This window comes from Streptomyces sp. NPDC012769, from assembly GCF_042901205.1.
Classification (GTDB): Bacteria; Actinomycetota; Actinomycetes; order Streptomycetales; family Streptomycetaceae; genus Streptomyces.
Map to the genome: position 1 here is coordinate 232,091 of NZ_JBIBCP010000002.1, position 56,371 is coordinate 288,461.

Below are 56,371 nucleotides of genomic sequence, written 5' to 3' on the forward strand. Positions count from 1 at the left end.
GTCCCAGTTCCAGGAGCCGAAGTTGGTGGAGACGTTGTCCCACTTCTTCGACGGGTTGGTGAAGTCGGTGCCCGTGCTCGTGAGGGTCCACAGGGCGGTCACGTTGGTGCCGTCGGTCTGCCGTCCGTTGTTGTAGAGGACGCCGACGTCGGTCTTGCCGTCGTTGTTGAAGTCACCCGAGGTGACCTTGGACCGGTCCCAGTTCCAGGAGCCGAAGTTGGTGGAGACGTTGTCCCACTTCTTCGACGGGTTGGTGAAGTCGGTGCCCGTGCTCGTGAGGGTCCACAGGGCGGTGACGCTGGTGCCGTCGGTCTGCCGTCCGTTGTCATACAGGATGCCGACGTCGGTCTTCCCGTCACCCGTGTAGTCACCGGCGGTGAGTCGGGAGCGGTCCCAGTTCCAGGAGCCGAAGCCGGTGGAGACGTTGTCCCACTTCTTGACCGGGTTGGCGAAGCCGGTGCCGGTGCTGGTGAAGGTCCACAGCGCCGTCACGTTGGTGCCGTCGGTCTGCCGGCCGTTGTCGTAGAGGACGCCGATGTCGTCCTTGCCGTCGCCGTTGAAGTCGCCCGCGACCGTCTTTGAGCGGTCCCAGTTCCAGGAGCCGAGGTTCGCCGTGACGTTGTCCCACTTCTTGACCGGCTGGCCGAAGCCGGAGCCCGTGGACGTGAGGGTCCACAGAGCGGTCCGGTACGTGCCGTCTGCCTGCTTTCCGCTGTTGTACAGCACGGCGACGTCGTCCTTGCCGTCACCGTTGAAGTCGCCGTTGGTCTGGGTGTGGTTAGCCCGGTTTGCGGTGAGGAAGAAGATCTCCTCCGACCTTGGCCCGGTCTGCCCCGCCTCGTTGGCGGCCCGGACGGTGATGTCGTGGACGCCGTCGGTCAGCGTCGTGGTGTCGAAGGAGACGCTGTACGTGGGGCCCGAGCCGGTGTCCGTGCCGACGGCGACGCCGTCCACGTAGAAGGTGGCCTTGGTCGGCTTGCTGCTCTCGTCCGCCACGGTCGCGGTGAAGGTGACCGTGCCGTCGACCACTGTGGAGTGGGTCAGACCGACGATCTTGGCGACCGCCACGACGGGGTCGGGGTACGGCTCGGCAGTGTCCGAGCCCAGACCGGCCGCAGGCCCACAGTGCGGCCAGGCGCTCTCGCCCTGCATCGCCAGGACGTCCTCGGCGATGAGGATCTGCTCCTGCTTGGTGGCGAGATCGGCGCGGGCGGCGTAACGGGTGCCGTTGAACGCCTCCCAGGTCGACTGCGAGAACTGCAGGCCGCCGTAGTAGCCGTTGCCGGTGTTGATGGACCAGTTTCCGCCCGACTCGCACTGGGCGACCTTGTCCCAGGTGGCGACCGAGGCGGCGGAGGCCGTGGTGGCGGAGAGGAGGGTGCCGGCGATGCCGGCGGAGGCGACGAGGGCGGTGGCGGTGGTGAGCAGCCGGGAGTGGCGGGACATGGCGGTGACTCCAGGGGCGAGGAGGAGGGCGCGGAGGGGGAGGGGCTCGGAGGGCCCGGGGGATGGCCCGGCCGGCCGGAGGGATCCGGCCGGCCGGGCCGTCAGGGCGTCGTCAGCCGTCAGGCGTCAGCCGAGCTTGCTGACCTGCCAGTTCCAGCTGCCGAAGCTCGCGGCGCTGTCCCAGGACATGGCCGGGTTGGTGAAGTCGCTGCCGGTGCTGGTGAACTTCCAGATGCCGGTGCGGTTGGTGCCGTCGTCCTGGCGGCCGTACCCGTAGAGGACGCCGATGTCGGTCTTGCCGTCGCCGTTGAAGTCGCCGGCGGTCAGCTTGCTCGCGTCGGCGTTCCAGCTGCCGGTGCCGGAGTCCCACTTCTTGGCCGGGTTGGTGAAGTCGCTGCCGGTGCTGGTGAAGGTCCACAGCGCCGACTTGTTGCGGCTGTCCTCGGTCTGGCCGTTGTCGTAGAGGACACCGACGTCGGCCTTGCCGTCGCCGTTGAAGTCACCGGTCGTCACCTTCGACCGGTCCCAGTTCCAGGAGCCGAAGTTGGTGGACACGTTGTCCCACTTCTTCGACGGGTTGGTGAAGTCCGTGCCGGTGCTGTTGAGGGTCCACAGGGCGGTCACGTAGGTGCCGTCGGTCTGGCGGCCGTTGTCGTAGAGCAGGCCCACGTCGCTCCTGCCGTCACCGCTGAAGTCACCGGCGACGAGCTTGGAGCGGTCCCAGTTCCAGGAGCCGAAGTTGGTGGAGATGTTGTCCCACTTCTTCGACGGGTTGCCGAAGTCGGTGCCGGTGCTGGTCATCGTCCACAGCGCGGTCACGTTGACGTTGTCGGCGTTCTGGCCGTTGTTGTAGAGGAGGCCGACGTCGTCCTTGCCGTCGTTGTTGAAGTCGCCGGTGGTGACCTTGGTGCGGTTCCAGTTCCAAGAGCCGAAGTTGGTGGTGACGTTGTCCCACTTCTTCGACGGGCCGGAGAAGCCGGTGCCGGTGCTGGTGAAGGTCCACATCGCCGTGACGTTGACGTCGTCGGCGTTCTGGCCGTTGTTGTAGAGGACGCCGACGTCGTCCTTGCCGTCGCCGTTGAAGTCACCGGTGGTGACCTTGGAGCGGTCCCAGTTCCAGGAGCCGAAGCCGGAGGAGACGCTGTCCCACACCCTGACCGGCTGGTTGAAGCCGGAGCCGTTGCTCAGGTACGTCCACAGGGCGGTGTGGTAGTCGCCGTTCGCCTCCTGCCCGTAGTCGTACAGGACGCCGATGTCGGCCTTGCCGTCGCCGTTGAAGTCGGCGTGGAAGGTGGACGTGGCCTCGCCGTTGGAGGTGATGATCTGGGAGCGGGAGGCGCCGGTGTTGCCGTTGACGTCCGTGACCTCGGCGGTGACGGTGTGCTTGCCGTCCGGGAAGCGACTCGTGTCGAGGGCGAAGCCGTACGGGGCCTTGGTGAGCTTGCCGCTGACCGGCTCGCCGTCGACGTAGTACTGCACGGAGGCGACGCCGTAGGTGCCGGCGGTGACGGACGCGGACAGGTTGGCGAGGCCGGAGATGGTGCCGGTGGCGCCGGAGAGGGTGACCTTGGGCGGGGTGGCCTGCTGGAGCACCGGGGAGATGTAGCCGCTGATCACCTGGCCCCAGGGGGCCTGGCCGACGCGGTAGGACGTGGTGGAGGCGGTGGAGACCATGCCCTCCGGGTTGGAGGAGTGACTCTGGTTGCCGCCGGTGATGGTGACGACGCCGTTGCTGACACCGGTCACGATGGCCACGTGCTGGGCCCAGCCGTTGTTGTAGCCGTAGACGACCGCGTCGCCGACGTGCGGGGTGCTGGAGAGGGTGCCGTACGTCTGGCCGTACTTGTAGAAGCTGGACGCGGCGTCGGTGAGGATGCTCTGACCCTTGACGTTGTACTTCGACCAGACCCAGCCGACGAAGTCGGCGCACCAGGCGTGTGATTGACCGCCGTAGCCGTCGCAGCTGTTGTTCTGGTTGAGGTTGTTGTCGTAGCCGCCTCCGGCGCAGGGGCCGTTGCCGTTCTGGCTCAGGGCGGTGTTCGCCATGTCCGTGAACTCGTCGGCGAAGGCCGGGACGGTGGCGAGGCCGGTCAGCGCGGCGGCGACGACGAGGGAGGCGAGGCCGGTCTTGACGGTGCGGGGCAGGGCGGTGCGGGACATGGAGGTCCTCCTGGCGAAGGGCATGGCGGTGCCCTGGGAAGGGGTGGGTGAGAGAAGTGCGAGGGGGCGCCGGACAGAGGCGGGGCGCCGTGTGGGTCGAGGCGACGGCGGGAGAAGAGGAGACGGCGGGAGAAGAGGAGACGGAAAGCGAAGACGAGGACGGGGCGGGCCGAGGAGGCGGGCCGGGGGCCGGGCGCTCCGTGCGCCGTCAGTGGGCGGGGAGCGCGTACCCCTGCGCGGCGATCGAGCGCCGGGCGCGGTCGAGGAGCGGGCGCATCTGTGCGACGGCCGGATCGTCACCCTCGGCGCGGACGAAGAGGTAGAGGTCGATACCGCAGTCGGTCGGGCGTGGTTTCACGTGCTCCAGGCCGTCCTCGGGGAGCGCGTGCGCCCACAGGAGATCGGTGACGACGGCGAGGGTCTCGGCACGGTGGGGGCTCTCGGACGTCCTTGTCAGCGAGGCCAGAACCACGCGCATCGGGGTCAGTCCCAGCCGATGACGTCGGTGCCGGTGGGGGTGGAGTCCGAGCCGATGACGTCGTCGCCGGTCGTGGCGGAGGCCTGGACCGAGTCCCAGCCGATCACCTCGGGGGTGCCGGCCGCGTGGGCGGTGGCGGCGGCGCCGACGGAGACCAGAACGACGAGCCCGGTGGCGGCGATGAGGCGGGAGATGCGGGACATGACGGTTCCTTCCAAGTGGTGGTGAGCGGTGGGGCGTCGGGGGCTTTTCTCCCGCCGCCGTCCTCGTGACCACTACCTTGCCGCCCTGGTCAGCACCCCCGGAAGGGCTGCCGGGTGTCCTCAAGCTGCCTGGCAGCTTGAGGACGGATCGCTCTTGCGTCGGGCTGGTCTTCAAGATCAGATGTCTCCTGCGCAATCAGGCTGGAAACAACCCATGGGGGGGTTGAAGTGCTGGAAGTTCTGGGGCTCGACGTCGAAGAGGAGTCCGTCTACCGGGCGATGCTGTCGGCACCGGCCGGCGGGGTGGAGGACCTGGCGGCCCGGCTCGGGATGACCGAGGGCCGGGTGCGGGACGCCCTCGACCGGCTCGTCGACCTCGACCTCCTGACGCCGTCGCGGGACTCCGCGGGGGGCCTGCGGGCCGTCTCGCCCGACGTCGGCCTGGACACCATGATCCGGCGGCAGGAGGCCGATCTGGCCCGCCGCCAGGAGCAACTGGCCCAGAGCAAGGCCGCTGTGGCCCGCGCGGTCGCCGAGTACGCGCACCTGCGGCCGAACACGGAGACCGAGCAGGCGGAGCGGCTGGTCGGTCTCGACGCGATCCAGGACCGCCTGGAGGTGCTGACCCGCGGCCTCACCCAGGAATGCCTGTCGATCATCCCCGGCGGGGCGCAGTCACAGCGCAGCCTCGACGCCTCGCGCCCGCTGGACGAGGAGGCCATGGCGCGCGGTGTCCACCTGAGGGCGGTGTACCAGGACAGCGTCCGCAACGACGGGCCGACCCTGGCCTACGCCCAGTGGACGACCGAGCGCGGCGGCCTGGTGCGGACGAGCCCGGTGCTGCCGCCCCGCATGCTGATCTTCGACCGACGGGTCGCCCTCGTCCCCATCGACCCGGAGAACTCCCGCCTCGGCGCCCTGTGCACCTCCTCCTCCGGGATCGTCGCCTCGCTCGTGTCGCTCTTCGAGCAGACCTGGGAGACGGCGGTCCCCCTCGGCGCCGACCACCGGCAGCGGCCCGACGACGGCATCACGGCCGGAGACCGCGAGCTCCTGCGCCTCCTGGCCTCCGGCCTCACGGACGAGGGCGCGGGCAAACGCCTGGGCATCTCCGTCCGCACCGTCCGCCGCCAGATGGCCGCCCTGATGGAACGCCTCAACGCCACCAGCCGCTTCGAGGCCGGCCTGAAGGCGGCGCAACGCGGCTGGCTGTGACACGCCTCAGGCCCGTCGCACACCGGGGGGTGTACAACGGGCCCGAGCGGTGGCCCGCCCACCGACCGAGACCGCACCCCGGGGACTGGTGTGAGCTGTCGGTCGACTCTTCGGAATCTTCGAGCGGACCGCCTTCCGCCTCGAAACCCTGGCGCCTACGACGTGGAAGAAGAGCGGGAGGAGATGGCCCACTTCTTGGCGGGAGGGGGCATGGGCCTTGAGTGGTACGGCAATTTATGGGTGCGCTTCATGACGGACAAGGGAAAGCAGTATCCCGCGTCCATGTCCTGACATCGCCGCTCACCGAAGAATTGTGTTTGTTCGACGATCGGCACGTGTATCGGATGCACTGCACCGAAGGGGCGCGTTCGTTGGCGGGGAACTGTTGGCCAACGACCGGCCGGCCGAATACCGAGCATACCGAGACAGATCTCTGCCTGCCGCTGTGCCCTTTGCAGCGCAGCCTCGACGCCTCGCGTCCGCTGGACGAGGAGGCCATGGCGCGCGGGGTCCATGTCGCAGATCGAGAACGAGAAGGTCCGCCCCTCCGTCCAGGAGGTCGACCTTATCCTCACCGCCCTCCACGTGTCCGAGGCGGCGAAAAGCGAATTGCGGAGCGAACTGCCGGCCTGGAAGGAAGACCACAACAGGCAACAGGGCTCTTGCGGGCGGCGCTTCATGGCCAGTCAACCGACTACATCGGTCCGTAATATCAGGTTCGGCGGATGACCCTTGCGCAGAGCGCCCTTAAGATCATCTCGCTTGCCGTGCCCAACGGTGCCGGGCTCGGGAGAGCCGGATGGATCAAGGGGAGGAAACCTGTGGGATGGTTCAGTCGTGTCCGGATCGCCCTCGTGGGGTCGTTGTTCGCCACGCTGCTGCCTGCGGCCGCGGCGCAGGCCGACACGAACGACAACATATACACCATCTGGCACTGGAACGTGTCCGGGCATGTGCTCAATGACGGAAAAGCGGATACAGGCATGGTGGACGGGGCAGTGGCGTCGATCATCAACCGTGACATCGAATTCGCTTCGTTCAACGAGCTCTGCCACGCGCAGTGGGTGGACCTTGTCGCCAAGCTGCGTGCGGCAGGGTGGGCGAAGAACCCCGACAACTTCGCTCGCTTCGAGCCCAGCATTGCCGCGAACAGCGGTGTGTGCGGCGAAGGGGCGTACGGAAACGCGATCTTCAGCAAGTACGAGCTTGGTCAGGCCGTCCGGATCCCACTGCCCGACGACCCCTCATCCGAGCAGCGGAACCTGCTCTGCGCACCGGTCATCGACCGACCCAAGACTCGATTCTGCACGACTCACATCGCGCCTGTCGGCAACGGTGTGACGGACGCCGACAAGGTGGCTCAGCTGCGGGCTGTTCAGGTTCAGATCGATGCCTGGGCCACCGCAGGCGAGACCGTGATGATAGCGGGCGACTTCAACGTGGAGCCTCACCGCTGGACACTCAACACGTACTACTCGGCCAGCTTGGCCTCAACGGCCAACAGCGGGAACACCGGGAGGTTCCGGGAGCTGGACGACAACGACAGCGCCAACTGCCTCGGGTACGGAGAATGGACAGCGGACGACCCCAATGTGAAGAAGTCGTCCGCTTGCACAGAACTCCCGCTGGGTAACGAGAACAAGGAAAAGATCGACTACATCTTCGTGACAGAGGCGTCCCTCGACGCCCCGGGCAGCTACAGCGCGGACTCCCTGGCCATCGCCACCAACTGCACGCAGGGGGCCTGCTCGGATCACCGCATCCTCACCGGCACCGTCACGGTGAAGTAGAACAAATCAGGTCCGGCCGCTGTCGACGCACACCACTCCCGGCTGGAGCGAGCGTCGGCAGCGGTACAGGCGTAAACGAGCCTCGTGGCCGAACAGCCCGCGTGTCGACGTTCAATCCCAGCGCCCCTGCCAGGACCAGCCGCCGGGCGGCCCAGAGAACACCGGCCCCCGGCCGCGGGGTCACCCGGAGCGGGGCACCACAGGGGGCGCCAACATCAGTCGACACCTCCGCCTACACAGATCACCGTGGCGGACCGGCAGATGGTCCCGAGACGGTGAGTCGGTTCGTCATCGCCTCGACGGGCTGGGTACTCGCTCCGCTCCAGACCTGCTGACTGGGCTTGCGGAAGGGAGAGAGTGAGAGAAGGTGCGGGGAATGGGGTACGAACCGGCTACGCTCGCGTGGCGCAGCAGCAGTTACAGCAGCGGGAACGGGCAGTGCGTCGAGGTCTCGGACGGTCTTCCGGGCGCCGTGCCGGTGCGGGACAGCAAGGCGGCCGCAGGGCCCCATCTGGTCTTCGGGGCGGACGCCTGGGCGTCGTTCGTCGGCACGGTGAAGGGCCGCCGCCTGAAGTGATCAGGCCGGGCCGCGGGGGCCACGGGCGTGGGTCCCCGCTGTGGTGCCCCGGCACGACGCCGTGAGAAGCAGCGTGACCGTCGCCCACCGGCAGGGGGGCGACGGTCACGCGGCCCAACCCACTGAAACTGCGCGCGATCATCCACGAAGCCGCCCTGACCGCCCGCGCCCCCGGACCTGGCGTCATGAGGGACCAGTTGCAGCGCCTTCTCGATGTGGCCGAGTATCCCCATGTGACGATTCAGGTACTCCCCGGCGACGCCGAGCTGCACCCAGGCGCCATAGGCGGTTTCGCACTCCTGGGCTTCGGACGGCCAGGCATGGACGTCGTGCTGCTGGAGCACCTGAACAGCAGCCTCTACATCGAGGAGCCCACCGAAGTGGGCGAATACACGGAGGCCTTCGAGCGGCTGACCGCATCCGCCCTCTCGTTCGATCAATCGCTGGCGCTCATCGCTGCCAGGAAAAAGGAGGCATGACCGTGCGCGTGGTCACCCAGGACGCGTCCACCCTTGCTGTGGCGTGGCGCAAGTCGAGCCACAGCGGAGCCAACAGCAACTGCGTCGAGGCGGGCTACCTTCCAGGAGCGGTGGTCGTGCGCGACAGCAAGAACCCCAGCGGTCCCGCACTTCACTTCGCCGCTGACGCGTGGGCCCCGTTCGCGGCGCAATTTCGCCCCGTACGCAGGGCATGAGCCAAGGAGCACGGACCATGACCACCCCTCGCCGCCCGCTGCCCGACCTCACGTGTACGCGCTGGCGCAAGAGCACGTACAGCGGCGGCAACAACGAGTGCCTTGAAGTCGCCGACGGTCTCAGCGGCGGCGCCGTTCCCGTGCGTGACAGCAAGACGCCGGACGGGGCGGTCCTGATATTCACGCCGCGGGCGTGGGGCGCCTTCGTCGCGGGGGTTCGCGCCTGAGCGGCCCGGCCCCCGGAGCGCGTTGTCGGCGCGCTGGGGGCCGGGCCCTCGTACGACTCAGCCGGTTCAGCCGCCCAGCCCCAGCTCCCGCGCGATCAGCATCCGCTGGACCTCGCTCGTGCCCTCGCCGATCTCCAGGATCTTGGAGTCGCGCCACATGCGGGCCACCGGGTACTCGTTCATGAAGCCGTAGCCGCCGTGGATCTGGGTGGCCTCGCGGGCGTTGTCGACGGCCACCGTGGAGGAGTACAGCTTCGCGATCGCCGCCTCCTTCTTGAAGGGCTCGCCGAGGACGAGCCGGGAGGCCGCGTCGCGCCAGCCGATGCGGGCCATGTGGGCCCGGGTCTCCATGTCGGCGATCTTGAACTGGATGGCCTGGTTGTCGGCGATCGGACGGCCGAAGGCGTGACGTTCCTTCGCGTACTTCACCGACTCGTCCACACAGCCCTGCGCGAGCCCCGTCGCCAGCGCCGCGATCGCGATCCGGCCCTCGTCCAGGATCCGCAGGAACTGCGCGTAGCCGCGGCCCTCCTCGCCGAGGAGGTTCTCCACCGGGACCCGCACGTCGTCGAAGGACAGCTCGCGGGTGTCCGAGGCGTTCCAGCCGACCTTCGAGTACGGGGCCGCGACCGTGAAGCCGGGCGTGCCCGAGGGCACGATGATCGAGGAGATCAGCGGCTTGCCGTCCGGCTTGCGGCCGGTGACCGCCGTGACCGTCACCAGGCCGGTGATGTCCGTACCGGAGTTGGTGATGAAGCACTTGGAGCCGTTGATGACCCAGTGGTCGCCGTCCCGGACGGCGGTGGTGCGGGTGCCGCCCGCGTCCGAGCCGGCGCCCGGCTCGGTCAGCCCGAACGCGCCCAGCATCTCGCCGGAGCACAGCTTCGGCAGCCAGGCGCGCTTCTGCTCCTCCGTGCCGAAGCGGTAGACCGGCATCGCGCCCAGCGAGACGCCCGCCTCCAGGGTGATGGCGACCGAGGAGTCGACCCGGGCCAGCTCCTCCAGGGCGATGCCGAGCGCCAGGTAGTCGCCGCCCATGCCCCCGTACTCCTCGGGGAACGGCAGGCCGAACAGGCCCATGCGGCCCATCTCGGCGACGATCTCGTACGGGAACTCGTGCCGCTCGTAGTAGTCGCCGATCTTCGGCGCCACGACGTCGTGGGCGAACTCCTCGACGGTGCGGCGGAGTTCCTCGTGCTCTTCGGAGAGCCGGTGGTCGAGGGACATGGGTTTCGTCACTCCTTGTGGGAGAGGGCGCGGACGGTACGGGACGGGCTGGGCCTGCCCAGGTGTTCGGCCATCCACGCGCTCGTGGCGGTGAGTCTGGCCAGATCGACCCCGGTCTCGATGCCGAGACCGTCGAGCATCCACACGAGGTCCTCGGTGGCGAGATTGCCGGTCGCGGACTTCGCGTACGGGCAGCCGCCGAGGCCGCCGGCGGACGCGTCGACCGTGGTCACGCCGTGCCGGAGCGCGGCGAGCGTGTTGGAGAGGGCCTGCCCGTAGGTGTCGTGGAAGTGCACGGCGATACGGGAGGTGGGCACGCCGGCCTCGTTCAGGGCCGCGAGCAGCGCCTGGACGTGGCCGGGCGTGGCGACGCCGATGGTGTCGCCGAGGCTGAGCTCGTCGCAGCCCATGTCGGCGAGGGCCTTGGTGACGCGGACGACCTGCTCGATCGGGACGGCGCCCTCCCAGGGGTCGCCGAAGCACATCGACAGATAGCCGCGGACCTTGAGTCCGGCCTCTATGGCCCGGGTGACGGTCGGCGCGAACATGGCGAGTGCCTCGTCGACGGTCCGGTTGAGGTTGGCCTTCGCGAAGGACTCGGTGGCCGAGGCGAAGACGGCGACCTCCCGGGCGCCGAGGGCGAGGGCCCGGTCGAGGCCCCGCTCGTTGGGCACGAGCACGGGCAGCCGCACCGGCAGGTCCCGGACCTGCGGGAACAGTTCCTCGGCGTCGGCCAGTTGGGGCACCCACTTGGGGTGCACGAAACTGGTCGCCTCGATCGTGGAAAGACCGGCGGCGGCGAGCCGCCGGACGAACTCGGCCTTCACCTCCGTCGGGACGGCCGTCTTCTCGTTCTGGAGCCCGTCACGGGCCCCGACCTCGTGGATCCGGACCCGGGCGGGCAGCGCCGGATCGGCCACGGTCATCGGCAGGCCGGTGGTCATGCGTCCTCCTCGTCGCGGGGCGTCACCACGGCCAGGACCTGGTCCATGGCGACGGTCGTGCCGGGCGTGACGTCCAGCTCGGTGACGGTGCCGGCGTGCGGGGCGGAGATGACGTGCTCCATCTTCATCGCCTCGACGACCAGCAGGCTCTGTCCGGCCTCCACCTCGTCCCCGACCGCGACCTTCACGACCGTGACGGTCCCGGGCATCGGCGCGGCGAGCGTGTCGGCCCCGCCGTGCCGGGCGCCGGAGAGCGCGGCGGCGACCGGGTCGTAGTCGAGCACGTGCCAGGAGTCGCCGTCCCGGCCGAGCCAGAGCCCCTCCGGGGAGGCGGCGACGGTGAAGCGGTGGGTGACGCCGTCCACGGTCACGACCAGCGCGGAGCCGGTGGCGTCACCGGCCAGGGCGGCGGAGACGGCGTCGGTGTCCTCGCCGAGGAGCAGCTCCGCGCTCCGTGCCGCGCCCCGGGCGCGCACCGCGACCGGCTCGTGGCCGGGGACGCGGAAGTGCAGCACCGTCCAGGCCGGGGTGCCGCCGAGACGCCAGCCCGTGCGGGCGTCGAACGGGTCGCGCCACGAGGAGCCGGTGCCGGCCGGGGCGGCCGGGAAAAGACGTACCAGCGCCGCCGCCGCGTACACCTCCTCCGGCACCCCGGAGACGACCAGGCTCTCCGCGTCCCGCTCGACGAGCCCCGTGTCGAGGTCGCCGGAGACGACGTCCGGGTGGGCGAGCAGCCGGCGCAGGAAGCCCGCGTTCGTCGGGACGCCGAGGGTGACCAGCTCCCCGAGGGCCGCGCGCAGCTTGCGCAGGGCCGTGGGGCGGTCCGGCGCGTGGACGATGACCTTCGACAGCATCGGGTCGTAGAGGGACGAGACCTCCGTGCCCTCCGAGAGGCCGGAGTCCGTCCGTACGCCCGTGCCGGCCGGTTCGTTCAGCGCGAGCACCGTGCCGCCGGACGGCAGGAAGCCGCGCGCCGGGTCCTCGGCGCAGATGCGGGCCTCGATCGCCCAGCCGTCCAGCCGGACGTCCTCCTGGGAGAAGGACAGCGGCTCGCCGGCCGCGACCCGCAGCTGCCACTCGACCAGGTCGAGGCCCGTGATCAGCTCGGTGACCGGGTGCTCGACCTGGAGGCGGGTGTTCATCTCCATGAAGTAGTACGAGGAGGGGTCGCCGCCCGGGACGATGAACTCCACCGTCCCCGCGCCGACATAGCCGCACGAGCGCGCCGCCTCGACCGCCGCCGCGCCCATCGCGGAGCGGATCTCCTCGTCGAGCAGGACGCTCGGCGCCTCCTCGATGATCTTCTGGTGGCGGCGCTGCAGCGAGCACTCGCGCTCGCCGAGGTGCACGACGTTGCCGTGCGCGTCGGCGAGGACCTGGATCTCGATGTGCCGGGGGCGGTCGATCCACCGCTCCACGAGCAGCGTGTCGTCGCCGAAGGAGGACCGGGCCTCGCGCCGCGCCGCCGCGATCTCGTCGGTGAGGACGGCGAGGTCCCGCACCAGGCGCATGCCCTTGCCGCCGCCGCCCGCCGAGGGCTTGAGCAGCACCGGGGCGCCCAGCTCCCGGGCGGCCGCCTCCAGTTCGGGATCGGCGGCGCCGGGGACGACCGGGACGCCGGCCGCCCGCACGGTCTCCTTGGCCCGGATCTTGTCGCCCATCAGGGAGATCGCCTCGGCGGACGGCCCGATGAAGACGAGGCCGGCGTCCGCGCAGGCCCGGGCGAAGCCCGCGTTCTCCGCGAGGAACCCGTAGCCGGGGTGGACGGCCTGCGCGCCGGTGCGGGCGGCCGCGTCGAGCAGGGCGGGGATCGAGAGGTACGACTCCGAGGCCGGCGCGGGCCCGATCCGTACCGCCGTGTCCGCTTCCCGCACGTGCCGGGCGTCGGCGTCCGCGTCGCTGTACACGGCCACCGAGCGCACCCCCATCTCCCGCAGGGTGCGGATGACGCGGACGGCGATCTCGCCCCGGTTGGCCACGAGGACGGTGTCGAACATGTGCTGCGTCTGAGACTGCATCGTCGGGGAGTCCCTCACATCCGGAAGACGCCGAACTGGGGGTCACCCAGGGGCGCGTTGGCACAGGCGGTCAGGGCCAGACCGAGGACCTGCCGGGTGTCCAGCGGGTCGATCACGCCGTCGTCCCACAGCCGGGCGGTCGCGTAGTAGGCGCTGCCCTGCGTCTCGTACTGCTCGCGGATCGGGGCCTTGAAGGCCTCTTCCTCCTCGGCGCTCCACGCGTCGCCGAGCTGGTCGCGCTTGACGGTGGCGAGGACGGAGGCGGCCTGCTCGCCGCCCATCACCGAGATCTTGGCGTTGGGCCACATCCACAGGAAGCGGGGGGAGTAGGCCCGGCCGCACATCGAGTAGTTGCCGGCGCCGAAGGAGCCGCCGACGACGACCGTCAGCTTCGGCACGCGCGTGGTGGCCACCGCCGTCACCATCTTGGCACCGTGCTTGGCGATGCCGCCGTGCTCGTACGCCTTGCCGACCATGAAGCCGGTGATGTTCTGCAGGAAGACCAGCGGGATCCCGCGCTGGTCGCACAGCTCGATGAAGTGCGCGCCCTTCTGGGCGGACTCGGCGAACAGGATGCCGTTGTTGGCGACGATGCCGACCGGGTGCCCGTGGATCCGGGCGAAGCCGGTGACCAGGGTCTGCCCGTACTCGGCCTTGAACTCCTGGAAGCGCGAGCCGTCCACCACCCGGGCGATCACCTCGCGCACGTCGTACGGGGTGCGGGAGTCCACCGGCACGGCCCCGTACAGCCCGTACGGGTCGACCTTGGGCTCCTCGACGGGCTCCACCGACCAGGGCAGCGGGCCGCGCTCGGGCAGGGTCGCGACGATGTTGCGCACGATCCGCAGCGCGTGGGCGTCGTCCTCGGCCAGGTGGTCGGTGACGCCGGAGATCCGGGAGTGGACCTCGCCGCCGCCGAGCTCCTCCGCCGTCACGACCTCGCCGGTCGCCGCCTTCACCAGCGGCGGGCCGCCCAGGAAGATCGTGCCCTGCTCGCGGACGATCACGGCCTCGTCGCTCATCGCCGGGACGTAGGCCCCGCCGGCCGTGCAGGAGCCGAGGACCGCCGCGATCTGCGGGATGCCGGCCCCGGACATCCGGGCCTGGTTGTAGAAGATCCGGCCGAAGTGCTCGCGGTCCGGGAAGACCTCGTCCTGCATCGGCAGGAAGGCGCCGCCGGAGTCGACCAGGTAGAGGCAGGGGAGACGGTTCTCCAGCGCCACCTCCTGGGCGCGCAGGTGCTTCTTGACCGTCATCGGGTAGTACGTGCCGCCCTTGACCGTCGCGTCGTTGGCGACGATCACGCACTCGCGCCCGCTGACCCGGCCGATGCCCGCGATCACGCCGGCCGCCGGGGCCTGGTCGCCGTACATCCCGTGCGCCGCGAGCGGGGCCAGCTCCAGGAACGGCGAGCCCGGGTCGAGAAGCGTGTCCACGCGGTCGCGCGGCAGCAGCTTGCCGCGCGCGGTGTGCCGGGCGCGGGCCTTCTCACCGCCGCCGAGCGCGGCCGCGGCGAGCTTGGCGCGCAGGGTCGCGGCCAGCTCGTGATGGGCCGCCTCATTGGCCTGCCAGGCCGCGGACGCGGGATCCGCCGCGCTCGTCAGCACAGGTGCCTGCTGCATCCCTCGAGCTCCCTTGCTCGGTTAATGAGCGTTAACGCATGTCGTATGCGGCTCAGGTTAACGACCGCTAACCGGGTTGTCTAGAATCGAATCCATGACCACCACTCCGACCCCGACCGGCCGCACCGACGCCCCGACGCGACGCGAGCAGATCCTCAAGGAGGCCGCCCGTCTGTTCGCCGAGCGCGGCTTCCACGGGGTGGGCGTGGACGAGATAGGAGCCGCGGTCGGCATCAGCGGCCCCGGCCTCTACCGCCACTTCCCCGGCAAGGACGCGATGCTCGCGGAGCTGCTCGTCGGCATCAGCGAGCGGCTCCTCGACGGCGGCCGGCTGCGGGTGGCCGAGTCGGACGGCGACCCGCGCGCCGTGCTCGGCTCCCTCATCGACGGCCACATCGACTTCGCCCTCGACGACCGGCCCCTCATCACCCTCCACGACCGCGAGCTCGACCGCCTCAAGGACGAGGACCGCAAGCGGGTCCGGCAGCTCCAGCGGCAGTACGTCGAGCTGTGGGTCGCCGTCGTGCGCGAGCTCTACCCCGACGCCGGCGAACCCCAGGTCCGCGCCGCCGTCCACGCGGTCTTCGGCCTCCTCAACTCCACCCCCCACCTCGGCGCCCCCCTCGGCCGCCCGGCCATGGAGACCCTCCTGCGCAACCTGGCCCACGGCGCGCTCGGAGCCCTGGGCACCTGACGCACGCGGGCGCCGCCCCGCCGAGCGGAAACGGCGTACGGGGCGGGGCGGGCGCCCGGCAGAATGGGGGGCATGCCGATACTCAGCCGCGCCGCACTCGTCGAGCACCTCCTCCGGACCCGTATCGCCGGGGACGTCGCCACTCCCCGCGACAACAACCTCAGCCACTACCGGAAGCTCGCCAACGGCGACCGGCACTACTGGCTCGGCCTGGAGTTCGGCGACCGGTGGAGCGACGAGCAGGACGTGCTCGCGGTGATGGCCGAGCGGTGCGGCGTCGTCGACGACCCGGCGCACCGCACCGGGCAGGACACCATCGACCCGGAGCTGACCGTCGACGCCCTCGACCGCATGGCCGCGCGGCTGCGGAAGGCCGCCGCCGGGAAGGAGCGGGTGCTCTTCGCGACCGGCCACCCCGGCGCCCTGATCGACGCGCACAGCCGGGTCGCGGCGGCGCTGCGGGCCCGCGGCTGCGAGATCGTCCGCATCCCCGGCGGGCTGGTGGCCGACGAGGGGTACGTGGTGCAGTTCGCCGACGTCGCCGTCTTCGAGCGGGGCGCCACCCTGTGGCACACCCACTCCCCGGAGCCCATGAACGCGATCCTGGACGGCCTGGAGACCCTCGGCGAACCCGCGCCGGACCTCGTCGTCGCCGACCACGGCTGGGCGGGACGCGCGGCCCAGCGGGGCGTCGACTCCGTCGGCTACGCCGACTGCAACGACCCGGCGCTGTTCCTCGCGGAGGCGGAGGGCACCATGCAGGTCACCGTCCCGCTCGACGACCACGTCGTGGACCCGCGCTCCTACGAGCCGCTGACGGCCTACCTCCTGGACGCTGCGGGGCTGCTGGACTGAGCCCCACTCCGACCCCGGCCCCGTCCCCTCCGCCGTCAACGCCGGCCCGGGGTCGGGTCCAGGTAGACGCGACGGACGGCGGGGAAGCGGCCACGGAGGCGGTCCTCCGCCTCTTCGCAGGCCCGCTCGATCTCGGCCGCCGTCACCACGTCCCGGAAGTCGACCTTCGCCGCCACCAGGACCTCGTCCGGCCCCTGGATCAGCGTCGTCAGGTCCAGGACGGCGACCACGTGCTCCACCGCGAGGAGCTCCTCGCGGACCACCGCCCGCATCGGGCGGGGCAGCGGCCGGCCGACGAGGAGCTCCGCGTTGGACCGGCCCAGCACCCAGGCCACGTAGACCAGGAGCGCGCCGATCAGGATCGAGGCGACGCCGTCCCAGACGCCCGAACCGGTGATCTGACCGCCGAGCAGACCGCCGGCCGCCAGCATCAGACCGGCGAGGGCGGCGGAGTCCTCCATGACGACGGCCTTGACCGTCGTGTCGGGGGTCAGGCGCAGATAGCGGGCGAAGGGGGCGTTCAGCCGGTCCGCCTCGGCCCGCACCTGCCGGACGGCGGTCCGCAGCGAGAAGCCCTCCAGGACGGCGGCGACGCCGAGCACGACGTACGACACGAGGGGGTCGCCCGGCTCCTCGCCGTGGGTGAGGGTGTGGACGCCGTCGTACACGGAGAAGACCGCGCCGCCGACGAAGGTGGCGACCGCGGCCAGCAGCGCCCACACGTACCGCTCGCCGCCGTGTCCGAGGGGATGGTCCTCGTCGGCGGGTCTGCCGCTCCGCTTGAGCGCGGTCAGGAGCATGACCTCGGTGACCGTGTCGGCGACCGAGTGCGCGGCCTCGGAGAGCATCGCGCTCGATCCGGAGATCACGCCCGCCACGGCCTTCGCGGCGGCGATCCCGAGGTTCGCCGCCGCGGCCACGATCACGGTGAAGGTGCTCTCGCCGTTCGGGCCGGCGTCCCTGCTGTCCACCATGATCGGACGGTATGTCCGGTCATCGGCGCGGGACGCGAACGACACCCTCCTGGATGACGGAGATCGCCAGGCGCCCGTCCTGGGTGTGGATCCGGGCCTGGCCGAGGCCGCGGCCACCGGAGGAGGTCGGCGACTCCTGGTCGTAGAGCAGCCACTCGTCCGCCCGGAAGGGGCGGTGGAACCACATCGCGTGGTCGAGGGAGGCGCCGACGACGTCGCCGACCGCCCAGCCGCCCCGGCCGTGCGCGAGCAGCACCGAGTCGAGCAGCGTCATGTCGGAGACGTAGGTGGCCAGGACGACGTGCAGCAGGGGGTCGTCGGCCAGCTTGCCGTTGGTGCGGAACCAGACCTGCGAGCGCGGCTCGCGCGGCTGCCCGACCGAGCCCCACGGCGGCACCTCGGCATAGCGCAGGTCCACGGCGGCGCGGGCCTCGACCAGCCGGTCCGCGACCTCGCGGGGGAGGTGCCGGGGCAGCATCTCGGCGGCCGTCGGCAGCGACTCCGGATCCGGAGCGGGCGGCATCTCCGCCTGGTGCTCCAGGCCCTCCTCGTACGTCTGGAAGGACGCCGACAGGTGGAAGATCGGCTGGCCGTGCTGGACCGCGACCACCCGGCGGGTGGTGAAGGAACGGCCGTCGCGGATGCGGTCGACCGTGTACACGATCGGCGCGCCCGGGTCCCCGGGGCGCAGGAAGTACGCGTGCAGGGAGTGGGCGAGCCGGTCGTCCGGGACGGTCCGCCCCGCCGCCACCAGCGCCTGGGCGGCCACCTGGCCGCCGAAGACGCGGGGGACGAGGGCGGACCGTGACTCACCCCGGAAGATGTCCTGCTCGATCCGCTCCAGGTCGAGCAGAGCGAGCAGGTCATCCAGTGCGGTGTGCGGGTCGGGCACTTACAGGCCCATCGACTTCGCGATGATCGACTTCATGATCTCGCTGGTGCCGCCGTAGATGCGGTTGACGCGGTTGTCCGCGTACAGGCGGGCGATCGGGTACTCGTTCATGTAGCCGTAGCCGCCGTGCAGCTGGAGGCAGCGGTCGATCACGCGGTGGGCGACCTCGGTGCAGAAGAGCTTGGCGGAGGCGGCCTCGGCCGGGGTCAGCTCACCCGCGTCCAGGGCCTCCAGGGCCCGGTCGGCGACGGCCTCGGCGGCGTCGACCTCGGCCTGGCAGGCGGCCAGCTCGAACTTGGTGTTCTGGAAGGTGGCGACCGGCTTGCCGAAGACCGTGCGGTCGGTGACGTACTGCTGGGCGAAGCGGATCGCGGCCTTGGCCTGGGCGTAGGCGCCGAAGGCGATGCCCCAGCGCTCGGAGGCCAGGTTGTGGCCGAGGTAGTAAAAGCCCTTGCCCTCCTCGCCGAGGAGGTCCTCGACCGGCACCTTGACGTCGACGAACGCCAGCTCGGCGGTGTCGGAGGTGCGCAGGCCCAGCTTGTCCAGCTTGCGGCCGATGGAGTAGCCCTCGGTCTTGGTGTCCACGGCGAACAGGGAGATGCCGAAGCGGCGGTCCTCGGCGGAGGGGGCGGAGGTGCGGGCGCAGACGATGACGCGGTCGGCGTGGACGCCGCCGGTGATGAAGGTCTTGGCGCCGTTGAGGACGTAGTGGGTGCCGTCCTCGGAGAGCTTGGCGGTGGTCTTCATGCCCGCGACGTCGGAGCCGGTGCCCGGCTCGGTCATCGCGAGGGCCCACATCTCCTCGCCGGAGACGAACTTCGGCAGGTAACGCTTCTTCTGCTCGTCGGTGGCGAGCATCTTGATGTAGGGCAGGGCGAGCAGGACGTGCACGCCGGAGCCGCCGAACTGGACGCCGGCGCGGGCGGTCTCCTCGTAGAGGACGGCCTCGAACTTGTGGGTGTCCAGGCCGGCGCCGCCGAACTCCTCGGGCACGTTGATGCCGAAGACGCCCAGCTCGCCGAGCTTGTAGTAGAAGTCGCGCGGCGCCTGACCGGCGGCGAACCACTCGTCGTAGACCGGGACGACCTCGGCCTCGATGAAGGCCCGGATGGTCTCCCGGAACGCCTCGTGGTCCTCGTTGAATACGGTACGGCGCACGGTGCGACTCCTCCGGTGTGCGGGGCCCATTTGTCTAAGCGCTTGCTCAGCCTGTCGTCAACGAAGTTACCCAGCGGTCACCCACCCTGTCCAGACTCCTCCACTGTGATCCAGGCCCGTCCCACGGAGTCGTACTCCCACATCGGGCGGCCCCGCAGACCGCTCGTACGGAAGGGCGCGCCGTCCTCGTCCCCGATCCGGACCGTGCCCCGGCGCCCCTCCGAGCTCCACTCCAGCTCCAGGTACCAGCGGCAGTCGCACCCCACCGCCCCCGCCGAGACCAGCAGCTCCTGCGGCTCGGCGGCGGTGACCGCGTACGGGAAGGGGACCGCCGGGAGCGTCCGGCCCTCCTGCCCGGAGGCGTCGTACCCGTCCAGCGCCCGTGCCACCGGCCGCGGCCGGTCCAGGTCCACCTCGAAACGGCGCGGCGTCACCGCCCCGCCGCACCCGCCGCCCATCCGGTACGCCGTCCACGGCAGCGGCGCGGCCCGCTCCACCACCCGCACGTGCAGCGCCTGGAGCACCACCGCCGCCGCGCCCTTCCCCTGCACCGACACCCGCACCAGCGTCTCCCCGCCGTCCACGGCCCCCTGCGCCGCCGCCCAGCTCCGCGCGTCGGCCGACTCCGGCGGGGGAGGGGCCGTCCGCTCCACGAGGTAGGTGTGTCCGCACCCGTTCTTCCAGAGGTGCGAGGCGACCGTCCACGTCAGCGGCGCCGGTGGTTCGGCGGCCCGCTCCCGGGTCTTCCCGGGCAGGAGTACGGCTCCGAGCGTCACCATCCCCACGACCGCCAGCACCCCGCCGACCACGCCCGCCCAGCCCCACCGGCGCCTCCGCCGCTCGGACGGGAGGCCCGGCACGCGCGCGTGCACGGGTGCGGGCTCGGGCTCGTGCTCGGACGCGGGCTCCGGGGCCGGCTCGGGCCGCGGCGCCGGCTTCGGTTCCCGGCCGCGCTCGGCGTCCGCGCCGGGCCGCGGCACCGGAGGGCGACGGGTGCGGTCCGCGCGGCTCCAGGCCGCCTCCAGGGCGCGGCGCTCCTCCTCGTCCGCCCCGCACAGCAGGGCGAGGCGGTCGACCACGGCGAACTCCTCCGGGACGGTCGCGCCCGAGCAGTAGCGGTGGAGGGTGGACGCGCTGACGCTCAGGCGCCGGCCCAGCGCCTCGTAACTCCTCCCGTCGCGCGCCTTCAGCGTGCGGACGAGCCCCGCGAATTCCTCGACGGCGGCGTCCTTCGGCATTCCATCCCCCTTGACCCTGCGTCCCACCCTTTACATCCCTGCACGTCAGCGGGGGTGGAATGGTTCCGGGACGGGTGGTGGGCGCGTCACCGTTGCACCCGGCGGGCGCCGGGCCCGACGCTGGTCGAGCACTGACCGAACGACCCGACGGGGGATCCACCACCATGAACAAGCTCCGTACCGCACTCGCCACCGCCGCCGCTGCCGCCCTGGGCCTCGCGGCCCTCGCCACGGCCCCGGCGCAGGCCGCCGCCCAGCCCGCCTTCCTCGCCGCCTCCCAGATGCCGCCGTCGTCGACGCCGTGGACCGCCACCCAGGTCTTCACCGGCGTCCCGGAGAACGGCGGCGCCCTCTGCGCCCCGTACAAGATCCCGGCGCAGAACACCCGCTACCGCGAGTTCAACACCGAGCTCGACACCAACGGCGTCCAGATCACCACCGTCGCCCGCACCGAGGCCGACGCCGTGAAGCTGGTCGACACCCTCCGCAAGGCCCTCGCCGGCTGCGGCCCCGTGCTCGAGCAGCAGAACCCGGGCCTGAAGGCCGTCAGCGCCTCCCACGGCAAGCTCGCCGTCGAGGAGGGCGCCTGGGTCTACAGCCTGGACACCGCCGACCCGCAGATCGGCAGCACCGACGTCCACCTCTTCTCCGTCGGCCGCGACGGCCGCACCGTCACCCTCGTCCGCTGGGGTCAGATGGGCGACCTCAAGGACGCCCCGCTGACCGCCTTCCGCACCACGACGAAGACCGCGGTGAACAAGCTCTGGCCCTGATGCGGCGTCACCTGGATGAACGGTGAACCACTCAGAGCGACAGCGGGGTCGCAGAACACCGCCATTCGGGTGATACTGGGAGGTGAATCCCATGTCGGCATGCTCGCGCGTCGAGCCGAGCGGCCCATCCGTGTCGTCAGACCGGTACCGGTCGGGGGGAATTGTTCGTAGGTGATGCGAAAGGACGCGTCATGGAACTCGAATCCCTCCCTCTGGAATCCCTCCCTGACGAGGTCGTGGCGGAGATCGAAGTACGGGACCGCTGGAGGCGCGCGAAGGCCCACGGCGGCCTGGAGTTCCTCGTCACCGACATCGGGAAGTGGCCGCTGGGCAAGACGGTGCGGGTCGCGTTCCTCGGCGGGGACGACCAGTTGCACGCGGACATCGCGGAAGCGACGAAGCAGATCACCGACGCCTGCAACCTGACGCTCGACTTCGGGCGGAACGACGGAGCCGGAACGTTTCGGCGGTGGACCACGGCCGACACGGCCTTCGCCGCCGAGATCCGGGTCAGCTTCGACCAGCAGGGCTTCTTCTCCCTGGTGGGCACCGACAGCACGGACACGGCCATCGGCGCGGGAGGCGGACCGGTCGGGGGCAACCCCGGCCAGCGCAGCCTGAACCTCGGAGGGTTCACGACGAACCGGCCCGCCCAGTGGGAGGGCACCGTGCGGCACGAGTTCCTGCACGCCCTGGGATTCCACCACTCCCACCAGAACATGCGCGGCACCTGCGAGGGCGAGTTCCGCTGGGACGACGACCACCAGTACGAGCCGGTGCAGAACCCGGCGGGTGTCTTCGTGCCGGACTCCCAGGGTCGGCGTCCCGGCATCTACACGTTCCTCGCCGGGGCGCCGAACAGGTGGCCGCGCGCGAAGGTGGACCACAACCTGCGCACCGTGGAGGCCCCGGACCTCGTCGCCGGCCCCTTCGACGCCAAGTCGGTGATGCTGTACCGGTTCCCGGAGTTCTTCTACAAGTCCACCCCCAGCAGCTGCGCGCCGAGCGGCGACGGGCAGAACCTGTCGGACGGCGACAAGCGCGGGCTCGAACTGCTGTACCCGCACACCATGGCCGCTGTGACGGACCTTCAGGCCCGCGTGGACGCGGTGCTGCAGTCGCTCGGAGCCGGCCCGGAAGGGGTCCCCGGCGCGAACGGCGGCGACCTGGCCGAGGCGTACCGCAGCCGGGTCGCGGAGCTGGCCGCCGCCCAGGCCGAGGCCGTCAGCTGAGGCGCGCCGGGCCGAGAAGGGGACGCCATGTCCGCCGGCGGCACCTACAAGCGACTCCTCGGCGAATCGGGGAGCGGCGGACTCGAGCACGCCGACGGGGCCGGCGCGCCGAGCCCGCCGGATCCCGAACGCCTGATCACGCAACTGTCCGACGAGATCGGCTGGCTCGAGGAGCACCTCCGGAGGAAAGCCGACCAGGCGGCGCGGGAGCGCCTGATGCGCGGCGCCGAGCGTGCGGTGCGGAAGGTCGTCGACGAGGGCGCCGAGGCCGAGCTGGACTCGCGGGACCTGCTGAGGCTGGAGGCCGTCGTCCACAGCGACGGGTCCCGCCCGGTGCTGTTCGTCGAGGACGACTTCTTCGACGCCGCGGATCCGGCGGCGGCGAACTGGGCGGCGTCCCTCTCTCGCGTCCAGGCCGAACTCCGTACCGTCTGCCGGGCGGTCGGCCGGGTGAACGACCCGAGCGCGCCCCTCGGCTATCAGGGCTCCGCGTGGGCGATCGACGACGGCGTCGTCGTGACGAACTACCACGTCCTGGAGGTCATCTCCGCCCATCCGTCCCGCATCGACGGCGAGTTCGGCGGCGTGCTCAAGCCCGATGTGGAGGTCGACTTCGGCGGGGAGGTCGGCGGTGGGCCGTCGGACCGCGTCTTCCGGATCAGCCGGGTCCTGGGCGTGGGGCGTGAGGGGGCACCCGAGCGCGCTCACCCCACCGTGCCGAGGGTCAACTTCGACGGCCTCGACATGGCCGTGCTCGAACTGGAACGCGTGCGGGGCCGGCCGTTCCCCACCCCGGTCCAGGTCGCCCGGGGCGACGATCCGGCGACGCACGGAGCGCTCGCCTCCCGTGGGCGCGGCGTCTACATCGTCGGCTTCCCCGGCAGCTCGCTGTCGACGAGGCCGGACGTCTTCGCCGAACTGTTCGACGGAGTGGCGGGCGTGAAGCGCCTCACCCCCGGAGCGCTCACCGAGGGCCGGGGCGAGGTGGAGGGCGACGCCCGGAACTGGATCATCAGCCACGACGCCAGCACCCTCGGCGGCAGCTCCGGTTCGCTCGTCGTCGACCTCGACGCCGAGGGCCGGAAGGTCCTCGGCCTGCACTTCGCCGGGGTGCCCGACCGCGTGAACTGGGCCCACCGCCTCGAAGGGATGACACCCGAACTGGCCGCCGTCGTCCCCGGGTGGGGATCCTTGTGACGACTGCCGGGGCCCCCGAGCCCCTCAGCGCGACTTCAGCGCGAACCACAGCTCCATCCGGACGTCCGGGTCGTCCAGGTCCCGGTCGAGGAGCGTGGCGGCGCGGGTGATGCGCTGGCGGACGGTGTTGCGGTGGATGTCCATCGCCACCGCCGTCCGGTCCCAGCTGCCGTGCAGCGACAGCCAGGTGCGGAGGGTCTCGGAGAGGGGTTCGGACAGCGGGGCGAGCAGGTCGCGGGCGTAGGCGGCGGCCTCGTCACGGTCCACCAGGGCGGCGAGGCCGGCCGGCCGGTGCCGGACCAGGGGCGCCCGGGTCGCCTGCGCCCGACGCAGGGCGCGGGCGGCCTGCGCGTCGGCGGCGGGGAGGTCCGCCGCCTCGGCGGGGGCGCTGACCCCGAGCGTCCAGCCCGGTTGGACGGTGACCGGTCCGGAGGCGGCCAGGAGCAGCCGTACGGCCTCGGAGCCGCCCTCGCCCTCGACCAGCGGTGTCCCGAGCGCCGCCGCCAGCGTCGCCGCGGCGAACGGGGTGCCGTCGCCGCCCCGGGCGTGCACGACCACCCAGGGCCCGGGGCCCAGGGCGCGCGCCGCGTCCGCCGGGGACGCGCCGAGGAGCAGGCGGACCAGGGCCGTGTCCCGGGCGGTCACGTCAGCGGCCCGGTGCGGGGCGGTGAGGAGGGAGAGGAGGACGACCGCGACGCCCGCGATCGTGTGGTCGCCCGGCTCCCGGCGCTCCGCCGCCACGCCGAGCGTCAGCCCGTCGCCGCCACCCAGCGCGTACGCCGCCAGCCGCAGCCCGCCGCCGTCGCCGCTCGCCGACGCCGGGCCGCCCGGGCGGGGCCCCACCACACGCGCCAGGTCCGTGAGGGCCCGCGCCGCCTCCGGCGGGACCTCCCGGCCGGCCGCCGCCGACTCCGTACCGTCCGCCGCGAAGAGGACCGCCCTCCCGCCGAGGCGGGAGGCGAGCGCGCCGAGCACCGCCGGGACCGGGGCCGGACGGGCGGCGGCGGTCGCCAGGGACCGCTGGGCCTCGCTCACCCGGCGCAGCTCGTGCAGCCGCGCCTCCGCCATCAGCCGCCACAGCGCCCGGGCCACGGCGGTGAACGGGGTGCGCGGCGGAACCTCCACGAGCGGCAGGCCGTGCCGCTCACAGGCCGCGACGAGTTCCGGCGGCACCGTGTCGTACACCGGGGTCACGCCGAAGCCGAGCGCCGCCGCCCCCGCCTCCACCACCCGCTCCACGTACCGCGCCGGGTCCGTGAGCTGCACGCCCGCCGTCATCAGCAGCTCGCCGCCCAGCAGATACGGGTAGGGGTCGGCCATCTCCGAGGTGTGCACCCAGTGCAGCGAGACGTCGTCGGGCCCGGTGAGCAGCCTGAGCCCCAGCTCCGCGCGGGCGAGCAGCGCGGACAGCGGGACGGGCGGCGCCGGGGGAGTGGAGCCGGGCTCCGGTGCGGCCGTCGCGGTCATGGTCATGGATCCTTCGTACATCCCCCGTGCGTACAGTGGAGGAAAAGTACACTTCTGTGCCGCCCTCCGGCCACCTACTGTCGTGGCATCCAGGCCGAACATCCCAGGAGGACCCGACCATGAGCAGCAGCGACCAGAACGCCTTCCGCGGGCCGATCGACTCGTCCCGCATCCCGCGGTACGCCGGTCCCGCGACGTTCGCCCGGCTGCCGCGGCTCGACGAGGTCGGCACCGCCGACGTCGCCGTGGTCGGCGTCCCCTTCGACAGCGGCGTCTCCTACCGCCCCGGCGCCCGCTTCGGCGGCAACGCCATCCGCGAGGCCTCCCGCCTGCTGCGTCCCTACAACCCGGCCCAGGACGCCTCCCCGTTCGCCCTGGCCCAGGTCGCCGACGCCGGTGACATCGCCGCCAACCCGTTCAACATCAACGAGGCCGTCGAGACGGTCGAGGCCGCCGCCGACGACCTGCTCGCCACCGGCGCCCGTCTGATGACCCTGGGCGGCGACCACACCATCGCCCTGCCGCTGCTGCGTTCCGTCGCCAAGAAGCACGGCCCGGTCGCCCTGCTCCACTTCGACGCCCACCTGGACACCTGGGACACCTACTTCGGCGCCGAGTACACCCACGGCACGCCGTTCCGCCGGGCCGTCGAGGAGGGCATCCTCGACACCGAGGCGCTCTCCCACGTCGGCACCCGCGGCCCGCTCTACGGCAAGCAGGACCTCACCGACGACGAGAAGATGGGCTTCGGCATCGTCACGTCGGCGGACATCTACCGCCGCGGCGCCGACGAGGTCGCCGACCAGCTGCGCCAGCGCATCGGCGACCGCCCGCTCTACATCTCCATCGACATCGACTGCCTCGACCCGGCCCACGCCCCCGGCACCGGCACCCCCGAGGCCGGCGGCATGACCTCCCGCGAGCTCCTGGAGATCCTGCGCGGCCTCTCCTCCTGCAACCTGGTCTCCGCCGACGTCGTGGAGGTCGCCCCCGCCTACGACCACGCCGAGATCACCGCGGTCGCCGCCTCCCACACCGCGTACGAGCTGACCACGATCATGTCCCGCCAGATCGCGGCGAGCCGCGCGGCGCAGTAGCGGTGCGGTAGCGACGACGGGGCGGGGGCCGGAGGGGCTCGCCGCCCCGCCGGGCCCGGCCCGGCGCGCCCGGCCTCGGCGGGGCCGCCCGCCCGCAGGCCCGCCGTCCGGCCGGGCGGCCGGGGGCGACGCCCCGGCCGGGCCCCTCCTCCCTCCGCGCGCCATACTCGTGGCCGGAGCGGGCCGGCCGTACGTCCGCCGGGCCGCAACCGACCCGTACGCCTCGAGGGACTCCCATGACGCACGACCACGACCTGGTCCTCCGCCCCACCGCCGCGCAGACCGCCGCCGCGCTCAACCCGCCGCCCGGGCGCAACGGCGGTGACCTCGTCGTCGAGACCCTCGCCGGGCTCGGCGCGTCTACCGTCTTCGGGCTGCCGGGCCAGCACGCGCTCGGCATGTTCGACGCGCTGCGCCGTTCCTCGCTCCGGTACGTCGGCCTGCGCATGGAGAACAACGCGGGCTTCGCCGCCGACGCGTACGGCCGGATCACCGGCGAGGCCGCCCCGCTGCTGCTCTCCACCGGCCCCGGCGCGCTCATGTCGCTCGCCGCGCTCCAGGAGGCCGCCGCCGCCTCCGCGCCGGTCGTCGCCATCGGCAGCCAGGTCCCCGTCGCCGGGCTCGGCGGCGGCCGCCACGGCTATCTGCACGAGCTGCGCGACCAGCAGGCATCCTTCCGGGACGTCGTGAAGTCCGTCCACGCCGTCCGTACGCAGTCCCAGATCCCGTCCGCGGTCGCCGCGGCCTGGGAGTCGGCGCTCACCGCCCCGCACGGCCCGGTGTGGGTCGAGATCCCGCAGGACGTGCTGCTCGCGCCGACGAGCCTGCCGGTCGTCACGGCGATGGACGCGACCCCCGACGAGGTCGTGCCCCGCCCCGAGCTGACGGCGGTCGCCGCCGACCTGCTGGCGAAGGCGGCCCGGCCGGCGATCATCGCGGGCGGCGGGGTCGTCCGCTCCGACGCCTCCGGCAAGCTGCTCGCCCTCGCCGAGCGGATCAACGCCCCCGTCGTCACCACCTTCGGCGGCAAGGGCGCCTTCCCCTGGAAGCACCCGCTCTCCCTGCAGTCCTGGCTGGAGGACCGGCACACCACCGACTTCCTGGAGGACGCCGACGTCCTCCTCGTCGTCGGCTCCGGCCTCGGCGAGCTGTCCTCGAACTACCACACCTTCGCCCCGCGCGGCCGGGTGATCCAGATCGAGGCCGACGCCGGGAAGCTGGAGTCCAACCACCCCGCGCTCGGCATCCACGCCGACGCCCGGCTCGCCCTCCAGGCCCTCCTGGAGACCGTGGACGAGCGCCCGGACGACACGGCCCCGGAGCGGGTCCGTACGGTCCTGGCCAAGGTCGCGGACCGGATCGCCGCCCAGGACCTCGGCCTGGAGCAGCGGGTCGTCGCCGCCGTGCGGGAGGCCCTGCCGAACCGGGCCCCGAGCTTCTGGGACATGACGATCCTGGCCTACTGGGCCTGGTCCGCCTTCGACGCCCGGCACCCGAACACCATGCACTCCGCCCAGGGCGCCGGCGGCCTCGGCTACGCCTTCCCCGCCGCCCTCGGCGCGGCGGCCGCCGACCCCGGCCACCCGGTCCTCGCGGTCTCCGGCGACGGCGGCGCGATGTACTCGATCGCGGAGCTGGCGACGGCGAAGCAGTACGAGCTGGACGTGACCTGGCTGATCGTGGACGACGGCGGCTACGGGATCCTGCGCGAGTACATGACGGACGCCTTCGGCGAGCCGACGCCCACGGCCACCGAGCTGGCCCGCCCGGACTTCGTCGCCCTCGCGGAGTCCTTCGGCGTTCCCGCCGCCCTCACCACCCCCGACACGCTCGCCAAGGACCTCTCCGCCGCCCTGGCCACCCCCGGCCCCTCGGTGGTGGTCCTCCCGGCCCTGCTGCGGATGTTCGAGCCGACCCACCTGTGACCCCGGGCCCTCGCCGAGCGGATCCCGCCCGGGCCCTCCCCGGCCACGCCGGCCCGCGCCCCGACCCCGCCGTGGGGCCGGGCGCGGTCCGGGCCGTCGTGCCGTCGCTCCTCAGCCGGCGAGCTCCGCCCAGGCCTCGCGGTACGTGGCGGCCCGCGCCGCGTACCCCCGCCGGAACTCCTCCGCGGCGCTCTGCCCGAGCCCGTGCAGCGGCATGCGCTCCGGGCGTATCAGCCTCCCGATGTCGGCGAAGACCGTCGCGGCGGCCTCGGCCACCGTCCCGCCCTTCTGTCGCGCGGTGAACACCTGCCCGCCGACGTTTCGCAGATGGTCCTCGAAGACGCTCCGCGGCATGTAGGCCGTCCGCCGCACCTGCTGCTCCGGCACCGCCCCGATCCTCCCGCCCGCGGCGATGCCCTCCAGCGCCAGCAGCGCCGCGTACAGCTCACCCCAGGCGTACGGCCTGCCTTCCTCGACCCGCGACACGGACCACCCCTTCCCCTGCGCTCCGACGTGACCGCCCGACGGCGGCCGCCTGATTCCTACCCACCGCGGCCGCCGATTGTTGCGGCGGGATGAAATCGCACGTCGGCCGTGTTGGCCCTTCCGGTAGAACAGCACGGACGGGAGGCGCCACGTGGCGGCGGTGGGGCAGAAACAGGCGGGGCGGCGGGAGCCGGGGGAGCGCCCGCAGGGGTGGGCGCGGAGGCTGTGGGGGTACGCCTGGCGCTACCGGACCAACGTGGTGCTGGCGCTCGGCTCCTCCCTCGGCGGCATGGCCGTCATGGCCCTCGTGCCCCTGATCACCAAGGTGATCATCGACGACGTCATCGGCGACAAGAGCGGCTCGCTCGGCCTGTGGACCGGCCTCCTCCTCGCCTCCGCCGTCGTCGTCTACGCCCTCACCTATGTCCGTCGCTACTACGGCGGACGGCTCGCCCTCGACGTCCAGCACGACCTGCGCACCGAGATGTACGGGACCATCACCCGGCTCGACGGGCGGCGGCAGGACGAGCTGTCCACCGGGCAGGTCGTCGGACGCGCCACCAGCGACCTCCAGCTCATCCAGGGCCTTCTCTTCATGCTCCCGATGACCATCGGGAACGTGCTGCTGTTCCTCATCTCGCTCGGCGTGATGGCCGCCCTCTCCCTGCCCCTGACCGGCGTCGCCGTCGCCGTCGCCCCCGCCCTGTGGTGGATAGCCCGGCGCAGCCGCACCCGCCTGCACCCCGCCACCTGGTACGCGCAGGCGCAGGCCGCCGCCGTCGCCGGCGTCGTCGACGGGGCCGTCACCGGCGTCCGCGTCGTGAAGGGATTCGGTCAGGAGGAGCAGGAGACCGGCAAGATCCGCGAGGCCGGGCGCAGGCTGTTCGCCGGCCGGCTGCGCACCGTACGGCTGAACTCCCGCTACACCCCCGCCCTCCAGGCCGTCCCCGCCCTCGGCCAGGTGGCCGTCCTCGCCCTCGGCGGCTGGCTCGCCTACCGCGGGCAGATCACCCTCGGCACCTTCGTCGCCTTCTCCTCCTACCTCGCCTCCCTCGTCGGCCCGGTCCGGATGCTCGCCATGGTCCTCACCGTCGGCCAGCAGGCCCGCGCCGGCGTCGACCGGGTCCTGGAGCTCATCGACACCGAGCCGAGCCTGCGGGACGGCACCAAGGAGCTCCCGGCCGACGCCCCGGCGACCGTCGAGTTCGACGGCGTCTCCTTCGCGTACGAGGGCGCCGAGGGCAAGGCCCGCCCCGTCCTGGACGGCTTCTCGCTGGAGATCCGACCCGGCGAGACCGTCGCCGTCGTCGGCGCCTCCGGCTCCGGCAAGTCCACCGTCTCGCTGCTCCTGCCCCGCTTCTACGACGTGACCCAGGGCGCCGTCCTCGTCGGCGGCCACGACGTCCGCGAGCTCACCCTCGACTCGCTGCGGGCCGCGATCGGGCTCGTCCCCGAGGACTCCTTCCTCTTCTCCGACACCGTCCGCGCCAACATCGCCTACGGCGTCCCCGACGCCACCCAGGAGCAGATCGAGACCGCGGCCCGCGCCGCCCAGGCGGACCGGTTCATCGCCGAGCTCCCCGACGGGTACGACACCACGGTCGGCGAGCACGGACTGACCCTCTCCGGCGGCCAGCGCCAGCGCATCGCGCTGGCCCGCGCGATCCTCACCGACCCGCGGCTGCTCCTCCTCGACGACGCCACCTCCGCCGTCGACGCCCGCGTCGAGCACGAGATCCACGAGGCCCTCCGGTCCGTGATGGCGGGTCGCACCACGCTGCTCATCGCGCACCGCCGCTCCACCCTCGGACTCGCCGACCGCATCGCCGTCCTCGACGGCGGCCGGCTCGCCGACATCGGCACCCACGAGGAGCTGGAGGAGCGCTCCGCGCTCTACCGCCGGCTGCTCACCGACCCCGACGAGCTCGGTGCCGTCTCGCCCGGCCACGTCAGCCCCGCCGACGTCCCCGAGGACCGCACGCTGCGGGCCGAGCTTGACGCCGAGTTCGACGCCGAGCGCGGCATCACCCCCGCCCTGTGGGTGCGCGAGGGTACCGACGACCGCGAGACCGCGGCCCCGGGCGCCACGCCCGAGCTGCTCGCCGCCGTCGAGGCGCTGCCGCCCGCGACGGACACACCGGACGTCGACGAGGCCCGGGCCGTCGCGCCCGAGGACTCCTACGGCCTGCGCCGGCTGCTGCGCGGCTTCGGCCTGCCGCTGCTGGTCAGCCTCGCGCTGGTCGCCGTGGACGCGGGCACCGGCCTGCTGCTGCCGGTCCTCATCCGGCACGGCATCGACGAGGGCGTGAACCAGCTCGCGATCGGCGCGGTCTGGGCGGCCTCCGTGCTGGCCCTGCTGACCGTCCTGGTGCAGTGGGTCGCCCAGACCGCCGAGACCCGCATGACGGGCCGCACCGGCGAGCGGATCCTCTACGCGCTGCGGCTGAAGATCTTCGCCCAGCTCCAGCGGCTCGGCCTGGACTACTACGAGCGCGAGCTGACCGGCCGGATCATGACCCGGATGACCACGGACGTCGACGCCCTGTCGACCTTCCTGCAGACCGGTCTGGTCACCGCCTTCGTCTCCGTCGTCACCTTCTTCGGCATCATGGTCGCGCTGGTCGCGCTCGACCTCCAGCTCGCCCTGGTCGTCTTCGCGACCCTGCCGGTGCTCGCCGTCGCCACCTACTTCTTCCGCCGCGCCAGCGTGAAGGCGTACGAGCTGGCCCGCGAGCGGATCAGCGTCGTCAACGCCGACCTCCAGGAGTCCGTCGCCGGGCTGCGGATCGTGCAGGTGTTCCGGCGCGAGCGCGCGGGTGCTGCCCGGTTCGCGGCCCGCAGCGAGGAGTACCGCGAGGCCCGTGTCCGCGGCCAGTGGCTGATATCGATCTACTTCCCGTTCGTCACGCTGCTGTCCTCGGTGGCCGCCGCGGCCGTGCTGACCGTGGGCGCGCACCGCATCGAGGCCGGCACGCTCACCACCGGCGCGCTCGTCGCCTACCTGCTCTACATCGACCTGTTCTTCGCGCCGGTGCAGCAGCTCTCGCAGGTCTTCGACGGATACCAGCAGGCCGCCGTCTCGCTGAAGCGGATGCAGGAGCTCCTCCAGGAGCCGACCTCCACCGCCGGCGCGGACGCCCCGCTCGCCGTGCCCGCGCTGCGCGGGGAGATCGCCTTCGAGGACGTGTCCTTCGGCTACGGGTCGGGCGACGACGGCGAGGAGGCCCTGTCGGGCATCGACCTGCGCATCCCGGCCGGCCAGACCGTGGCCTTCGTCGGGGAGACCGGCGCGGGCAAGTCGACCCTGGTCAAGCTGGTCGCCCGGTTCTACGACCCGACGGGCGGCCGGGTCACCGCGGACGGCACCGACCTGCGCGAGCTCGACCTCACCGCGTACCGCCACCGGCTCGGCGTCGTGCCGCAGGAGGCGTATCTGTTCGCCGGGACGGTCCGTGACGCGATCGCGTACGGGCGTCCCGACGCGACCGACGCGGAGGTGGAGGCCGCGGCCCGCGCGGTCGGCGCCCACGACATGATCGCCACGCTCGACGGCGGCTACCTGCACGAGGTGGCCGAGCGCGGCCGTAACCTCTCGGCGGGCCAGCGCCAGCTGATCGCCCTGGCCCGGGCCGAGCTGGTCGACCCCGACGTGCTGCTGCTCGACGAGGCCACCGCCGCCCTCGACCTGGCCACCGAGGCCCAGGTCAACGCGGCCACCGACCGCCTGGCCGGCCGCCGCACGACCCTGGTCGTGGCCCACCGTCTCACCACGGCCGCCCGCGCCGACCGGGTGATCGTCATGGACCACGGCCGGATAGCCGAGGACGGCACCCACGACGAGCTGCTCGCCCGCGGCGGCCGGTACGCGGCGCTGTGGCGCACCTTCATCGGCGAGGCCGCCGACGTGGCCGACGAGGAGCAGCGGGCGGGCGCCGAGGCGATCTGAGTACGACAGCTCATTTCCGGCCAGGGGCCGGCGGGGTTGAATCGCAGGCATGAGCGATCACCTGCCGCCCCCGCCCGCCCCGGCCCCGGGCCCCGCCACCGCCCCGGGCGAGGCCCGCCGGCTGCGCACCCGCGCCCTGTGGGCCGGGCTGCTGCTGATCCCGGCGACCATCGGGGTCGTGATCCTCGCCCTCGCCTCGGAGAAGGGGACGAGCTGCGTGATGCACGACACCTGCGGCGACGTCCCCGGCTGGCTGACGCTGCTGACCCTCGCCGTCGGCGCCGCGGCCTGGATCCGGGCCCTGTCCACCCCGGACGGCGCGCCGCCCGCGCAGGACCGGATGGCCGCCCTCTGGATCCTGCTGGGCGCCGAGGCGCTCTTCCTCACGCTGGTCCTCGCCCACTTCACCGGCGGCACCCTGGAGTGAAGGGCGTCCCGCCCCCTGGCAACCGAATCGGCCCCGGCCGCGTCGTAAGCATGTACGGCAGGAGCAGGGGAGGGGTGCGTGTGTTCGGTGGGGTTCCGGTGAGGGCGGTCCGCAGGCTCTCCGCGTACGTGCTCGCCCTGGCCCTCGCCGCCGGTGTCCTCGTCCTGGCCGGGCCCGGCGCGGGCAGCGCCGACGCCGCGTCCGTCTGCAACGGGCGCCCCACCCGCACCGTCGGTTTCGCCACCGGGGAGCTGCGGCTCTACCGGACCAGGCACTACGTGTGCGCGCTCGCGGTGACCAAGCGGCCCGGTCCCCGGCAGGCGATGTCGGTGTCGCTGCAGCCGCGCGGCGGCCGGGCCGCCGTCAACTCCGGCCGGTTCACGCGCCAGGCCGGGCCGGTGACCGTGCACGCCCTGAACCGCTGCGTCCGGGCCTCCGCCTCCATCGCCGGCCGCGGCGCCTCCACCGGCTGGCTCCTGTGCTGAGGCGGGACGGCGGCCGGAACCGCACCCGATCCTGTGCACATCCATAGGTAAGTCCCAACCGGGTCTGGCGGCCCGCACGTTGACCCCGCTAGGTTCGCGACACCGTTGTGAACCAAGGGGAGGGTGAATGCGCAAGTCGCTCAGATGGCTGCTGTCGCTGTCGGTGCTCATAGGCACCGTCGGCTCGACCGGTGTGGCTACCGCCGTGGAACCGGAGTCCGGCAGCACGACCGTCGCCGACTCGCAGAGCGCTGACGCGCAGGCCACGGACATCAAGGACCGCATCCTGGCGATTCCCGGGATGAGCCTGATCGAGGAGAAGCCGTACGCCGGCTACCGCTTCTTCGTCCTGGAGTACGAGCAGCCGGTCGACCACCACCGCCCGTGGGCGGGTACGTTCAAGCAGCGGATCTCGATCCTCCACAAGGACACCGAGCGCCCCACCGTCTTCCGCACCAGCGGTTACGGGCTGAGCACCACGCCGAGCCGCAGCGAGCCGACCCGGATCGTCGACGGCAACCAGGTCTCCATGGAGTACCGGTTCTTCACGCCGTCCCGGCCGCAGCCCGCCGACTGGTCGAAGCTGGACATCTGGCAGGCCGCCAGCGACCAGCACCGCATCTTCACCGCCCTCAAGGCGGTCTACGGCAAGAAGTGGCTCTCCACCGGAGCCTCCAAGGGCGGCATGACGGCCACCTACTACGAGCGCTTCTACCCCAGGGACATGGACGGCGTCGTCGCCTATGTGGCGCCCAACGACGTGGTGAACAGGGAGGACTCGGCCTACGACCGGTTCTTCGAGAACGTCGGCACCAAGGAGTGCCGCGACCGGCTGAACGCCATGCAGCGCGAGGCCCTGGTGCGCCGGGAGCCGCTGCAGAAGAAGTTCGAGACCTGGGCGAAGACCGAGGGATACACCTTCAACACGCTCGGCTCGACCGACAAGGCGTACGAGGCCGTCGTCCTCGACTTCGTGTGGGGCTTCTGGCAGTACTACGGCGAGGACGTCTGCGACCAGGTACCGGCCGCCGCCACCGCGAGCGACGAGACCGTCTACGAGACGATCGACGCCTACGCCGGCTGGTCCGCCTACACCGACCAGGGCCTGGAGTACTACACCCCGTACTACTACCAGGCGGCCACCGAGCTCGGCTCGCCCAGCATCAGGCAGCCGCACCTCGACGGCCTGAGCCGCTACGGCTACCAGCCGGCGAGCGCCTTCGTGCCGCGCGAGATCCCGATGAAGTTCAAGCCGTGGGTCATGCGCGACGTGGACGACTGGGTCCGCAAGAACGCGAACCGGATGATGTTCGTCTACGGCGCCAACGACCCCTGGGGCGCCGAGCCGTTCCGGCTCGGCAAGGGCGCCCGTGACAGCTACGTCTACTACGCGCCGGGCGCCAACCACGGCGCCAACGTGGCCGGTCTCGTCGAGGCCGAGAAGGCGAAGGCCACCGCCCGCATCCTCGCCTGGGCCGGGGTCGACGCGCCGGCGGTGCAGGCGGCCCAGCCGCTCGCCCGCTTCGACGCGCGCCTCGACCGCCCGGTCGACGAGGAAGCGACCCGGGAGCACGGCCTGCGCCCGTAGGCCGCCCGGTTCCGCCCGTACGACGTGAGCCGGCGTCCCGTCCTTCCGACGGGGCGCCGGCTCCGCGCCATTCCTCGGCGGTCGTTACCCGTACGACAGGCCGTGGCCCACCGGGAAGAGCACCTTCGACGGGTCGTCGGCGCTCTGCACGGGGACGGGCAGCCGCCCGCGCGGCTCGGCCCGCCCGGCCAGCACCCGAACCGCCGCGCGCAGCTCGACGTCCGTCCAGGAGTAGGCGGCGAGGGTGGCCCGCTGGCCCTGGATCCGGGCCACGTCGTACGGGTTGCGGATGGCGACCGTCACCACGGGCACCCCGGTCGCGACCAGCCGGGCGACGAGGGTGCGCTGGGGGCTGGTCGCCGACACGTTGTAGGTGCCGACGACGACCAGGTCCTGACCGGCCGCGGCCGCCACCGCCTCCTCGATCCGCGCGGCGGTCGGGGTGATCCCGGTGGACAGGGCCCGGGCCGTGAAGCCGAGTTCGGTGAGCGCGCCGGCCAGGGTGGTGGTCGGCGGGCCCGTGGTGCCGGACGGCGAGGCCGGGTCGGCGCCGACGACGAGCACCCTGGGGTGGCTGAGCCGGCTCACCGGCAGGAAGCCGCCCTCGTTGACCAGGAGGGTCGTGGTCCGCTCGGCGATCCGGTCGGCGTGCGCGCGGTGGGCCGCGGTGCCGACCGTCCGGTCGACCTCGGCACGGGTGACGTACGGGTCCTTGAAGAGGCCCAGCCTCGCCTTGAGACGCAGGATCCGCAGGATCGATTCATCGAGCCGGTCCTCGGTCAGCTCGCCGTCCTTCACGGCCTTGAGGACCGCGTTCCAGGCGACCGACAGGTTCGGCGGGTTGAGCAGCTGGTCCACGCCCGCCTTGAGCGCGAGGACCGGGACGCGCTCGTCCCCGTACTTCGTCCGTACGCCCTCCATGCCGAGCGAGTCGGTGACGACGACGCCGTCGTAGCCGAGCCGTTCGCGCAGGATGCCGGTGAGGATGGGGCGGGACAGGGTCGCCGGGTCCCCGCTCGGGTCGAGCGAGGGCACGACGATGTGCGCCGTCATGATCGAGTCGATGCCGGCGGCGATCGCCGCCCGGAACGGCGGGGCGTCGAGCGCCTCCCACTGCGCGCGGGTGTGGGTGATGGTCGGCAGCCCGTAGTGGCTGTCGACGGCCGTGTCGCCGTGCCCGGGGAAGTGCTTGGAGGTCGCCGCGACCCCCGCCCGCTGGTAGCCCTTGACCTGGGCGGCCACCAGGGCGGCGACGGCCTCGGGGTCGGAGCCGTAGGAGCGGACGCCGATCACCGGGTTGGCCGGGTTGACGTTGACGTCGGCCACCGGGGCGTAGTTCTGCCTTATGCCGACGGCCGCGAGCTCGGCGCCCGCGATCTGCGCCGCCTTGCGGGCGTCGGCGTGCGAGCCGCCGGCCCCGAGCGCCATGGCGCCGGGCAGCAGGGTGGCCGGCTCGCCGACCCGGCAGACGATGCCGTGCTCCTGGTCGGTGGAGATCAGCAGCGGGATCGGGGTGGGCTGGGCGAGACCGGCCCGCTGGATGCCGTTGGAGAGGTCCGCGATCTGGTGCGGGTCGCGGGTGTTGTGCGCCCAGGAGAAGTAGATGACGCCGCCGACGTGATAACGCTCGATCAGCTCGGCGGCGGTGCGGACGCCGGTCTCCTTGAGGTTGGCGTCGATGTCGGCCTGGTCGGGGTCGGTGGCGGAGTGGCCGTAGACCCGCATGACGAAGAGCTGGCCGACCTTCTCCTCCAGGGACATCCGGGAGAGGAGGATGCGCAGCTTGTCGTCCTGGCTGTCCTCGGCCGCGTGAGCCGGGGTGGTCACGCCCGTGACGGCGGCCGCCGTCACGGCCGCCGTCACCGTGAGAAGGGTGCGTCTGGAGGGGGATGGGGCGCGGTGGGGCACTGGTGCTCCTTCCGTGAAGGAAACTGCCAAGGTGCCACGGATAGCCGGAAAGTAACTGCCAGGTCAAGGATCGGCGCAAGAATCGCGGCCCGTCACCCGGTCGCCGCAACCTCGGGCCAACGCTCCTGGAGGGCACGGACGGTCTCCGTGATGGCCGGCCGCCGCGCCGCACCCGTACGCCACACGGCCCGCAGCCGCCGCCTCGGCACCGGGTCGAGCAGCAGCGGCACGACCCCGTCCGGCAGCGGCCCGCGCCCGAGCCGCGGTACGAGGGCGATGCCGAGCCCCGCCGCGACCAGCGCGACCTGGGTGTGGTTCTCCTCGGCCTGATGGGCGACCCGCGGTGCGTACCCGGCCGCCCGCAGCGTCCGGACCAGCCAGTCGTGACACACCGTCCCCGGCGGCTGGATGATCCAGCGCTCCTCCACCAGCTCCTCCCGGCGCACCGCCTCGCGCACCGCCAGCGGATGGTCCCGGGGCACGAGGATGTCGCACAGGTCGTCACCGATCACCGCCTGCTCCACGCCCGGCGGCACCGGCAGCGGGGCGATGTCCCAGTCGTGCGCCACGGCCAGGTCGAGCACGCCCCGTGCCACCAGGTCCACCGAGAGGTGCGGATCCACCTCCGACAGCCGGGCGTCGAGGGCCGGGTGACGACGGGCCAGGTCCGCGAGCACCGGCGGCATCAGGCCACGTGCCGCGCTCGGGAAGCAGCCGATCCGGAGCCGCCCCGCCGGCAGCCCGCGCCCCTCCTCCAGGCGCACCTCGGCCTCCTCGACCAGCGACAGCAGCCGCTGGGCCGTGTCGGCGAGCTGATGCGCCTCGTCGGTCAGCCGGACGCCCCGCCCGCTGCGTTCGAGCAGGGTCGTGCGGGTCTCCCGCTCCAGCTTGGCGATCTGCTGGGAGACGGCCGACGGGGTGTAGCCGAGGGCGGCGGCAGCGGCACCGACCGTGCCGTGCACGGCGACGGCGTGCAGCGCCCGCAGGCGTCCGAGATCCAGCATGCGCTCGCTCCTTCGCTCGCTCCTGGATGTAGCGGTGCTTCATCCAACCATGAAGGAATCCGTGCTGGTGCTACACGGTCCGGCCGGGTGATCCTCGACCGTATGCGCCCCGCCCACATCGCCCTCGCCGCCCTGGTCACAGCCCTCTGGGGCGCCAACTTCGTCGTCATCGACATCGGCCTCGACCACTTCCCGCCGCTGCTCTTCTCCGCGCTCCGCTTCCTCGTCGCCGCCCTGCCGGCCGTCTTCTTCGTCGGCCGCCCCAAGGTGGCCTGGAAGTGGATCGTGGGCGTCGGACTGGCCCTCGGCGTCGCCAAGTTCGGCCTGCTCTTCGCCGGCATGAGCCTGGGCGCTCCGGCCGGTCTGTCCTCCCTGATCCTGCAGGTCCAGGCCGTGTTCACGGCCGTGTTCGCCTTCCTCGCGCTCGGCGAACGGCCGGGGCGCGTCAAGCTGCTCGGCATGGCCGTCGCCCTCGCCGGCATCGGGGTCGCCGCCGTCGACGAGGGCGGGTCGGGCTCGCTGACCGGCTTCGTCCTGGTGATCGCGGCCGCCGTCGGCTGGGGCGTCTCCAACGTCCTCACCCGCAAGGCCGCTCCGCCCGACGCCCTCAACTTCATGGTGTGGGTCTGCACGGTCCCCGTCCTGCCGCTGCTCGGCCTCTCCCTGCTCCTGGAGGGCCCCGAGCGTGACCTGGCCGCCCTGCGCGCCCTCGACCCGGTGGGCGTCGGCGTCATCGTCTTCATCGCCTGGGTCGCCACCGTCCTGGGATTCGGCGCCTGGGGCTGGCTGCTGCGCCGCTACCCGGCTTCCTCGGTGGCGCCGTTCTCGCTCCTCGTCCCGGTCTTCGGGATGTCGTCGGCGGCCCTCTTCCTGGGCGAGGAGATCACCCCGCTGCGGTGGTGCGCGGCGGCCCTGCTGGTCGGCGGAGTGGCGCTGACCTCCCTGCCGCGCAAGGCCGTCGCGGAACCGGAGGTTAGGGTGCTGGTGCCGACGCCGAACGGGGGAACCGCACCGTGAACCAGCCGCCGCAGCCGCAGTCGTACGGACAACAGCCGTACGGACAACAGCCGTACGGGCAGCAGTCGTACGGGCAGCCGTACCCGCAGCCGCAGTCGTACGGGCAGCAGCCGTACGGTCAGACCCCGGGACCGTACGGACAGCAGTCGTACGGGCAGCAGGCCCCCGCGTACGGGCAACAGCCGTGGGGAGCCGGCCCCTCCGGGCCCCAGGGCTGCGAGGTGTGCGGCGCGCAGCCCACGGCGGTGGTGACGGTCCGCGCGCACCAGGGCATGGTCGTCATCATGCGCACGGTCACCAGGCGCGGTGCCTTCTGCCGCACCTGTGGCCTCGCCGTCTACCGGACGATGACCTCCGAGACCCTGGTGACCGGCTGGTGGGGCCTCTTCTCCTTCTTCGTCACGCCGTTCATCGTGCTCGGCAACCTCAGTGCCCGTTCCGCCCTCCGGCGGCTGCCCGAGCCGTTCGGCGCCCAGCGGCCGCCCCTGGACCCGGGGCGGCGGGTGCTGCTGCGCGCGCCCGCGATGCTGGTCCTCACCCCGTTCGCGCTCGTCCTGGCGGCGATCCCGGCGCTCTTCCTGATCGGACTCTTCGCGGGCGGCAAGGACGAGCCGGTGGCGCTGTCCGTCGGCGACTGCGTCCGCAACGAGGCGGAGTGGCCCGACCAGGAGCTGACGAAGGTGGACTGCGGCTCGTCGCTCGCCGAGTACCGCGTCGCGGACGCGTCCTCCTGCGGGCCGGCCGACTACCTCCTGCGCGCCGAATACGTGATCGACTCGCCCGGGGAGCCCGGCTACTGTGTCACGCGCCTGTGACCGTACGGTGCTGAAAGGCCGTTGCCCCGCATGAGCTTCACGAACGTCACCGTCGACTCCGTCGGACCCGCCCCCGGCGCGGTCCTCCTCGTCGGCATCCCCGGCAGCGGCAAGAGCACCGTCTCGGCGGCCCTCGCGGCCCGCTTCGCGCGCTCCGCGCACATCGAGGTCGACCACCTCCAGGAGCTGATCGTCCAGGGCGGCCACTGGCCCACCCCCGACGGCGACCCGGAGGCCGACCGGCAGATCCTGCTCCGCGCCCGCAACGCCTGCCTCCTCGCGGACAGCTTCGTCGCGGCCGGCTTCCTCCCGGTCCTCGACGACGTGGTCGTCCGCCGCTCCCACCTCGACTTCTACCGCGCGCGGTTCACGACGGGCCCGCTGAGCGTGGTCGTCCTCGCCCCCGGCCCCGACAAGGCCTGGGAGCGCAACAACGCCCGCCACAAGAGGCTGACCACGAACTGGGCCTTCCTCGACGCGGCCATGCGCGAGGAGCTCGCGGACCAGGGCGTCTGGATCGACAACGCGGAGCAGACGGTGGAGGAGACGGTGGACGCGGTCCTGGACGCGACCGGGCTCGTCAGTGCTGCTCGCGCGGGAACCCGTCCGTCCTGACCGTGATCTCGCGCCCTTCGAGGGGCAGGACCAGGTCCTCACCGAAGGTGATCCGCTCCCGAAGCCGATCGTGACGTCCGAGAGGATGCCGCCTACCCCCGCGGCGCCGCCGTCGAGCCCCGCACCACCAGCTCCGCCGGGACGGTCGTCAGTCCACCCGGAGGGGTCGGCTCCGTGCCCAGGGCCAGGCGGCCGGCCCGCGCCCCCGCCTCGTACAGCGGCAGGCGTACGGTCGTCAGCGCCGGCACCACGTCGACCGAGAACGGCAGGTCGTCGAAGCCCGCCACCGAGACGTCGCCCGGGATGCCGAGGCCCCGGTCGCGCAGGGCCGCGCACACACCCAGCGCGACGGTGTCGTTGGCGGCGACCACGGCGGTCAGGGCGGGGTCGAGGCGCAGGAGTTCGACGGTCGCGTCGTAGCCGGACGCGCGGTCGTACGGACCGTGGACCGTGGGCCCCTCGGCCACCCCGGCCGCCCGCAGCGCCTCCCGGTGGCCCTCGAGCCGGTGCCGGGTCGTGGTGCGGTCCGCCGGGCCCGCCACGTAACCGATGCGCCGGTGCCCGAGCGAGAGCAGGTGCTCGGCGAGCCGGCGCGCCCCGGCCCGGTTGTCGAAGGCGAGGGTCGCCGCGCCCACGTGCGCCGCGTCCGCGCCCAGCGGCGGCCGCCCGCACAGCACCACCCGGGTGCCGGCCTCGGCGAGCCGGGCCAGCTTGGCCGTGACGGCCGCCAGGTGCTCGGCGTCCTCCAGGGAGCCGCCGGTGAGGATCACGGCGGCGGCCCGCTGTCGCTGGAGCAGGGTCAGATAGGTGAGCTCGCGCTCGGGAGAGCCGCCCGTGTTGCAGACCACGGCCAGTTTCTCGCCCCCGGCGCGCCCCGCCCCGCTCTCGCCGATCGCGCTCTGCGCCGCCCCGGCCATGATCCCGAAGAAGGGGTCGGCGATGTCGTTGACGAGGATGCCGACCAGGTCGGAGGTGGCGGCGGCGAGTGAGCTCGCGGGGCCGTTGGGCACGTAGTCGAGCTCGTCGACGGCGCGCATGACCCGCTCCCTGGTCGCGGCGGCGACCGGGTAGTTGCCGTTGAGGACGCGGGAGACGGTCGCGGGCGAGACCCGTGCGCGTGCGGCCACGTCCGCCAGGGTGACGGTCATCGCGTACGTACCTCCAGGGCCCTTGTCGGCGGTGATGTCGGCAGGCTAGCGTCATCCACGATAGAAAGCGCTTTCCATCGTGCTTTCGATCCTGCTTTCGCTCGTGCCTCGTCAGCGCGGAGCACGGCTCGCCGGGGAGAGGAAACACCTTCGTGACACGCAGAACGGTCCGCATCGCCATGAACGGCGTCACCGGACGCATGGGCTACCGCCAGCACCTCGTCCGCTCGATCCTCGCCCTGCGCGAGCAGGGCGGACTCGACCTCGGGAACGGCGAGACCCTCTGGCCCGAGCCGGTCCTCGTCGGCCGCCGCGAGCCCGCCCTGCGCGCCCTCGCCGAGCGGCACGGACTGACCGAGTGGTCCACCGACCTCGACGCCGTCCTCGCCGACGACTCCGTCGACGTCTACTTCGACGCCCAGGTCACCTCCGCCCGCGTCGAGGCCCTCACCAAGGCCATCGCGGCGGGCAAGCACGTCTACACCGAGAAGCCCACCGCCGCCGACCTCGACGGCGCCCTCCACCTCGCCCGCCTCGCCCGCGACGCCGGCATCCGCCACGGCGTCGTCCAGGACAAGCTCTTCCTCCCCGGCCTGCGCAAGCTGAAGCGGCTGATCGACGGCGGCTTCTTCGGCGAGATCCTGTCCGTGCGCGGCGAGTTCGGCTACTGGGTCTTCGAGGGCGACTGGCAGGAGGCCCAGCGGCCCAGCTGGAACTACCGCGCCGAGGACGGCGGCGGCATCGTCGTCGACATGTTCCCGCACTGGGAGTACGTGCTCCACGAGCTCTTCGGCCGGGTCACCTCCGTCACCGCGCACGTCGCCACCCACGTCCCGCGCCGCTGGGACGAGCAGGGCAAGCCCTACGAGGCGACCGCCGACGACGCCGCGTACGGCATCTTCCAGCTGGAAGGCGGCGCGATCGCCCAGATCAACTCCTCCTGGGCGGTCCGCGTCCACCGCGACGAGCTCGTCGAGTTCCAGGTCGACGGCACCCACGGCTCCGCCGTCGCCGGCCTGCGCGGCTGCCGCGTCCAGCACCGCTCGGCCACCCCCAAGCCGGTCTGGAACCCCGACCTCCCGCTGAACGCCGGGGAGTCCTTCCGCGACCAGTGGCAGCAGGTCCCCGACAACGCCGAGTTCGACAACGGCTTCAAGGCCCAGTGGGAGCTCTTCCTGCGCCATGTCGCCCTCGGCGAGCCGTACCACTGGGACCTGCTCGCGGGCGCGCGCGGTGTGCAGCTGGCCGAACTGGGCCTGCGCTCGGCCGCCGAGGGCCGCCGCCTGGAGGTCCCGGAGGTGACCCTGTGATCCGGCTGCCCCGGGCGGGCGGCGGCGTACGGGAGTACGCGCCGCGCGGCGAGCCCCGGGCCCTCTCCGCGGGCGGCCCGCTCACCTCCCGTACCGTCTTCTCCGCCGCGCACGTCGTCGCCGACCCGTACGCCGACACCACTCCCGACTCCCCGGCCGCCGTGGACTGGGACGCCACCCTCGCCTTCCGCCGCCACCTGTGGTCCCACGGCCTCGGCGTCGCCGAGGCGATGGACACCGCCCAGCGCGGCATGGGCCTCGACTGGGCCGGGGCGGCCGAGCTGATCCGCCGCTCCGCCGCCGAGGCGAAGGCGGTCGGCGGCGCGATCGCGTGCGGCGTCGGCACCGACCAGCTCACCGCCGGCCCCGCCGGCCTGGCCGATGTCCGCAAGGCGTACGAGGAGCAGCTCGCCCTCGTCGAGGAGACCGGCTCCCAGGCCATCCTGATGGCCTCCCGCGCGCTGGCCGCCGCGGCGAGGGGCCCCGAGGACTACGCCGAGATCTACGGCCACCTCCTCCGGCAGGCGAGCGAGCCGGTCATCCTGCACTGGCTCGGCCCGATGTTCGACCCGGCGCTCGAGGGCTACTGGGGATCGGGCGACCTCGACACGGCGACGGAGACCTTCCTCGACGTGATCGCGGCCCATCCCGACAAGGTCGACGGCATCAAGGTGTCGCTCCTCGACGCCCGGCGCGAGGTCGACCTCCGGCGGCGCCTCCCCGACGGCGTGCGCTGCTACACCGGCGACGACTTCCACTACCCCGAGCTGATCGCGGGCGAGGAGCCTTCGGCGGGCGGGCGCTTCAGCCACGCGCTGCTGGGCATCTTCGACCCGCTGGGCCCACTGGCCGCCGAGGCGGTCCGGGTCCTCGACACCGGCGACCGGGACGGCTTCCGGGCGCTCCTCGATCCGACCGTCGAGCTCTCCCGCCACCTCTTCCAGGCCCCGACCCGCTTCTACAAGACCGGCGTGGTGTTCCTCGCCTGGCTGGCCGGCCACCAGGACCACTTCACGATGGTCGGCGGCCTCCAGTCCGCCCGCTCGCTCCCGCACCTCGCCCGTGCGTACGAACTCGCCGACGGGCTCGGCCTGTTCGCCGACCCCGCCCTCGCCGAGTCCCGGATGCGGTCCCTCCTCACGGTGTACGGAGTCCCTCGGTGAACCCCGACCGCTTCAGCATCAACCAGATGACGGTGAAGCAGCTGCCGCTGCCCGAACTCGTCGCCCACTGCGTCCGCCTCGGCGTCCAGGGCATCGGGCTGTGGCGCGAACCGGTCCAGGCCTACGGGATCGAGGCCGCCGCCGCCCTCGTACGGGACGCCGAGCTCACCGTCACCACCCTGTGCCGGGGCGGCTTCTTCACGCGCGAGGGCTGGGAGGAGGAGAACCGGGCCGCGATCGACGAGGCGGCGGCCCTCGGCACCGACACCCTGGTCCTGGTCTCCGGCGGCCTGCCCCAGGGCAGCCGCGACCTGCCCGCCGCCCGCGCCCGGATCGCCGACGCGATCGGCACCCTCGCCCCGTACGCGGGGGAGCGGGGCGTACGGCTCGCGATCGAGCCCCTCCACCCCATGTACGCCTCGGACCGCTGCGCGGTCTCCACCCTGGACCAGGCCCTGGAGATCGCCGAACGCTTCCCGGCCGAACAGGTGGGCGTGGTCGTCGACACCTACCACCTGTGGTGGGACGAGCGCGCTCCCGACGCGGTCGCCCGCGCGGGCGCGGCCGGACGCATCCACTCCTTCCAGCTCGCCGACTGGACCACCCCGCTCCCGGCCGGCGTCCTCAACGGCCGGGGCCAGCTGGGCACGGGCGCGATCGACCTCACGGCGTGGTCCGCCCTCGTCGAGAAGGCCGGTTACACCGGCCCGGTGGAGGTCGAGCTCTTCAACGACGAGCTGTGGGCCAGGGACGGCGCCGAGGTCCTGGAGGAGACCTTGGAGGCGTTCCTGGCGGTGTGACCTCCCCCGGCCGAACGGCGCGTGGAGCGTCGCGTACGGCCGGGGGACAGGGGCCGGGAGTGTGCGCCCGGCCCGGCACGGAGGGGGTGCGGCCCTCCGTGCCGGCGGCCCGGCGGGAGGCGTGCATGGCGCGGGAGGCCCGCCAGGCCGGGTTCGGCGCGTGAGGCCGGGCGGCGCGGCCGGGCCAGGGGCCTGGCGGCGGGGCCGGGCGTCGAGGCGCGCGAGGCCGGGGCAGGCGCGTAGGCACGCCAGGGCCGGGCCCGGCGCGTGAGGGCCCACGGCGGGTGTGCCCTCCACGGGCGTGAGGCCCGCGAGCCCGCCCGGCTCGTCCGAGCCGCCCGGCCGCCCCGCGGCGTCGGGGCTCAGCCGAGCCAGTCCAGTGGGTCCTCCGTCGGCGTGTTGTCCGGCAGCAGGGTCGTGAAGGAGACCGGCAGGCCGAGCGCGGCGAGGAGTTCGGCCGCCTCGGGCGACAGCGTCAGCGGCCCGCCGCGGTCCACGGTCCCGGAGACGGCCACCTGGACGAGCCGGCCGGCGCCGGTCAGCGCGGCGATCCCGTCGAGATGCTCCCCGACGAGCGCGGCCAGCGCCGCGACCTGCTCGTCCAGCTCGGCGGACAGTTCCTCGTCGACGGTGAGGGCCCACCAGCCCGCCCCGTGATGGACCGACAGGCCGGGCCGCTCCGCCGCCGGCCGGGCGAAGCCGAGGACGTCCTCGACGGCCGAGGCGTCCAGGTCGCCGCCCGTGACGGCGAGGGAGGTGGTGATCGAGGTCCACATGGCGGTCACCGTTCGCTCGTGCTGGGGGTCAGGGTCAGGGGCAGGCCGAGGCGCGCCACCCGGCGCACCTCCTCGGCGGTCAGGGCGAGCTGCGAGTCGTTGTCCACGTACCCCCTGACCACGAGCGCGACGGAGACGCCTTCGGCCCTCAGGGCCCGCCACTGCTCCGCGTACGGCTCGGCCGCCGTCAGCACCGTGTCGAGCTGCGCGGCGAAGTCCCGGGTGGTGCGCTCGTCGCACTGCAGCCGCCACTCGCCGTCGATGTCGTCCGGCGGCCCCCAGCGGCTCGGGCCGGGCGGCCGGGTCGCCGTCGGCCGGAGGGCGACCCTCGCCGTCAGCGCGTCCGGGTCGAGTGCGGGGCCCCTGACCACGAGGGCGACCGAGGTCAGCGTCCACCTCGCTCCGTGCTGCGGCTGCTGCCGGTCCGTGCTCACCGTGTCGTGCCTTCCCGTCCCTGTCCCTGTCCCCGCACCGCCTGCGGCTTTCATCCCGCTCGTCCCGCTCGTCCCGCTCATTCCAGCTCCCGGCAGGCCGCCCAGTGGACGTTGCCCATGTTCTCCTTGAGCAGTTCGCTCAGGTTCGTACGCTTCGGGACCGTGGTCGAATTCTCGTACACGGTGAACCCTCCGCCGCCCTTCGGCTCCGGCGGCGCGAGGGTGTAGTCGGGGATGCGGTCGCCCGGCCCGAAGGTCTGGACGGCTCCGCCGGGGTAGTAGCCGCCCTCGACGGCGACTCCGCTGAGACCGTGCAGCCGTTCGGCGTGGGGGACGTAGAACGAGATGGTGGTGCCCTCGGGAACGACCATCTCGCCCGCGTGACGCTCCATGTAGCCGTGGCCGGCGAGCACCGTCTCCCCGTCCGTCCGGCCGCCCTTGAGGACCTGGCTCGCGTAGTAGCGCCCGTCGTCGTCGGACCACTTGCGGTCCTTGATGGGTTCCGGCTTGTTCTCGATGATGGCCTTCTTCACCTCCTCGACCGAGGGGACCTCGCCCCCCGAGCCGCGGCTCGCCAGACCGTCGAGACCCTCGCCGAGCCGCCGGCCGCCCCCCGGGGCGTCGACCCCGCCCTTGAGGCCCGCGCGCAGACCCCCGCGGACCAGGCCCGTGCCCTTGGTGCCGATCAGTTCGGGGACGAGCCGCCCGAGGAACTCCGCCGGGTCCCCCTTGGCCGCGTCCCAGGCGTTCTTCAGCGCGCGGTCGGGATTGGCGACGGTGGACGCGAGACCGGCGAGCGTCATGTTGACGCCCTTGTACCACTCGGCGGGGTGGGTCACGTTGTACGGGTCGAGCGGGTTGACGGCACGGACGAAGTTGACCAGCCCGGCCGTGCCCTTGATGATGCCGCCGCCGAAGTGGGCCAGCTCGAAGCCCTGGGCCATGCCGTGGTCCATCACCTCGTACATGAGCTTGTCCCGGCCCGTCGGCTCCTTCGGCGCGTGCGCCATCGCCGCCCTGACCGCCGTCTTCGCTGCCTCGCCGGCCTCGTTGCGCGCCTTGCGGGCGTCGTTCAGCACCTCGTGCGCGCGGCGGCGCTTCTCCGTGCTCGGATCGCTGAACTCACCCGGGTGCGGGAGGGGATGGTCGCTCGTGCGGGCGTCGTCGTAGGCCTTCGCCTTCTTCTCGTACGCGTCGGCCGCCCGCTCGTAGTCCTGCTTCGCCTCCTTGTAGAGGGCGATCGCCTCACGGGCCTTGCCCTGGGCGCTGGTGACGGTCCTGCCGTAGGTCTCCAGCGCCTGCGCCGCGTCCCCGAACGCGTCGGCGGCGCGCAGCCAGTCCAGCGGCAGCGTCTCGAACCGTTTGCGGAACGCGTCGGCTGCGGCCCCGTGCCAGTGGCTCGCGTCGAGCTGCTTCATGCCGGAGCCGACGAGGTCGAAGGCCTTCTTGAAGTCCCGCAGGTTCTTGACCGCCGAGGTGATCCGGTCGGGTTTGCCGTGGATCAGCTCGTCGGCCTCCTCGGTCTGCCCGAGCTGCTTCTCGCCGACCTCCGCGCCCAGCGAGGACGCGGTCTCGTCGCCCCAGTCCTCGACGGCCTCGGCCACCCCGTCGTAGCCGTAGTGCCGCAGCCCCTGCCCGGCCTTGTCGGTGACGTAGTCGACGCCCTCGCCGACGATCTCCTTGCCCTTGTCGATGCCCTTGTCGACGAGGTCCACGCCCTTGTCGACGAGACCGCCGAGTCCAGGGATGCCCATCAGCGCCTCTCCCCCCAACGCGGCTGCTCCGCCTGGTCGACGGTGGCCTGGTCGGGTTCGAGGTCGCGCTTCAGCCGCTCGTCGAGCCGGTCACGGACGGCCGGGTCGAGGTGACCGGCCCGCTCCATCGAGTCGAGCTGGGCGTCCATGACGTCGTAACCGGTGTTCTTCCAGGTCTGCTTGACCTCTCCATGGGCCTGGGAGAACGATTCGCCGCTCCAGTCCGCGTCGTCCCACATGTGCTGGTCGCGGATCTGCTCCCAGCTCATCTTCTTGACCTCGTCCTCGGACAGGTGCGGGTTCCCGTTGAGCGCGTTCACGCCGATCTTGAACGAGTCCTTGACGTACTGCTCCTGCTCGGCGAACGAACCCACCGACAGGCCGACTCCCTGGGCGAAGCCGTTGCCGCGCAGGGTGAGCGCGCGCACGCCCCACTCCCACCGGTTGCAGAACGTCTCGAACTCGGAGGTCAGGCCGCCGTGGCCCAGTTCGAGGCCGCTCAGGGCGAGATCGGAGAAGCCGCGGCCGACCGAGGCCTCGCCGATCATCCCGAGGTCCTTCAGCTCGGAGTGCGCCAGGTCGATGCCCCGGGCGATCTCCACCAGCGCCCAGGTCGGTGCCTCCAGCAGCGGATCGCTCCCGCTCATCGTGTCCCCCCGTGTGTCATGAATCCGTCGTTCCCGAGATCGACCGCCACCGCGTCCGGCACGATCCCCCGGACCGGCGGGAACAGCACGCCGTCCGGACTGCCCGCGTCGAGCGCCACCCCGGCCGGACCGGGCAGCATCGGCACCATCTCGTCGAGCAGCCGGGAGCCGAGGACGGTGCGGTAGTCCCAGGCGCGGTCGGCGTCCTGCTGTGCGTACGCGAAACGCGCGAGGGCCGCCTCGTCGGAGAAGGCGCAGATCCACCGCACGCCGTTCTGCTCGGCGGTCCACAGGCTGCCGTACGGGTCGAAGGGGACGAGTACGGCGGTGCTCCGGAACAGCGCGAGCAGTTCGGCGAACCGCTCGCCGACGGGCGCAGGTTCGCCTGCCCCGTCCTGCGTGCCGCCGACCGTGTCCCCGGCGCCGGTGTCGGCGCTGGTCGTGGGGGCGGTGGTGTGGCGCGTGGCGTCGGTGGCGCTTCGCGTGGCGTCAGTGGTGTTGCTCGTGGCGCCGGTGGAGGCGCCGGTGTGTGCGTCCGCGTCGGCCCGTGCGCCGGGCGTGGTGCCGGGCGCGGGCCGGAACGCGGTGGCCGCGTCGGCCAGTTCGGCCAGCCTGGAGACCTGGCGAGGTCCCGGTATCTCTTCCCCGTTGTCGATCACCGCTGCATGCTGCCACGCTGATCTTCCCGACTGCAACGAAGAACGACGCGCCGGACGCGAGGGGGCGGGGGAGCGCGAAGAGTCCGAGGGTACGAGGAGTGCGAGGAGTGCGAGGAGTGCGAGGAGTGCGAGGAGTCGGAGACGTGCCTAGCGCTTTCCGCCGCTGAGGATGTCCCCGAGTCCGCCGCCCTTCCTGCCCGCGGCCCGCCTGCTGATCACGGCCAGGACCACCGGGACCAGGACCTCGATCGCGCGGGTGACGGCCGGGGCCGGGAGGCCGGTCCTCCTGGCGACCGCGTCGGCCGCGGGCCTGGCCAGCCTGGCCAGGACGCCGGCCATCAGACCGCCGCCGACCAGGCCGCCGAGTGCGGCGACGCCGTGGAGCGGGGGCTCGGGCGCGGAGACCTCGGCGACGGCGGCGCGGACCTCGTCGGCGCTGACCGGTTCCGCGGCGGCCGAGCGCAGCTCGCCGGAGAGCTCCGCGACCGAGCTGCCCACGATCCGCTGCGCCCCGTCGGCGTCGGTGCCGAGCAGGTCGGCGATCTCCAGGAGCCGCTCTTCGCCGAGCTCGTCCAGCACCTCGTCCTGAAGGGAGGGTTCACTCATGCCGGAAACGCTACGACCCGCCGCTTTCGACGGCATGCCGAGCGCGGGCGACGGAGGAACCGCACGGACCCGTACGGCCGTCCCCCTCCAGGGGGGTGATGCGCTGTGCCGGAGTGGCTGATCGCGGTGCTGGTCCCGGTCGGGATGCTCGGTCTCGGGGCGGGCGCGTTCCTGGTGTGGGTGAAGTTCGGGACGGACCGGCCGGTGGAGCACCACGGTCCCGGGTTGCAGGACGAGTGGGACCCCGGCGGCTGACCGCGCCGCCCCGAGTTGTCCACAGGGCGTCGTCCACAGGGGCGGCGCGGTGTCCGAGGCCTTCGCTACCGTCGGATCATGTCCAATCTCGCCGTGCTCGAAGGGGTCCTGGAGCGGATCACCTACGCCAATGAGGAGAACGGGTACACGGTCGCCCGCGTCGACACCGGCCGTGGCTCCGGTGACCTCCTCACGGTCGTCGGGTCGCTGCTCGGCGCCCAGCCCGGGGAGTCCCTGCGGATGGAGGGCCGCTGGGGCTCCCACCCGCAGTACGGGCGGCAGTTCACAGTGGAGAACTACACGACCGTCCTGCCCGCCACCGTCCAGGGCATCCGCCGCTATCTCGGCTCCGGCCTCATCAAGGGCATCGGCCCGCGCATCGCCGAGCGGATCGTCGACCACTTCGGGACGGACACCCTCGACGTCATCGAGACCGAGCCGAAGCGGCTCATCGAGGTGCCGGGCCTCGGCCCCAAGCGGACCAGGCTGATCGGCGCGGCCTGGGAGGAGCAGAAGGCGATCAAGGAGGTGATGGTCTTCCTCCAGGGGGTGGGTGTCTCCACCTCCATCGCCGTGCGGATCTACAAGAAGTACGGCGACTCGTCGATCTCCGTCGTGCGCAACCAGCCCTACCGCCTCGCCGCCGACGTCTGGGGCATCGGCTTCCTCACCGCCGACCGCATCGCCCAGGCCGTCGGCATCCCCCACGACAGCCCCGACCGGGTCAGGGCCGGCCTGCAGTACGCGCTGTCGCAGTCCACCGACCAGGGCCACTGCTTCCTGCCCGAGGAGCGGCTGATCGCCGACGCGGTGAAGCTGCTCCAGGTCGACACGGGGCTCGTCATCGACTGCCTGGGGGAGCTCGCCGAGGACCCCGAGGGTGTCGTACGGGAGAAGGTGCCGGGACCGGAAGGACTGCCGGTCACGGCCGTCTACCTGGTGCCGTTCCACCGGGCCGAGCTGTCCCTCGCCGGACAGATCCGGCGCCTGCTGCGCGCCGAGGAGGACCGGATGCCCGCCTTCCGGGACGTGGCCTGGGACAAGGCGCTGGCCTGGCTCGCGGAGCGGACGGGTGCCTCGCTGGCGCCGGAGCAGGAGGAGGCCGTGCGCCTCGCCCTGACCCGCAAGGTCGCCGTGCTCACCGGCGGCCCCGGCTGCGGCAAGTCCTTCACCGTCCGGTCGATCGTCGAGCTGGCCCGTGCCAAGCGGGCCAAGGTGGTGCTCGCGGCGCCGACCGGCCGGGCCGCCAAGCGGCTCGCCGAGCTGACCGGGGCCGAGGCCTCCACCGTCCACCGGCTTCTGGAGCTGAAGCCCGGCGGCGACGCCGCCTACGACCGGGACCGGCCGCTCGACGCCGACCTGGTCGTGGTCGACGAGGCCTCCATGCTGGACCTGCTGCTCGCCAACAAGCTGGTCAAGGCCGTGGCACCGGGCGCCCATCTGCTCCTGGTCGGGGACGTGGACCAGCTGCCCTCGGTCGGCGCCGGCGAGGTCCTGGGCGATCTGCTCGCCCCCGACGGCCCGGTCCCGGCGGTCCGGCTGACCCGGATCTTCCGGCAGGCCCAGCAGTCCGGGGTGGTCACCAACGCGCACCGGATCAACGCCGGCGACCCGCCCCTCACGACCGGTCTCCCGGACTTCTTCCTCTTCGCCGAGGAGGAGACCGAGGACGCCGCCCGGGTGGCCGTCGAGGTCGCGGCGCGGCGGATTCCCGCCAGGTTCGGCCTCGACCCGCGCCGGGACGTCCAGGTCCTCGCCCCCATGCACCGGGGCCCCGCCGGAGCCGGCGCGCTCAACGGGCTGCTCCAGCAGGCGATCACCCCGGCCCGCCCCGACCTGCCGGAGAAGCGCTTCGGCGGCCGGGTCTTCCGCGTCGGCGACAAGGTCACCCAGATCCGCAACAACTACGAGAAGGGCGCCAACGGCGTCTTCAACGGCACGGTGGGCGTGGTGACCTCCCTCGACCTCGTCGAGCAGCGGCTCGTCGTGCGCACCGACGAGGACGAGGAGGTGCCGTACGACTTCGACGAGCTGGACGAGCTGGCCCACGCGTACGCCGTGACCATCCACCGCTCGCAGGGCAGCGAGTATCCGGCGGTGGTGATCCCCGTCACCACGAGCGCCTGGATGATGCTCCAGCGGAACCTGCTCTACACGGCCGTCACCCGCGCCCGGAAGCTGGTCGTCCTGGTGGGCTCCCGCCGGGCGATCGCCCAGGCCGTCCGTACGGTTTCGGCCGGGCGCCGCTTTACCGCACTCGCCCACCGGCTCACAGAGGGCACTGTCGTGTGAAAGATCACGGGGGACTTCCGGAACCGGGGCGAAGGGGGCAGGATGAGCAGGTTGGCGGCACTGAGTGCCGCCGATTGGCCCAATGGTCGACCCCGAGTGCACTCTCCTGAGCCAAATGGGGGATGGTAGAGACAGTCAGGGCACCTCGAAGAAGAGGCACTACGTCGGTGAGGGATGACGTGAGCGACAACTCTGTAGTACTGCGGTACGCGGACGGTGAATACACCTACCCGGTGGTCGAGAGCACCGTCGGCGACAAGGGCTTCGACATCGGGAAGCTCCGAGCCCAGACCGGTCTGGTCACCCTGGACAGCGGATACGGCAACACCGCCGCCTATAAATCCGCCATCACCTACCTGGACGGCGAGAAGGGCATCCTGCGGTACCGCGGCTACCCCATCGAGCAGCTGGCCGAGCAGTCCACCTTCCTCGAGGTGGCGTACCTGCTGATCAACGGCGAGCTCCCGACGGCGGACGAGCTCGCCACGTTCCAGAACGAGATCACCCAGCACACGCTGGTGCACGAGGACGTCAAGAACTTCTTCCGCGGCTTCCCGCGGGACGCGCACCCGATGGCGATGCTGTCCTCCGTGGTCTCCGCGCTGTCCACCTTCTACCAGGACAGCCACAACCCGTTCGACGAGAAGCAGCGCCACCTCTCCACGATCCGGCTGCTGGCCAAGCTGCCGACGATCGCGGCGTACGCGTACAAGAAGTCGATCGGCCACCCCTTCGTCTACCCGCGCAACGACCTCGGGTACGTCGAGAACTTCCTGCGCATGACCTTCTCGGTCCCGGCCCAGGAGTACGAGCTCGACCCGGTCGTGGTGTCCGCGCTCGACAAGCTGCTGATCCTGCACGCGGACCACGAGCAGAACTGTTCGACCTCCACCGTGCGACTGGTCGGCTCCTCGCAGGCGAACATGTTCGCCTCGATCTCCGCCGGCATCTCCGCCCTGTGGGGCCCGCTGCACGGCGGCGCCAACCAGTCCGTCCTGGAGATGCTCGAGGGCATCCAGGCCAACGGCGGCGACGTCGACTCCTTCATCAACAAGGTGAAGAACAAGGAGGACGGCGTCCGCCTCATGGGCTTCGGCCACCGGGTGTACAAGTCCTTCGACCCGCGCGCCAAGATCATCAAGGCGGCGGCGCACGACGTCCTGTCGGCGCTCGGCAAGTCCGACGAGCTGCTGGACATCGCGCTGAAGCTCGAGGAGCACGCGCTCTCCGACGACTACTTCGTCTCGCGCAACCTGTACCCGAACGTGGACTTCTACACGGGTCTGATCTACCGCGCGATGGGCTTCCCGACCGAGATGTTCACGGTGCTGTTCGCCCTGGGCCGTCTCCCGGGCTGGATCGCCCAGTGGCACGAGATGATCAAGGAGCCGGGTTCCCGCATCGGTCGCCCGCGCCAGATCTACACCGGCGTGGTCGAGCGCGACTTCGTCCCGGCCGAGGCCCGCTGACCTCAGCCGCCGCCGGATGGCGAAAGCGCCCCGCCGCCGATCCCCCCACGGGTCGGCGAGCGGGGCGCTTTCCATATCCCCGGTGCGGATTCCCCCCACGGGATCCGGGCCGGGCGTCTGCTCGCGCGGTCTGCCGGGGTACGTACGGGAGGGCCGCTCAAAGCTCCCCGGTGCACGTGCCCCGGCCGCGCTTGCCTGGGACGTCCCCCAAGACATCCCATGAACGTCCCCCAAGACGTTCTTGGCATCGCCCACTTAGACTCGCGAACAGCCCAGATGGTTACCCCCAAATATCTGTGATCTAGGTCTCTTTGTGAAGGTCCTGTGCATCACGTGTAGGTGAATTCGCTTGATCACTCAGCGGAAGCGCCGCAGTCGCAGGCTGTTGGTCACCACGAACACGGACGAAAAGGCCATCGCGAGCCCGGCGATCATCGGGTTGAGCAGTCCGGCGGCGGCGAGCGGCAGCGCGGCGAGGTTGTAGCCGAAGGCCCAGCCGAGGTTGCCCTTGATCGTCGCCAGGGTCCGCCGGGCGAGCCGGATGGCGTCCGCCGCGACCCGCAGGTCCCCGCGCACCAGGGTCAGATCGCTCGCCTCGATCGCCGCGTCCGTCCCGGTGCCCATCGCGAGACCCAGGTCGGCCGTCGCCAGGGCCGCCGCGTCGTTGACCCCGTCGCCGACCATCGCCACCGTGCGCCCCTCGGCCCGGAGCCGCCGGATCACCTCCACCTTGTCCTGCGGCAGCACCTCGGCGATCACCTCGTCGATGCCGACCTCCGCCGCCACCTTCTCGGCGACGGCCCGGCCGTCGCCGGTGAGCAGCACCGGCCGCAGGCCGAGGCCGCGCAGCCGGGCGACCGCCTCCGCGCTGGTCTCCTTGACCGCGTCGGCGACGGTCAGGGTGCCGCGGGCCCGGCCGTCCCAGGCGACGTGCACGACGCCGGGGCCCGTCTCCCCGGGCACCTCGATCCCCTCGGACGCGAGCAGCGCGGACCGTCCGACGACGACCAGATGGCCGTCGACCGAGCCGCGCACGCCGAGTCCGGGCACGTTCTCGAAGGTCTTCGGTACGGGGAGCTCGCCCACCCGGGCGGCGGCGCCGGCCGCCACGGCGCGGGCGACCGGGTGCTCGGAGGAGTGCTCCAGGGCGCCCGCGAGGCGCAGCAGCTCGTTCTCGTCGGCGCGCCCGGTGCCGTAGGCGCCGCCGTACACGTGCACGCCGACGAGCTCCATGCGGCCGGTGGTGACGGTGCCGGTCTTGTCGAGGACGACGGTGTCGACGCGGCGGGTGGACTCCAGGACCTCGGGGCCCTTGATGAGGATGCCGAGCTGGGCGCCGCGGCCGGTGCCGACCATGAGCGCGGTCGGGGTGGCCAGGCCCAGGGCGCAGGGGCAGGCGATGATCAGTACGGCGACGGCGGCGGTGAAGGCGGCCGTCGTGTCGCTCGTCAGCAGGAGCCAGCCGACCAGGGTGCCGAGGGCGATGAGCAGGACGACGGGCACGAAGACGGCGGAGATCCGGTCGGCGAGCCGCTGCACCTCGGCCTTGCCGTTCTGGGCGTCCTCGACGAGCCGGGCCATCCGGGCCAGCTGGGTGTCGGCGCCGACGCGGCCGGCCTCGACGACCAGGCGGCCGGAGGTGTTGACGCAGCCGCCGGTGACGGGGTCTCCCGGGAGGACGTCGACGGGGACGGACTCGCCGGTGAGCATGGAGGCGTCGACGGCGGAGGCGCCCTCGGTGACGGTGCCGTCGGTGGCGATCTTCTCCCCGGGCCGTACGACGAAGAGGTCGCCGACCGCGAGGGCGGCCACCGGGATCCGTACCTCCGTGCCGTCGCGCAGCACCGTCACGTCCTTGGCGCCCAGCCGCATCAGGGCGTGCAGGGCGGCGCCGGCCTTCCGTTTGGCGCGGGCCTCCAGATAGCGGCCGAGGAGGATGAAGGTGACGACTCCGGCGGCGACCTCCAGATAGACGGTGCCGGCGGCGTGCTCGCGGGTGACGGTGAGGTCGACGTCGTGCCGCATGCCGGGCATGCCGGCGTCGCCCAGGAAGAGCGCCCACAGCGACCAGCCGAAGGCGGCGAGGGTGCCGAGGGAGACCAGGGTGTCCATGGTGGCGGCGCCGTGCCGGAGGTTGGTCCAGGCGGCGCGGTGGAAGGGCAGCCCGCCCCAGACGACGACCGGGGCGGCGAGGGTGAGCGACAGCCACTGCCAGTGGTCGAACTGGAGGGCGGGGACCATCGCGAGGAGGACGACGGGCAGGGCGAGGACGGCGGAGACGGTGAGCCGCTGTCGCAGGGAGGCGAGCTCCGGGTCCTCCTCCTCCCGTACGGCCGGGGAGTCGGGGCGCGGCTCCGGCTCGGGTTCCGGTTCGGGCGCGGGCGGCGGGGGCTCCTCGGCGGTGTAGCCGGTCCTGACGACGGTGGCGATCAGGTCGCCGACCGTGACCTCCGCGGGATGTTCGACGCGCGCCTTCTCGGTGGCGTAGTTGACGGTCGCGGTCACCCCGTCCATGCGGTTGAGCTTCTTCTCGACGCGGGCCGCGCAGGAGGCGCAGGTCATCCCGCCGATCGTCAGCTCGGTGATCGTGGAGGTCATCAGCGTTTCCCAACGGGAGCAGGGCCGTACGTAGCAACCGTACGGCCCTGCGGAGGTGCTGCGGCG

Annotated in this window: 50 protein-coding genes and 1 pseudogene; 27 read left to right on the forward strand and 24 right to left on the reverse strand. The window is 72.3% G+C overall.

Going from position 1 to position 56,371, the window contains the following annotated elements:
• The 4 genes from ACFY7C_RS09910 to ACFY7C_RS09925 form a co-directional block, all read right to left on the reverse strand.
• On the reverse strand, window positions 1–1,446 hold a 1,446-nt coding region (locus ACFY7C_RS09910; protein WP_389646612.1), incomplete at its 3' end, for a transglycosylase family protein.
• Between the two features lie 126 nt (window positions 1,447–1,572).
• A complete protein-coding gene (locus ACFY7C_RS09915) occupies window positions 1,573–3,606 on the reverse strand; it encodes an FG-GAP-like repeat-containing protein (protein ID WP_389646615.1) in 2,034 nt (677 codons plus the stop codon).
• A 208-nt stretch (window positions 3,607–3,814) separates the two neighbouring features.
• Window positions 3,815–4,084, reverse strand: a complete 270-nt coding sequence (locus ACFY7C_RS09920) for a hypothetical protein (RefSeq protein WP_389646618.1) — start codon at window positions 4,082–4,084, stop codon at window positions 3,815–3,817.
• A 5-nt stretch (window positions 4,085–4,089) separates the two neighbouring features.
• On the reverse strand, window positions 4,090–4,287 hold the full coding sequence (locus ACFY7C_RS09925) for a hypothetical protein (protein ID WP_389646621.1): 198 nt from the start codon (window positions 4,285–4,287) through the stop codon (window positions 4,090–4,092).
• Between the two features lie 228 nt (window positions 4,288–4,515).
• Between ACFY7C_RS09925 and ACFY7C_RS09930 the strand changes: the two genes are divergently transcribed.
• The 7 genes and pseudogenes from ACFY7C_RS09930 (at window position 4,516) to ACFY7C_RS09960 (ending at window position 8,790) form a co-directional block, all read left to right on the forward strand.
• Window positions 4,516–5,502, forward strand: coding sequence for a LuxR C-terminal-related transcriptional regulator (locus ACFY7C_RS09930; RefSeq protein ID WP_389646624.1), 987 nt, complete (start codon window positions 4,516–4,518; stop codon window positions 5,500–5,502).
• 513 nt (window positions 5,503–6,015) lie between these two features.
• Entirely contained in the window at window positions 6,016–6,231 is a 216-nt protein-coding gene (locus ACFY7C_RS09935) for a hypothetical protein (protein WP_389646627.1), read from the forward strand.
• On the forward strand, window positions 6,228–7,292 hold the full coding sequence (locus ACFY7C_RS09940; RefSeq protein ID WP_389646630.1) for an endonuclease/exonuclease/phosphatase family protein: 1,065 nt from the start codon (window positions 6,228–6,230) through the stop codon (window positions 7,290–7,292). Before ACFY7C_RS09935 ends, ACFY7C_RS09940 begins: the two co-directional genes overlap by 4 nt.
• Window positions 7,293–7,668: 376 nt before the next feature.
• Complete coding sequence (locus ACFY7C_RS09945; RefSeq protein WP_389646633.1) at window positions 7,669–7,869, forward strand: DUF397 domain-containing protein; 201 nt, start codon at window positions 7,669–7,671, stop codon at window positions 7,867–7,869.
• A gap of 101 nt (window positions 7,870–7,970) precedes the next feature.
• A pseudogene (locus ACFY7C_RS09950) lies at window positions 7,971–8,348 on the forward strand (DUF5753 domain-containing protein); the annotation flags it as partial.
• Window positions 8,345–8,563, forward strand: coding sequence for a DUF397 domain-containing protein (locus ACFY7C_RS09955; protein WP_389646636.1), 219 nt, complete (start codon window positions 8,345–8,347; stop codon window positions 8,561–8,563). The pseudogene ACFY7C_RS09950 and the gene ACFY7C_RS09955, both read left to right, overlap by 4 nt.
• A gap of 17 nt (window positions 8,564–8,580) precedes the next feature.
• Window positions 8,581–8,790, forward strand: a complete 210-nt coding sequence (locus tag ACFY7C_RS09960) for a DUF397 domain-containing protein (protein WP_389646640.1) — start codon at window positions 8,581–8,583, stop codon at window positions 8,788–8,790.
• Between the two features lie 66 nt (window positions 8,791–8,856).
• Here ACFY7C_RS09960 and ACFY7C_RS09965 read toward each other — a convergent pair whose 3' ends face one another.
• The 4 genes from ACFY7C_RS09965 to ACFY7C_RS09980 are packed head-to-tail and all read right to left on the reverse strand — an operon-like array spanning window position 8,857 to window position 14,601.
• The gene (locus tag ACFY7C_RS09965) at window positions 8,857–10,017 is read right to left on the reverse strand and encodes an acyl-CoA dehydrogenase family protein (RefSeq protein WP_352075979.1); all 1,161 of its coding nucleotides are present in this window, start codon (window positions 10,015–10,017) and stop codon (window positions 8,857–8,859) included.
• Between the two features lie 8 nt (window positions 10,018–10,025).
• Window positions 10,026–10,961 carry a hydroxymethylglutaryl-CoA lyase gene (locus ACFY7C_RS09970; protein WP_389646645.1) on the reverse strand — a complete coding sequence of 312 codons (936 nt, stop codon included), beginning with the start codon at window positions 10,959–10,961 and terminating at the stop codon, window positions 10,026–10,028.
• Window positions 10,958–12,958, reverse strand: coding sequence for a biotin carboxylase N-terminal domain-containing protein (locus ACFY7C_RS09975; RefSeq protein WP_389649427.1), 2,001 nt, complete (start codon window positions 12,956–12,958; stop codon window positions 10,958–10,960). The genes ACFY7C_RS09970 and ACFY7C_RS09975 overlap by 4 nt, the downstream gene beginning before the upstream one ends.
• A 35-nt stretch (window positions 12,959–12,993) precedes the next feature.
• Window positions 12,994–14,601 carry a carboxyl transferase domain-containing protein gene (locus ACFY7C_RS09980; protein WP_389646648.1) on the reverse strand — a complete coding sequence of 536 codons (1,608 nt, stop codon included), beginning with the start codon at window positions 14,599–14,601 and terminating at the stop codon, window positions 12,994–12,996.
• A gap of 94 nt (window positions 14,602–14,695) precedes the next feature.
• Between ACFY7C_RS09980 and ACFY7C_RS09985 the strand changes: the two genes are divergently transcribed.
• Together ACFY7C_RS09985 and ACFY7C_RS09990 are read left to right on the forward strand one after the other, a co-directional pair.
• Window positions 14,696–15,295 (forward strand): TetR/AcrR family transcriptional regulator, encoded by a 600-nt coding sequence (locus ACFY7C_RS09985; RefSeq protein ID WP_389646651.1) that lies wholly within the window; start codon window positions 14,696–14,698, stop codon window positions 15,293–15,295.
• A 72-nt stretch (window positions 15,296–15,367) separates the two neighbouring features.
• Window positions 15,368–16,150, forward strand: a complete 783-nt coding sequence (locus ACFY7C_RS09990; RefSeq protein ID WP_389646654.1) for a phosphatase — start codon at window positions 15,368–15,370, stop codon at window positions 16,148–16,150.
• 35 nt (window positions 16,151–16,185) lie between these two features.
• Here ACFY7C_RS09990 and ACFY7C_RS09995 read toward each other — a convergent pair whose 3' ends face one another.
• From ACFY7C_RS09995 to ACFY7C_RS10010, 4 genes are all read right to left on the reverse strand, one after another.
• Complete coding sequence (locus ACFY7C_RS09995) at window positions 16,186–17,124, reverse strand: cation diffusion facilitator family transporter (RefSeq protein ID WP_389646656.1); 939 nt, start codon at window positions 17,122–17,124, stop codon at window positions 16,186–16,188.
• Window positions 17,125–17,143: 19 nt separating this feature from the next.
• Window positions 17,144–18,016, reverse strand: a complete 873-nt coding sequence (locus ACFY7C_RS10000; protein WP_389646658.1) for an acyl-CoA thioesterase — start codon at window positions 18,014–18,016, stop codon at window positions 17,144–17,146.
• Window positions 18,017–19,174, reverse strand: a complete 1,158-nt coding sequence (locus ACFY7C_RS10005; RefSeq protein ID WP_389646661.1) for an acyl-CoA dehydrogenase family protein — start codon at window positions 19,172–19,174, stop codon at window positions 18,017–18,019.
• Window positions 19,175–19,251: 77 nt separating this feature from the next.
• A complete protein-coding gene (locus ACFY7C_RS10010; protein WP_389646664.1) occupies window positions 19,252–20,412 on the reverse strand; it encodes a helix-turn-helix domain-containing protein in 1,161 nt (386 codons plus the stop codon).
• Window positions 20,413–20,576: 164 nt separating this feature from the next.
• Between ACFY7C_RS10010 and ACFY7C_RS10015 the strand changes: the two genes are divergently transcribed.
• The 3 genes from ACFY7C_RS10015 (at window position 20,577) to ACFY7C_RS10025 (ending at window position 23,614) form a co-directional block, all read left to right on the forward strand.
• Window positions 20,577–21,185, forward strand: coding sequence for a hypothetical protein (locus tag ACFY7C_RS10015; protein WP_389646667.1), 609 nt, complete (start codon window positions 20,577–20,579; stop codon window positions 21,183–21,185).
• Window positions 21,186–21,376: 191 nt separating this feature from the next.
• A complete protein-coding gene (locus ACFY7C_RS10020; RefSeq protein ID WP_389646670.1) occupies window positions 21,377–22,417 on the forward strand; it encodes a hypothetical protein in 1,041 nt (346 codons plus the stop codon).
• 27 nt (window positions 22,418–22,444) lie between these two features.
• On the forward strand, window positions 22,445–23,614 hold the full coding sequence (locus ACFY7C_RS10025) for a trypsin-like serine peptidase (RefSeq protein ID WP_389646672.1): 1,170 nt from the start codon (window positions 22,445–22,447) through the stop codon (window positions 23,612–23,614).
• Window positions 23,615–23,638: 24 nt separating this feature from the next.
• On the opposite strand, the gene ACFY7C_RS10030 is transcribed toward ACFY7C_RS10025, so the two are convergent.
• Complete coding sequence (locus tag ACFY7C_RS10030; RefSeq protein WP_389649429.1) at window positions 23,639–25,081, reverse strand: PucR family transcriptional regulator ligand-binding domain-containing protein; 1,443 nt, start codon at window positions 25,079–25,081, stop codon at window positions 23,639–23,641.
• 119 nt (window positions 25,082–25,200) lie between these two features.
• Between ACFY7C_RS10030 and speB the strand changes: the two genes are divergently transcribed.
• Both speB and ACFY7C_RS10040 read left to right on the forward strand, forming a co-directional pair.
• Window positions 25,201–26,178, forward strand: a complete 978-nt coding sequence (speB, locus tag ACFY7C_RS10035) for an agmatinase (RefSeq protein ID WP_389646675.1) — start codon at window positions 25,201–25,203, stop codon at window positions 26,176–26,178.
• 236 nt (window positions 26,179–26,414) lie between these two features.
• Complete coding sequence (locus ACFY7C_RS10040) at window positions 26,415–28,103, forward strand: thiamine pyrophosphate-binding protein (RefSeq protein WP_389646678.1); 1,689 nt, start codon at window positions 26,415–26,417, stop codon at window positions 28,101–28,103.
• Window positions 28,104–28,214: 111 nt separating this feature from the next.
• On the opposite strand, the gene ACFY7C_RS10045 is transcribed toward ACFY7C_RS10040, so the two are convergent.
• A complete protein-coding gene (locus ACFY7C_RS10045) occupies window positions 28,215–28,589 on the reverse strand; it encodes a hypothetical protein (RefSeq protein WP_389646681.1) in 375 nt (124 codons plus the stop codon).
• A 151-nt stretch (window positions 28,590–28,740) separates the two neighbouring features.
• Here ACFY7C_RS10045 and ACFY7C_RS10050 point away from each other — a divergent pair, with 151 nt between their 5' ends.
• The 4 genes from ACFY7C_RS10050 (at window position 28,741) to ACFY7C_RS10065 (ending at window position 35,035) form a co-directional block, all read left to right on the forward strand.
• The gene (locus ACFY7C_RS10050; RefSeq protein WP_389646684.1) at window positions 28,741–32,535 is read left to right on the forward strand and encodes an ABC transporter ATP-binding protein; all 3,795 of its coding nucleotides are present in this window, start codon (window positions 28,741–28,743) and stop codon (window positions 32,533–32,535) included.
• Window positions 32,536–32,584: 49 nt separating this feature from the next.
• Window positions 32,585–32,962, forward strand: a complete 378-nt coding sequence (locus ACFY7C_RS10055; protein ID WP_389646687.1) for a hypothetical protein — start codon at window positions 32,585–32,587, stop codon at window positions 32,960–32,962.
• 50 nt (window positions 32,963–33,012) lie between these two features.
• Complete coding sequence (locus ACFY7C_RS10060) at window positions 33,013–33,447, forward strand: hypothetical protein (RefSeq protein ID WP_389646690.1); 435 nt, start codon at window positions 33,013–33,015, stop codon at window positions 33,445–33,447.
• A 127-nt stretch (window positions 33,448–33,574) separates the two neighbouring features.
• Window positions 33,575–35,035 (forward strand): aminopeptidase, encoded by a 1,461-nt coding sequence (locus ACFY7C_RS10065; RefSeq protein WP_389646693.1) that lies wholly within the window; start codon window positions 33,575–33,577, stop codon window positions 35,033–35,035.
• Between the two features lie 84 nt (window positions 35,036–35,119).
• Here the strand turns inward: ACFY7C_RS10065 and ACFY7C_RS10070 are convergent, their stop codons facing one another.
• Both ACFY7C_RS10070 and ACFY7C_RS10075 read right to left on the reverse strand, forming a co-directional pair.
• Window positions 35,120–36,943 carry a glycoside hydrolase family 3 protein gene (locus tag ACFY7C_RS10070; RefSeq protein ID WP_389646696.1) on the reverse strand — a complete coding sequence of 608 codons (1,824 nt, stop codon included), beginning with the start codon at window positions 36,941–36,943 and terminating at the stop codon, window positions 35,120–35,122.
• A 92-nt stretch (window positions 36,944–37,035) separates the two neighbouring features.
• Complete coding sequence (locus ACFY7C_RS10075; RefSeq protein WP_389646699.1) at window positions 37,036–37,947, reverse strand: LysR family transcriptional regulator; 912 nt, start codon at window positions 37,945–37,947, stop codon at window positions 37,036–37,038.
• Between the two features lie 102 nt (window positions 37,948–38,049).
• Between ACFY7C_RS10075 and ACFY7C_RS10080 the strand changes: the two genes are divergently transcribed.
• The 3 genes from ACFY7C_RS10080 to ACFY7C_RS10090 are packed head-to-tail and all read left to right on the forward strand — an operon-like array spanning window position 38,050 to window position 40,394.
• Entirely contained in the window at window positions 38,050–38,964 is a 915-nt protein-coding gene (locus ACFY7C_RS10080) for an EamA family transporter (protein ID WP_389649432.1), read from the forward strand.
• Window positions 38,961–39,779: a hypothetical protein gene (locus tag ACFY7C_RS10085; RefSeq protein ID WP_389646702.1), complete on the forward strand. Its 819-nt coding sequence runs from the start codon at window positions 38,961–38,963 to the stop codon at window positions 39,777–39,779. The genes ACFY7C_RS10080 and ACFY7C_RS10085 overlap by 4 nt, the downstream gene beginning before the upstream one ends.
• A gap of 30 nt (window positions 39,780–39,809) precedes the next feature.
• A complete protein-coding gene (locus tag ACFY7C_RS10090) occupies window positions 39,810–40,394 on the forward strand; it encodes an AAA family ATPase (protein WP_389646705.1) in 585 nt (194 codons plus the stop codon).
• A gap of 92 nt (window positions 40,395–40,486) precedes the next feature.
• On the opposite strand, the gene ACFY7C_RS10095 is transcribed toward ACFY7C_RS10090, so the two are convergent.
• A complete protein-coding gene (locus ACFY7C_RS10095) occupies window positions 40,487–41,542 on the reverse strand; it encodes a LacI family DNA-binding transcriptional regulator (protein ID WP_389646708.1) in 1,056 nt (351 codons plus the stop codon).
• Between the two features lie 152 nt (window positions 41,543–41,694).
• On the opposite strand from ACFY7C_RS10095, the gene ACFY7C_RS10100 reads away from it, so the two are divergent.
• The 3 genes from ACFY7C_RS10100 to ACFY7C_RS10110 are packed head-to-tail and all read left to right on the forward strand — an operon-like array spanning window position 41,695 to window position 44,815.
• A complete protein-coding gene (locus tag ACFY7C_RS10100) occupies window positions 41,695–42,852 on the forward strand; it encodes a Gfo/Idh/MocA family protein (protein ID WP_389646711.1) in 1,158 nt (385 codons plus the stop codon).
• Window positions 42,849–44,015: a dihydrodipicolinate synthase family protein gene (locus ACFY7C_RS10105; protein WP_389646714.1), complete on the forward strand. Its 1,167-nt coding sequence runs from the start codon at window positions 42,849–42,851 to the stop codon at window positions 44,013–44,015. Before ACFY7C_RS10100 ends, ACFY7C_RS10105 begins: the two co-directional genes overlap by 4 nt.
• Complete coding sequence (locus ACFY7C_RS10110; protein WP_389646717.1) at window positions 44,012–44,815, forward strand: sugar phosphate isomerase/epimerase family protein; 804 nt, start codon at window positions 44,012–44,014, stop codon at window positions 44,813–44,815. The genes ACFY7C_RS10105 and ACFY7C_RS10110 overlap by 4 nt, the downstream gene beginning before the upstream one ends.
• Before the next feature lie 362 nt (window positions 44,816–45,177).
• Here the strand turns inward: ACFY7C_RS10110 and ACFY7C_RS10115 are convergent, their stop codons facing one another.
• From ACFY7C_RS10115 to ACFY7C_RS10140, 6 genes are all read right to left on the reverse strand, one after another.
• Complete coding sequence (locus ACFY7C_RS10115; RefSeq protein ID WP_389646720.1) at window positions 45,178–45,600, reverse strand: hypothetical protein; 423 nt, start codon at window positions 45,598–45,600, stop codon at window positions 45,178–45,180.
• Window positions 45,597–46,025: a DUF4279 domain-containing protein gene (locus ACFY7C_RS10120; RefSeq protein WP_389646723.1), complete on the reverse strand. Its 429-nt coding sequence runs from the start codon at window positions 46,023–46,025 to the stop codon at window positions 45,597–45,599. The genes ACFY7C_RS10115 and ACFY7C_RS10120 overlap by 4 nt, the downstream gene beginning before the upstream one ends.
• A gap of 77 nt (window positions 46,026–46,102) precedes the next feature.
• Window positions 46,103–47,779, reverse strand: a complete 1,677-nt coding sequence (locus tag ACFY7C_RS10125) for a WXG100 family type VII secretion target (RefSeq protein WP_389646726.1) — start codon at window positions 47,777–47,779, stop codon at window positions 46,103–46,105.
• Window positions 47,779–48,426 carry a hypothetical protein gene (locus ACFY7C_RS10130; protein WP_389646729.1) on the reverse strand — a complete coding sequence of 216 codons (648 nt, stop codon included), beginning with the start codon at window positions 48,424–48,426 and terminating at the stop codon, window positions 47,779–47,781. The genes ACFY7C_RS10125 and ACFY7C_RS10130 overlap by 1 nt, the downstream gene beginning before the upstream one ends.
• A complete protein-coding gene (locus ACFY7C_RS10135; protein WP_389646732.1) occupies window positions 48,423–49,085 on the reverse strand; it encodes an SseB family protein in 663 nt (220 codons plus the stop codon). The genes ACFY7C_RS10130 and ACFY7C_RS10135 overlap by 4 nt, the downstream gene beginning before the upstream one ends.
• Before the next feature lie 147 nt (window positions 49,086–49,232).
• Complete coding sequence (locus ACFY7C_RS10140) at window positions 49,233–49,691, reverse strand: DUF937 domain-containing protein (RefSeq protein WP_389646735.1); 459 nt, start codon at window positions 49,689–49,691, stop codon at window positions 49,233–49,235.
• A gap of 105 nt (window positions 49,692–49,796) precedes the next feature.
• Here ACFY7C_RS10140 and ACFY7C_RS10145 point away from each other — a divergent pair, with 105 nt between their 5' ends.
• The 3 genes from ACFY7C_RS10145 (at window position 49,797) to ACFY7C_RS10155 (ending at window position 53,707) form a co-directional block, all read left to right on the forward strand.
• Complete coding sequence (locus tag ACFY7C_RS10145) at window positions 49,797–49,946, forward strand: hypothetical protein (RefSeq protein WP_389646738.1); 150 nt, start codon at window positions 49,797–49,799, stop codon at window positions 49,944–49,946.
• Window positions 49,947–50,024: 78 nt separating this feature from the next.
• Window positions 50,025–52,238: an ATP-dependent RecD-like DNA helicase gene (locus tag ACFY7C_RS10150; protein ID WP_389646741.1), complete on the forward strand. Its 2,214-nt coding sequence runs from the start codon at window positions 50,025–50,027 to the stop codon at window positions 52,236–52,238.
• Window positions 52,239–52,417: 179 nt separating this feature from the next.
• Window positions 52,418–53,707 carry a citrate synthase gene (locus ACFY7C_RS10155; protein ID WP_389646743.1) on the forward strand — a complete coding sequence of 430 codons (1,290 nt, stop codon included), beginning with the start codon at window positions 52,418–52,420 and terminating at the stop codon, window positions 53,705–53,707.
• A 357-nt stretch (window positions 53,708–54,064) separates the two neighbouring features.
• On the opposite strand, the gene ACFY7C_RS10160 is transcribed toward ACFY7C_RS10155, so the two are convergent.
• The gene (locus ACFY7C_RS10160; protein WP_389646746.1) at window positions 54,065–56,305 is read right to left on the reverse strand and encodes a heavy metal translocating P-type ATPase; all 2,241 of its coding nucleotides are present in this window, start codon (window positions 56,303–56,305) and stop codon (window positions 54,065–54,067) included.
• Window positions 56,306–56,371 lie beyond the last annotated feature (66 nt).

Bases quoted from the DNA above. Each gene is read 5' to 3' on its own strand.
- ACFY7C_RS09915 (WP_389646615.1), bottom strand. From the start codon at position 3,606: ATGTCCCGCACCGCCCTGCCCCGCACCGTCAAGACCGGCCTCGCCTCC.
- ACFY7C_RS10150 (WP_389646741.1), top strand. From the start codon at position 50,025: ATGTCCAATCTCGCCGTGCTCGAAGGGGTCCTGGAGCGGATCACCTAC.
- ACFY7C_RS10040 (WP_389646678.1), top strand. From the start codon at position 26,415: ATGACGCACGACCACGACCTGGTCCTCCGCCCCACCGCCGCGCAGACC.
- ACFY7C_RS10075 (WP_389646699.1), bottom strand. From the start codon at position 37,947: ATGCTGGATCTCGGACGCCTGCGGGCGCTGCACGCCGTCGCCGTGCAC.
- ACFY7C_RS09935 (WP_389646627.1), top strand. From the start codon at position 6,016: ATGTCGCAGATCGAGAACGAGAAGGTCCGCCCCTCCGTCCAGGAGGTC.
- ACFY7C_RS10140 (WP_389646735.1), bottom strand. From the start codon at position 49,691: ATGAGTGAACCCTCCCTTCAGGACGAGGTGCTGGACGAGCTCGGCGAA.
- speB (WP_389646675.1), top strand. From the start codon at position 25,201: ATGAGCAGCAGCGACCAGAACGCCTTCCGCGGGCCGATCGACTCGTCC.
- ACFY7C_RS10090 (WP_389646705.1), top strand. From the start codon at position 39,810: ATGAGCTTCACGAACGTCACCGTCGACTCCGTCGGACCCGCCCCCGGC.
- ACFY7C_RS09925 (WP_389646621.1), bottom strand. From the start codon at position 4,287: ATGTCCCGCATCTCCCGCCTCATCGCCGCCACCGGGCTCGTCGTTCTG.
- ACFY7C_RS09960 (WP_389646640.1), top strand. From the start codon at position 8,581: ATGACCACCCCTCGCCGCCCGCTGCCCGACCTCACGTGTACGCGCTGG.
- ACFY7C_RS10160 (WP_389646746.1), bottom strand. From the start codon at position 56,305: ATGACCTCCACGATCACCGAGCTGACGATCGGCGGGATGACCTGCGCC.
- ACFY7C_RS09955 (WP_389646636.1), top strand. From the start codon at position 8,345: ATGACCGTGCGCGTGGTCACCCAGGACGCGTCCACCCTTGCTGTGGCG.
- ACFY7C_RS09940 (WP_389646630.1), top strand. From the start codon at position 6,228: ATGACCCTTGCGCAGAGCGCCCTTAAGATCATCTCGCTTGCCGTGCCC.
- ACFY7C_RS10065 (WP_389646693.1), top strand. From the start codon at position 33,575: ATGCGCAAGTCGCTCAGATGGCTGCTGTCGCTGTCGGTGCTCATAGGC.
- ACFY7C_RS09985 (WP_389646651.1), top strand. From the start codon at position 14,696: ATGACCACCACTCCGACCCCGACCGGCCGCACCGACGCCCCGACGCGA.
- ACFY7C_RS09965 (WP_352075979.1), bottom strand. From the start codon at position 10,017: ATGTCCCTCGACCACCGGCTCTCCGAAGAGCACGAGGAACTCCGCCGC.
- ACFY7C_RS09980 (WP_389646648.1), bottom strand. From the start codon at position 14,601: ATGCAGCAGGCACCTGTGCTGACGAGCGCGGCGGATCCCGCGTCCGCG.
- ACFY7C_RS10080 (WP_389649432.1), top strand. From the start codon at position 38,050: ATGCGCCCCGCCCACATCGCCCTCGCCGCCCTGGTCACAGCCCTCTGG.
- ACFY7C_RS10055 (WP_389646687.1), top strand. From the start codon at position 32,585: ATGAGCGATCACCTGCCGCCCCCGCCCGCCCCGGCCCCGGGCCCCGCC.
- ACFY7C_RS10030 (WP_389649429.1), bottom strand. From the start codon at position 25,081: ATGACCGCGACGGCCGCACCGGAGCCCGGCTCCACTCCCCCGGCGCCG.
- ACFY7C_RS09990 (WP_389646654.1), top strand. From the start codon at position 15,368: ATGCCGATACTCAGCCGCGCCGCACTCGTCGAGCACCTCCTCCGGACC.
- ACFY7C_RS09970 (WP_389646645.1), bottom strand. From the start codon at position 10,961: ATGACCACCGGCCTGCCGATGACCGTGGCCGATCCGGCGCTGCCCGCC.
- ACFY7C_RS10130 (WP_389646729.1), bottom strand. From the start codon at position 48,426: ATGAGCGGGAGCGATCCGCTGCTGGAGGCACCGACCTGGGCGCTGGTG.
- ACFY7C_RS09995 (WP_389646656.1), bottom strand. From the start codon at position 17,124: ATGGTGGACAGCAGGGACGCCGGCCCGAACGGCGAGAGCACCTTCACC.
- ACFY7C_RS10020 (WP_389646670.1), top strand. From the start codon at position 21,377: ATGGAACTCGAATCCCTCCCTCTGGAATCCCTCCCTGACGAGGTCGTG.
- ACFY7C_RS10025 (WP_389646672.1), top strand. From the start codon at position 22,445: ATGTCCGCCGGCGGCACCTACAAGCGACTCCTCGGCGAATCGGGGAGC.
- ACFY7C_RS10060 (WP_389646690.1), top strand. From the start codon at position 33,013: ATGTACGGCAGGAGCAGGGGAGGGGTGCGTGTGTTCGGTGGGGTTCCG.
- ACFY7C_RS10125 (WP_389646726.1), bottom strand. From the start codon at position 47,779: ATGGGCATCCCTGGACTCGGCGGTCTCGTCGACAAGGGCGTGGACCTC.
- ACFY7C_RS10010 (WP_389646664.1), bottom strand. From the start codon at position 20,412: ATGCCGAAGGACGCCGCCGTCGAGGAATTCGCGGGGCTCGTCCGCACG.
- ACFY7C_RS09975 (WP_389649427.1), bottom strand. From the start codon at position 12,958: ATGTTCGACACCGTCCTCGTGGCCAACCGGGGCGAGATCGCCGTCCGC.
- ACFY7C_RS09920 (WP_389646618.1), bottom strand. From the start codon at position 4,084: ATGCGCGTGGTTCTGGCCTCGCTGACAAGGACGTCCGAGAGCCCCCAC.
- ACFY7C_RS10095 (WP_389646708.1), bottom strand. From the start codon at position 41,542: ATGACCGTCACCCTGGCGGACGTGGCCGCACGCGCACGGGTCTCGCCC.
- ACFY7C_RS10015 (WP_389646667.1), top strand. From the start codon at position 20,577: ATGAACAAGCTCCGTACCGCACTCGCCACCGCCGCCGCTGCCGCCCTG.
- ACFY7C_RS09945 (WP_389646633.1), top strand. From the start codon at position 7,669: ATGGGGTACGAACCGGCTACGCTCGCGTGGCGCAGCAGCAGTTACAGC.